48 protein-coding genes and 2 pseudogenes (2 of these 50 only partly in view) are annotated in these 57,115 nt (G+C 72.5%); 20 read left to right on the top strand and 30 right to left on the bottom strand.

The window, feature by feature from the left end; all coding sequences use genetic code 11:
• Both JF597_RS12935 and glpK read left to right on the top strand, forming a co-directional pair.
• Positions 1-164: the final stretch of an MIP/aquaporin family protein gene (locus tag JF597_RS12935; RefSeq protein WP_293993353.1), read on the top strand. 574 nt of this gene lie to the left of the window's left edge; 164 of the gene's 738 nt are visible here — the last part of the coding sequence; the start codon falls outside the window, past its left edge; the stop codon is at positions 162-164.
• A 56-nt stretch (positions 165-220) separates the two neighbouring features.
• A complete protein-coding gene (gene glpK / locus JF597_RS12930; RefSeq protein ID WP_293993352.1) occupies positions 221-1,738 on the top strand; it encodes a glycerol kinase GlpK in 1,518 nt (505 codons plus the stop codon).
• A 60-nt stretch (positions 1,739-1,798) separates the two neighbouring features.
• On the opposite strand, the gene JF597_RS12925 is transcribed toward glpK, so the two are convergent.
• Genes JF597_RS12925 through JF597_RS12905 form a run of 5 tightly spaced genes read right to left on the bottom strand, consistent with a single transcriptional unit; the run spans position 1,799 to position 9,637 of the window.
• Complete coding sequence (locus JF597_RS12925) at positions 1,799-2,404, bottom strand: ATP/GTP-binding protein (protein ID WP_293993350.1); 606 nt, start codon at positions 2,402-2,404, stop codon at positions 1,799-1,801.
• Positions 2,385-6,020 (bottom strand): hydantoinase B/oxoprolinase family protein, encoded by a 3,636-nt coding sequence (locus JF597_RS12920; protein WP_293993349.1) that lies wholly within the window; start codon positions 6,018-6,020, stop codon positions 2,385-2,387. Before JF597_RS12920 ends, JF597_RS12925 begins: the two co-directional genes overlap by 20 nt.
• A 24-nt stretch (positions 6,021-6,044) precedes the next feature.
• A complete protein-coding gene (locus JF597_RS12915) occupies positions 6,045-6,440 on the bottom strand; it encodes a DUF742 domain-containing protein (protein WP_293993348.1) in 396 nt (131 codons plus the stop codon).
• A gap of 9 nt (positions 6,441-6,449) precedes the next feature.
• Positions 6,450-6,884: a roadblock/LC7 domain-containing protein gene (locus JF597_RS12910; protein WP_293993347.1), complete on the bottom strand. Its 435-nt coding sequence runs from the start codon at positions 6,882-6,884 to the stop codon at positions 6,450-6,452.
• The gene (locus JF597_RS12905; RefSeq protein WP_293993346.1) at positions 6,881-9,637 is read right to left on the bottom strand and encodes a nitrate- and nitrite sensing domain-containing protein; all 2,757 of its coding nucleotides are present in this window, start codon (positions 9,635-9,637) and stop codon (positions 6,881-6,883) included. Before JF597_RS12905 ends, JF597_RS12910 begins: the two co-directional genes overlap by 4 nt.
• Before the next feature lie 442 nt (positions 9,638-10,079).
• Here JF597_RS12905 and JF597_RS12900 point away from each other — a divergent pair, with 442 nt between their 5' ends.
• Complete coding sequence (locus JF597_RS12900) at positions 10,080-10,550, top strand: hypothetical protein (protein WP_293993345.1); 471 nt, start codon at positions 10,080-10,082, stop codon at positions 10,548-10,550.
• A gap of 31 nt (positions 10,551-10,581) precedes the next feature.
• On the opposite strand, the gene JF597_RS12895 is transcribed toward JF597_RS12900, so the two are convergent.
• From JF597_RS12895 to JF597_RS12880, 4 genes are all read right to left on the bottom strand, one after another.
• A complete protein-coding gene (locus JF597_RS12895) occupies positions 10,582-15,192 on the bottom strand; it encodes a hypothetical protein (RefSeq protein WP_293993344.1) in 4,611 nt (1,536 codons plus the stop codon).
• Between the two features lie 63 nt (positions 15,193-15,255).
• The gene (locus JF597_RS12890; RefSeq protein ID WP_293993343.1) at positions 15,256-16,125 is read right to left on the bottom strand and encodes a hypothetical protein; all 870 of its coding nucleotides are present in this window, start codon (positions 16,123-16,125) and stop codon (positions 15,256-15,258) included.
• Between the two features lie 133 nt (positions 16,126-16,258).
• The gene (locus JF597_RS12885; RefSeq protein WP_293993342.1) at positions 16,259-17,788 is read right to left on the bottom strand and encodes a hypothetical protein; all 1,530 of its coding nucleotides are present in this window, start codon (positions 17,786-17,788) and stop codon (positions 16,259-16,261) included.
• 180 nt (positions 17,789-17,968) lie between these two features.
• Positions 17,969-18,664 carry a GntR family transcriptional regulator gene (locus JF597_RS12880; RefSeq protein ID WP_293993341.1) on the bottom strand — a complete coding sequence of 232 codons (696 nt, stop codon included), beginning with the start codon at positions 18,662-18,664 and terminating at the stop codon, positions 17,969-17,971.
• Positions 18,665-18,849: 185 nt separating this feature from the next.
• On the opposite strand from JF597_RS12880, the gene JF597_RS12875 reads away from it, so the two are divergent.
• The 5 genes from JF597_RS12875 to JF597_RS12855 all read left to right on the top strand — a co-directional run bounded on the left by JF597_RS12875 (position 18,850) and on the right by JF597_RS12855 (position 23,350).
• The gene (locus JF597_RS12875) at positions 18,850-20,169 is read left to right on the top strand and encodes an MFS transporter (RefSeq protein ID WP_293993339.1); all 1,320 of its coding nucleotides are present in this window, start codon (positions 18,850-18,852) and stop codon (positions 20,167-20,169) included.
• A complete protein-coding gene (locus JF597_RS12870) occupies positions 20,166-21,014 on the top strand; it encodes a putative hydro-lyase (RefSeq protein ID WP_293993337.1) in 849 nt (282 codons plus the stop codon). The genes JF597_RS12875 and JF597_RS12870 overlap by 4 nt, the downstream gene beginning before the upstream one ends.
• Positions 21,015-21,033: 19 nt before the next feature.
• Positions 21,034-21,792, top strand: coding sequence for a 5-oxoprolinase subunit PxpA (locus JF597_RS12865; protein WP_293993336.1), 759 nt, complete (start codon positions 21,034-21,036; stop codon positions 21,790-21,792).
• Between the two features lie 74 nt (positions 21,793-21,866).
• Positions 21,867-22,484, top strand: a complete 618-nt coding sequence (locus JF597_RS12860; RefSeq protein ID WP_293993365.1) for an allophanate hydrolase subunit 1 — start codon at positions 21,867-21,869, stop codon at positions 22,482-22,484.
• The gene (locus JF597_RS12855; RefSeq protein ID WP_293993335.1) at positions 22,481-23,350 is read left to right on the top strand and encodes a biotin-dependent carboxyltransferase family protein; all 870 of its coding nucleotides are present in this window, start codon (positions 22,481-22,483) and stop codon (positions 23,348-23,350) included. Before JF597_RS12860 ends, JF597_RS12855 begins: the two co-directional genes overlap by 4 nt.
• A gap of 65 nt (positions 23,351-23,415) precedes the next feature.
• Here the strand turns inward: JF597_RS12855 and JF597_RS12850 are convergent, their stop codons facing one another.
• The 5 genes from JF597_RS12850 to JF597_RS12830 all read right to left on the bottom strand — a co-directional run bounded on the left by JF597_RS12850 (position 23,416) and on the right by JF597_RS12830 (position 28,937).
• Entirely contained in the window at positions 23,416-24,267 is an 852-nt protein-coding gene (locus tag JF597_RS12850) for an SGNH/GDSL hydrolase family protein (RefSeq protein WP_293993334.1), read from the bottom strand.
• Positions 24,264-25,469: a glycosyltransferase gene (locus JF597_RS12845; RefSeq protein WP_293993333.1), complete on the bottom strand. Its 1,206-nt coding sequence runs from the start codon at positions 25,467-25,469 to the stop codon at positions 24,264-24,266. The genes JF597_RS12850 and JF597_RS12845 overlap by 4 nt, the downstream gene beginning before the upstream one ends.
• Positions 25,466-26,596: a glycosyltransferase family 1 protein gene (locus tag JF597_RS12840; protein ID WP_293993331.1), complete on the bottom strand. Its 1,131-nt coding sequence runs from the start codon at positions 26,594-26,596 to the stop codon at positions 25,466-25,468. The genes JF597_RS12845 and JF597_RS12840 overlap by 4 nt, the downstream gene beginning before the upstream one ends.
• A gap of 228 nt (positions 26,597-26,824) precedes the next feature.
• On the bottom strand, positions 26,825-28,243 hold the full coding sequence (locus JF597_RS12835; protein WP_293993329.1) for a HEAT repeat domain-containing protein: 1,419 nt from the start codon (positions 28,241-28,243) through the stop codon (positions 26,825-26,827).
• A 301-nt stretch (positions 28,244-28,544) separates the two neighbouring features.
• Positions 28,545-28,937: an ankyrin repeat domain-containing protein gene (locus tag JF597_RS12830; protein ID WP_293993327.1), complete on the bottom strand. Its 393-nt coding sequence runs from the start codon at positions 28,935-28,937 to the stop codon at positions 28,545-28,547.
• Between the two features lie 342 nt (positions 28,938-29,279).
• Here JF597_RS12830 and JF597_RS12825 point away from each other — a divergent pair, with 342 nt between their 5' ends.
• Positions 29,280-29,474, top strand: a complete 195-nt coding sequence (locus JF597_RS12825) for a hypothetical protein (protein WP_189268091.1) — start codon at positions 29,280-29,282, stop codon at positions 29,472-29,474.
• A gap of 37 nt (positions 29,475-29,511) precedes the next feature.
• On the top strand, positions 29,512-31,068 hold the full coding sequence (locus JF597_RS12820; RefSeq protein ID WP_293993324.1) for a hypothetical protein: 1,557 nt from the start codon (positions 29,512-29,514) through the stop codon (positions 31,066-31,068).
• Positions 31,069-31,285: 217 nt separating this feature from the next.
• On the opposite strand, the gene JF597_RS12815 is transcribed toward JF597_RS12820, so the two are convergent.
• Positions 31,286-32,785, bottom strand: coding sequence for a PLP-dependent aminotransferase family protein (locus JF597_RS12815; protein ID WP_293993322.1), 1,500 nt, complete (start codon positions 32,783-32,785; stop codon positions 31,286-31,288).
• A gap of 100 nt (positions 32,786-32,885) precedes the next feature.
• Here JF597_RS12815 and JF597_RS12810 point away from each other — a divergent pair, with 100 nt between their 5' ends.
• The 4 genes from JF597_RS12810 to JF597_RS12795 all read left to right on the top strand — a co-directional run bounded on the left by JF597_RS12810 (position 32,886) and on the right by JF597_RS12795 (position 36,319).
• The gene (locus JF597_RS12810; RefSeq protein WP_293993320.1) at positions 32,886-33,539 is read left to right on the top strand and encodes a hypothetical protein; all 654 of its coding nucleotides are present in this window, start codon (positions 32,886-32,888) and stop codon (positions 33,537-33,539) included.
• Complete coding sequence (locus JF597_RS12805; RefSeq protein WP_293993318.1) at positions 33,536-34,303, top strand: glycerophosphodiester phosphodiesterase; 768 nt, start codon at positions 33,536-33,538, stop codon at positions 34,301-34,303. Before JF597_RS12810 ends, JF597_RS12805 begins: the two co-directional genes overlap by 4 nt.
• A 39-nt stretch (positions 34,304-34,342) precedes the next feature.
• Positions 34,343-35,689, top strand: coding sequence for an MFS transporter (locus JF597_RS12800; protein WP_293993317.1), 1,347 nt, complete (start codon positions 34,343-34,345; stop codon positions 35,687-35,689).
• A gap of 255 nt (positions 35,690-35,944) precedes the next feature.
• Positions 35,945-36,319, top strand: a complete 375-nt coding sequence (locus JF597_RS12795) for an RNA polymerase-binding protein RbpA (RefSeq protein WP_010046329.1) — start codon at positions 35,945-35,947, stop codon at positions 36,317-36,319.
• 83 nt (positions 36,320-36,402) lie between these two features.
• On the opposite strand, the gene fxsA is transcribed toward JF597_RS12795, so the two are convergent.
• The 4 genes from fxsA to JF597_RS12775 all read right to left on the bottom strand — a co-directional run bounded on the left by fxsA (position 36,403) and on the right by JF597_RS12775 (position 40,906).
• Complete coding sequence (gene fxsA, locus JF597_RS12790; RefSeq protein WP_293993312.1) at positions 36,403-36,966, bottom strand: FxsA family membrane protein; 564 nt, start codon at positions 36,964-36,966, stop codon at positions 36,403-36,405.
• A gap of 78 nt (positions 36,967-37,044) precedes the next feature.
• On the bottom strand, positions 37,045-37,839 hold the full coding sequence (locus JF597_RS12785; RefSeq protein WP_293993310.1) for a polyprenol monophosphomannose synthase: 795 nt from the start codon (positions 37,837-37,839) through the stop codon (positions 37,045-37,047).
• A gap of 630 nt (positions 37,840-38,469) precedes the next feature.
• Entirely contained in the window at positions 38,470-40,074 is a 1,605-nt protein-coding gene (locus JF597_RS12780; RefSeq protein ID WP_293993308.1) for an amidohydrolase, read from the bottom strand.
• A gap of 391 nt (positions 40,075-40,465) precedes the next feature.
• On the bottom strand, positions 40,466-40,906 hold the full coding sequence (locus tag JF597_RS12775; protein WP_066997022.1) for an Lrp/AsnC family transcriptional regulator: 441 nt from the start codon (positions 40,904-40,906) through the stop codon (positions 40,466-40,468).
• A gap of 267 nt (positions 40,907-41,173) precedes the next feature.
• Here JF597_RS12775 and JF597_RS12770 point away from each other — a divergent pair, with 267 nt between their 5' ends.
• Positions 41,174-41,632, top strand: coding sequence for a hypothetical protein (locus JF597_RS12770; protein WP_293993305.1), 459 nt, complete (start codon positions 41,174-41,176; stop codon positions 41,630-41,632).
• A 1-nt stretch (position 41,633) separates the two neighbouring features.
• Here the strand turns inward: JF597_RS12770 and JF597_RS12765 are convergent.
• A pseudogene (locus JF597_RS12765) lies at positions 41,634-41,882 on the bottom strand (phosphotransferase family protein); the annotation flags it as partial.
• 6 nt (positions 41,883-41,888) lie between these two features.
• Between JF597_RS12765 and JF597_RS12760 the strand changes: the two are divergent.
• A pseudogene (locus JF597_RS12760) lies at positions 41,889-42,131 on the top strand (phosphotransferase); the annotation flags it as partial.
• Positions 42,132-42,239: 108 nt separating this feature from the next.
• On the opposite strand, the gene JF597_RS12755 reads toward JF597_RS12760, so the two are convergent.
• Positions 42,240-42,374 (bottom strand): hypothetical protein, encoded by a 135-nt coding sequence (locus tag JF597_RS12755; protein WP_293993367.1) that lies wholly within the window; start codon positions 42,372-42,374, stop codon positions 42,240-42,242.
• Positions 42,375-42,520: 146 nt separating this feature from the next.
• On the opposite strand from JF597_RS12755, the gene JF597_RS12750 reads away from it, so the two are divergent.
• Positions 42,521-42,772, top strand: a complete 252-nt coding sequence (locus tag JF597_RS12750; protein WP_293993303.1) for a hypothetical protein — start codon at positions 42,521-42,523, stop codon at positions 42,770-42,772.
• Here the strand turns inward: JF597_RS12750 and JF597_RS12745 are convergent.
• A complete protein-coding gene (locus JF597_RS12745; protein ID WP_293993302.1) occupies positions 42,735-43,907 on the bottom strand; it encodes an acyl-CoA dehydrogenase family protein in 1,173 nt (390 codons plus the stop codon). The genes JF597_RS12750 and JF597_RS12745 overlap by 38 nt on opposite strands.
• 330 nt (positions 43,908-44,237) lie before the next feature.
• On the opposite strand from JF597_RS12745, the gene JF597_RS12740 reads away from it, so the two are divergent.
• Complete coding sequence (locus JF597_RS12740) at positions 44,238-45,479, top strand: glycoside hydrolase family 18 protein (protein ID WP_293993300.1); 1,242 nt, start codon at positions 44,238-44,240, stop codon at positions 45,477-45,479.
• A gap of 92 nt (positions 45,480-45,571) precedes the next feature.
• On the opposite strand, the gene JF597_RS12735 is transcribed toward JF597_RS12740, so the two are convergent.
• The 5 genes from JF597_RS12735 to JF597_RS12715 form a co-directional block, all read right to left on the bottom strand.
• Complete coding sequence (locus JF597_RS12735; protein WP_293993298.1) at positions 45,572-46,231, bottom strand: TetR/AcrR family transcriptional regulator; 660 nt, start codon at positions 46,229-46,231, stop codon at positions 45,572-45,574.
• A gap of 53 nt (positions 46,232-46,284) precedes the next feature.
• On the bottom strand, positions 46,285-46,437 hold the full coding sequence (locus tag JF597_RS12730; RefSeq protein WP_293993364.1) for an SCO1431 family membrane protein: 153 nt from the start codon (positions 46,435-46,437) through the stop codon (positions 46,285-46,287).
• A gap of 84 nt (positions 46,438-46,521) precedes the next feature.
• Positions 46,522-47,946: a peptidase C39 family protein gene (locus tag JF597_RS12725; protein WP_293993296.1), complete on the bottom strand. Its 1,425-nt coding sequence runs from the start codon at positions 47,944-47,946 to the stop codon at positions 46,522-46,524.
• Between the two features lie 211 nt (positions 47,947-48,157).
• On the bottom strand, positions 48,158-49,612 hold the full coding sequence (locus tag JF597_RS12720) for an amino acid permease (RefSeq protein ID WP_293993363.1): 1,455 nt from the start codon (positions 49,610-49,612) through the stop codon (positions 48,158-48,160).
• Between the two features lie 78 nt (positions 49,613-49,690).
• Positions 49,691-50,641: a hypothetical protein gene (locus JF597_RS12715; protein ID WP_293993294.1), complete on the bottom strand. Its 951-nt coding sequence runs from the start codon at positions 50,639-50,641 to the stop codon at positions 49,691-49,693.
• 240 nt (positions 50,642-50,881) lie between these two features.
• Between JF597_RS12715 and JF597_RS12710 the strand changes: the two genes are divergently transcribed.
• Entirely contained in the window at positions 50,882-51,502 is a 621-nt protein-coding gene (locus JF597_RS12710) for a hypothetical protein (protein ID WP_293993362.1), read from the top strand.
• A gap of 430 nt (positions 51,503-51,932) precedes the next feature.
• A complete protein-coding gene (locus tag JF597_RS12705) occupies positions 51,933-53,795 on the top strand; it encodes an AAA family ATPase (protein ID WP_293993292.1) in 1,863 nt (620 codons plus the stop codon).
• A gap of 223 nt (positions 53,796-54,018) precedes the next feature.
• Here JF597_RS12705 and JF597_RS12700 read toward each other — a convergent pair whose 3' ends face one another.
• The 3 genes from JF597_RS12700 to JF597_RS12690 form a co-directional block, all read right to left on the bottom strand.
• Positions 54,019-55,107, bottom strand: coding sequence for a hemolysin family protein (locus JF597_RS12700; RefSeq protein WP_293993290.1), 1,089 nt, complete (start codon positions 55,105-55,107; stop codon positions 54,019-54,021).
• The gene (locus tag JF597_RS12695; RefSeq protein ID WP_293993288.1) at positions 55,104-56,432 is read right to left on the bottom strand and encodes a hemolysin family protein; all 1,329 of its coding nucleotides are present in this window, start codon (positions 56,430-56,432) and stop codon (positions 55,104-55,106) included. The genes JF597_RS12700 and JF597_RS12695 overlap by 4 nt, the downstream gene beginning before the upstream one ends.
• Positions 56,433-56,688: 256 nt before the next feature.
• Positions 56,689-57,115, bottom strand: the 3' portion of a protein-coding gene (locus JF597_RS12690) for a PH domain-containing protein (protein WP_293993286.1). 29 nt of this gene lie beyond the right edge of the window; 427 of the gene's 456 nt are visible here — the last part of the coding sequence; the start codon falls outside the window, past its right edge — the gene reads right to left on this strand; its stop codon occupies positions 56,689-56,691.

Genomic DNA, 57,115 nt, shown 5'->3' with positions numbered 1-57,115 from the left:
GCTACGCCATCAACCCGACGCGCGACCTCGGCCCGCGGATCGTGCACGCCTTCCTGCCGATTCCCAACAAGGGCACGTCGGACTGGGGTTACGCCTGGATCCCGGTCGCCGGCCCCCTGATCGGCGGGGCGCTCGCGGGCCTCATCTACAACGTGGCCTTCTGACTCGACGCGGACCTCCCACCAACGCAGCCTTCCGACCCAGCGACCAAGGGGTAGCCATGCCGGACACCGCCGAGAAGTACGTCGCCGCAATCGACCAGGGCACCACGTCGAGCCGCTGCATCATCTTCGACCACTCCGGCGCGATCGTCGCCGTCGACCAGCGCGAGCACCGCCAGATCTTCCCCAAGCCCGGCTGGGTGGAGCACGACGCCACCGAGATCTGGTCCAAGGTGCAGGCCGTGGTGGCCGGGGCGCTCGCCAACGCGGGACTGCGCCCCGACCAGTTGAGCGCGCTGGGCATCACCAACCAGCGCGAGACGACCGTGCTGTGGGACCGCGCCACCGGCAAGCCCGTGCACAACGCGATCGTCTGGCAGGACACCCGCACCGCGGCCCTGTGTCACGAACTCGGCGGCAGCGACGGGCAGGACCGCTTCCGCGAGCAGACCGGGCTGCCGCTGGCCAGCTACTTCTCCGGGCCCAAGGCGGCCTGGCTGCTGGACAACGTGCCCGGGCTGCGGGACCGGGCCGAGCGCGGCGAGATCGCCTTCGGCACCATCGACTCCTGGCTCATCTGGAACCTCACCGGCGGCACCGACGGCGGCCGGCACGTCACCGACGTCACCAACGCCGGGCGCACCATGCTGATGAACCTGGAGACCCTCCAGTGGGACCCGGCCATCCTCGCCGCGATGAACGTGCCCGAGGCTGTGCTGCCCGAGATCAGGTCGTCCGCCGAGGTGTACGGCACCGCGGTCGGCCAGCTCGCCGGGGTGCCGGTGGCGTCCGCGCTGGGCGACCAGCAGGCGGCGGTCTTCGGGCAGGCCTGCTACGACGTCGGCACGGCGAAGAACACCTACGGGACGGGCAGCTTCCTGCTGCTCAACACCGGCAACCGGCCGGTGCCGTCCAAGAGCGGGCTGCTGACGACGATGGGGTACCGGATCGGGACCGAGGCGCCGGTCTACTGCCTGGAGGGTTCGATCGCGATCACGGGCGCGCTCGTCCAGTGGTTCCGCGACCAGCTCGGCATCATCCGCACCGCAGACGAGATCGAGACGCTGGCGGCGAGCGTCGACGACAACGGCGGCGCCTACATCGTGCCGGCCTTCTCCGGCCTGTTCGCGCCCTACTGGCGCTCCGACGCGCGCGGGGTCGTCACCGGGCTGACCCGGTACGTCACCAAGGCGCACCTCGCCCGCGCGGTCCTGGAGGCGACGAGCTGGCAGACCCGGGAGGTCGTGGACGCGATGTACCAGGACTCCGGGGTGCCGATCACCACCCTGAAGGTGGACGGCGGCATGACCGGGAACAACCTCCTGATGCAGCACCAGGCCGACGTCCTCGGCGTACCGGTGATCCGGCCCCGGGTCGCCGAGACGACCTGCCTGGGCGCCGCCTACGCGGCCGGCCTGGCCACCGGCGTGTGGAACGACCTGGACGAGCTCAGGTCCCACTGGCAGAAGGACGCGGAGTGGACGCCCGCCATGGCGGCGTCGGTGCGCGACCGCGAGTACGCGAACTGGCGCAAGGCGGTGGAGAAGAGCTTCGGCTGGCTGGAGGACGGCGAGTGACCCACCCCTGACCACGGCCCGTACCCCGGTCGGCGGGGGTACGGGCCGTGCCGCCGCCGCTCACGTGGTGACGGCCTGCCGGTGGGCCGCCGCGTACGCCATCGCGTGCCGGACCACGCCGATGAGCACCTCCTTGACCGACTCGCGGTCCCGGGCGTCGCAGAACACGACCGGTACGTCCGCGTCGAGGTCGAGGGCCTTGCGCACGGACTCCACCGGGTAGCGGACCGCGTCCTCGAAACAGTTGACGCCCACGAGGAAGGGGATGGAACGCCGCTCGAAGTAGTCGACGGCGGCGAAGCAGTCCTCCAGCCGACGCGTGTCGGCGAGCACCACGGCTCCCAGCGCGCCCTCGGCCAGCTCGTCCCACATGAACCAGAACCGCTCCTGCCCGGGCGTGCCGAACAGGTACAGCACCAGGTCCTCGCGCAGGGTGATGCGGCCGAAGTCCATGGCGACGGTGGTGGTGTGCTTGCCCTCCACGCCGGAGGTGTCGTCGACCGGTCGCCCGGCCTCGGTGAGCAACTCCTCGGTGCGCAGCGGCCGGATCTCGCTGACCGCGCCGACCAGGGTCGTCTTGCCCACGCCGAAGCCGCCGGCCACGAGGATCTTGAGCGTGACGGGCTCGACCGGGGGCTTGCCGCGCTCAGATCGCCCGAAGATCATCGTTTTCTTCTCCTGCTTGCTGGTGTCGTTGGGGGGTTCGGGTGCCGGGTGCCGGGCGTCCGTATCCGCCGCCCCCCGGGGTTTCGACGACGAGTACGTCGTCGGGGCCGACGTCCGCGGCGTCGCTGCCGCCGAGTTCGGTGACCGTGCCGTCGGCCCGCTCCACCCGGTTGGCGCCGAGCGCCCCGGGTTCGCCCCCGGCCATGCCGTACGGCGGCACACGGCGGTGCTGGGAGAGGGTGGAGACGGTCATGGGTTCGAGGAAGCGGACGCGGCGGACCGCGCCGTCCCCGCCGTGCCAGCGGCCCGCGCCGCCACTGCCCGTCCGTACGGCGAACTCGTCGAGGCGGACGGGCAGCCGCCACTCCAGGACTTCCGGGTCGGTGAGCCGGGAGTTGGTCATGTGGGTCTGGACGACACTCGCACCGGAGAAGCCGTCGCCGGCTCCGGATCCGGAGGCGACGGTCTCGTAGTACTGGTGGCGTTCGTTGCCGAAGGTGACGTTGTTCATGGTCCCGGAGCCCTCGGCCTGGACGCCGAGCGCCGCGTAGAGGGCACCGGTGATGGCCTGCGAGGTCTCGACGTTGCCCGCGACCACGGCGGCCGGCGGCTCGGGGGCCAGCATCGAACCGGGCGGCACAACGATGTCGAGCGGGCGCAGGCAGCCGTCGTTGAGCGGGATGTCGTCGGCGACGAGGGTGCGGAAGACGTACAGCACGGCCGCGTTGACGACGGCGAACGGGGCGTTGAAGTTGGTGGCGAGCTGGGCGGAGGTGCCGCTGAAGTCGATGGTGGCGCGCCGGTTGCCGCGGTCCACGCGCACGCGGACCCGGATGACCGCGCCGGAGTCGGTCTCGTAGGCGTACGCACCGTCGTCGAGGGCGTCGATGACCCGGCGGACCGCTTCCTCGGCGTTGTCCTGGACGTGCCGCATGTAGGCCTGGACGACGTCCAGGCCGAACTCCTCGATCATGCTGCCGACTTCGTCGACGCCCTTGTGGTTGGCGGCGATCTGGGCGCGCAGGTCGGCGAGGTTGGTCGGGATGTTGCGGGAGGGGTAGCGGGCCTCGGCCAGCAGCCGGTGCGTCTCGGCCTCCCGGAAGCGGCCGTTCTCGGCGAGCAGCCAGTTGTCGAAGAGGACGCCCTCCTCGTCGATGGTGCGGCTGTTCGCCGGCATCGAGCCCGGCGCGATGCCACCGATCTCGGCGTGGTGGCCGCGGGAGGCGACGTAGAAGAGGATCCGGTCACCCTCCGTGGCGAAGACCGGTGTGATCACGGTGACGTCGGGCAGGTGCGTGCCACCGTGATAGGGATCGTTGACGGCGTAGGTGTCGCCGGGGCGCATCGAGGTGCCGCGGCGGCGGATGACCTCCTTGACGCTGGTGCCCATGGAGCCCAGGTGGACGGGGATGTGCGGGGCGTTGGCCACCAGGTTCCCGTCCGGATCGAACAGGGCGCAGGAGAAGTCGAGACGTTCCTTGATGTTGACGGACTGGGCCGTCGACTCCAGCCGGGCGCCCATCTGCTCGGCGATCGACATGAAGAGGTTGTTGAAGACCTCGAGCAGGACCGGGTCGGCTTCCGTGTCGAGATCGGAACTCTGCGTGACCGTCGCGCGTTCCATGACCAGATGCCCGTCGTCGGTCGTCGCGGCCCGCCAGCCGTCGTCGACGACGGTCGTGGCACTGGCCTCGGTGATGATCGCCGGGCCGGTGACGGATGCGCCGGGGGGCAGGTCCTCGCGGCGGTGCAGGGGTACGTCCCGCCAGGCGCCGCCGGTGTGGAGACGGACTGTCTGCGGGGCGGCGGGGGTGCCTTCGTAAGGGGCGAGGGCGGAGAGATCGGGGGGTCGGGTGATGCCGGTGGCTTCCACGGAGAGCGCTTCGACGACGACCGGGCGGTCGAGCGTGAAGGAGTACGTGGCGCGATGACGTTCTTCGAAGGCGTGTTTCATCGCGTCGGGCTCCGTGAGCTCGACGGTGAGGGTGGTGTCGGTGCCGTCGTAGCGGAGCTGAGCGCGGCGGGTGACTTCGATGCGGTCCTCGGGTACGTCCTCGGCGAGGAGTTCGCCGCGGGCCGCGGCCTCCAGGTCGTCGGCGGTCTTGCGGATGCCGGCCATGGCGGCGGGCTCCAGGGGCGCCTCGACGGACTGTTCGCGCATGGCGGTCGTGTCGGCGAGCCCGATGCCGAGCGCGGACAGGACCCCCGCCATGGGCGGCACCAGGACGGTGCGGATGCCGAGCGAGTCGGCGACCATGCACGCGTGCTGCCCGCCGGCCCCGCCGAAGGTGGTGAGGGTGTAGCGGGTGACGTCGTGGCCCTTCTGGACGGAGATCCGCTTCACGGCGCCCGCGATGTTGGCGACGGCGATGCTCAGGTAGCCCTCGGCGACCTGTTCGGGGGTGCGGTCGTCGCCGGTCTGCTCGTGGATCTTTCGGGCGAGCCCGGTGAAGCGGTCGAGGACGAGGCCGGCGTCCAGCGGCTGGTCCCCGTCCGGCCCGAAGACCTGGGGGAAGTGGGCCGGCTGGATCCGGCCGAGCATGACGTTGGCGTCGGTGACGGCCAGCGGGCCGCCGCCCCGGTAGCAGGCCGGGCCCGGGTCGGCGCCGGCCGAGTCCGGGCCGACGCGGTAGCGGGAGCCGTCGAAGTGGAGTACCGAGCCGCCGCCCGCGGCGACGGTGTGGATGTCCAGCATGGGGGCGCGCAGCCGGATGCCCGCGATCTGTGTGGTGAAGACCCGTTCGTAGCCGCCCGCGAAGTGGGAGACGTCGGTGGAGGTGCCGCCCATGTCGAAGCCGATCACCCGGTCGAAGCCGGCGAGCTGCGACATCCGGGCCATGCCGACGATCCCGCCGGCCGGTCCGGAGAGGACGGCGTCCTTGCCGCGGAACTGCCCGGCCTCGGCGAGCCCGCCGTTGGACTGCATGAACATCAGCCGCACGCCTTCCAGCTCGTCGGCGACCTGGCGGACGTAGCGGCGCAGCACGGGCGACAGGTAGGCGTCGACGACGGCGGTGTCGCCGCGCGGGACGAGCTTCATCAGCGGGCTGACCTCGCTGGACAGCGAGATCTGCGGGAAGCCGGTCGAGGCGGCCAGCTCACCGATCGCCCGCTCGTGGGCGGGGTGGAGGTGGCTGTGCATGCAGACGACGGCGACCGCGCGGATCCCGTCGTCGTAGGCCTCCCGGAGCGGGCCCGCCAGGGCGTCCAGGTCAGGTGCGCGCAGCACGGTGCCGTCGGCGGCGATCCGCTCGTCGGCCTCGACGACGCGTTCGTACAGCAGCTCGGGCAGGTCGATGCGGCGGGCGAAGATGCGGGGGCGGTTCTGGTACGCGATGCGCAGGGCGTCGCGGAAGCCGCGGGTGATGACGAGGAGGGTGCGCTCGCCCTTGCGTTCGAGAAGCGCGTTGGTTGCGACCGTGGTGCCCATCCGGACGGCGTCGACGGGGGCGCCGGAGCCGTCGAGGAGTTCGTGTACGGCGGCGACGGCCGCGTCGGCGTACCGGGCGGGGTTGTCGGAGAGCAGCTTGTGGGTGAGCAGCCGGCCGTCCGGGCGCCGTGCGACGACGTCGGTGAACGTACCGCCACGGTCGACCCAGAACTGCCAGCCTGTCACGTCACTACTCCGCTTCCGCGCCGGTCACAGCGCCCGGAGGCCGTTGATCACGTCGCGCAGAATACTCTCGTCCACCAGCTCGGCCGGGGGTACCGGCCGGTTGACATGGACGAGTTCCCCGTCGACGAGGTCGCCGATGAGGACCCGGACCACGCCGATGGGGAGGTCGAGTTCCGAGGCCAGCTCGGCGACCGACTGCGGGGCGTCACGGCAGAGCTCGACGATGTCCACGTGCTCCGGGGACAGCGTCCGGTCGTCGTCCGGGTCGTCCACGTGCGGCTCGGTGACGACCACCGCGATCAGGTCGAGCCGGTGCTGGCCCGCACTGGTGGTGCGGCCGCGTGTCATGGCGTAGGGACGGACGACCGGTCCGGCCTCGTCGTCGAACCAGTGGCTTCTTCCCTGACCGTCTCCGCTCATGTCATCCCACTACCCGCCCGAGGGCAGATCGGTGCGCGGAGCGGACCCCAGATGTACGCCGACCCTCTTGACCAGGAGCGTCATCTCGTACGCGACCTGGCCGACGTCGGAGTCGGCGTCGGAGAGGACGGCGAGGCAGCTGCCGTCGCCGGCGGCCGTGACGAACAGGAAGGCGTCGTCGAGCTCGACGACGGTCTGCCGGACACTGCCCGCCTCGAAGTGCCGGCCCACGCCCTTGGCGAGGCTGTGGAAGCCGGAGGCGACGGCGGCCAGGTGCTCGCTGTCCTCTCTGGTGAGGTCCTTGGAGACGCCGGTGGGCAGGCCGTCGCCGGAGAGCACGACCGCCTTGCGGATGCTGGCGACCCGGTCCACGAGGTCGTCCAGCAGCCAGTTCAGCTCGCCCTTGTTCGTCGCCGTGTGGCCGGTCGCCTTCGGATCGGTCATCGACCGTCCCCCTTAGTCGTTCCTTGTGCTGTGCTGTCCCGGGAGCCGTCGCCCTCGGCGTTCTCCGCTCGGCCGCGCTGCCAGCCGCGCTGGAGCGAGCCCATGCGGCTGCGGACCTCGTCGGCGTCACGCTCGACCAGTTCCGGCTCGCGCGCGGCGGATGATGCGGGTTCCTGTCGCAGCTGTGGGGCCAGGTTGGCCTGCCGTACCCGCCTGGGCAGCGGCCGGGTGCCGGACGCGGCCTCCGGGGGTGTGCTGCCTTGGGGCGGGACGGAGTCTTCGGTGCCGCCGCCGGAGGCGCTCGCGGAGCGGCGGGTGCGCTGGGGCAGGGCAGGGGGGCCGGAGGGGTCGGTGCGGCGGCGGGAGGGCAGCGGGGCGAGTCCGCCCGGTTCGGGGCGGCCCTGACCGGCCGGGTCCCGCTCCTCCGGGTCGACGCGGCGGGAGCGCTGCTCGGGGACCGGCCTGCCGTGCGAGCTGACCAGCTTGGGCGTACGCCGTGCGGGCAGTGTCACGGGGCTGCCGGGGTGCTCCTCGCCGAAGCGGTCGGCGGTCTCGCGGGCCGGGTGACGCAGTTCGGTCACGGCGGGCGCCGCCGGGTCGTCGGCGTCGGCGAGAGAGCGGCGGGGACGGAACAGGCCGCCGCGCTCGCTGTCGTCGTCGGTGAGGGCACCCGGGAAGTCGTCGAGCGCGTCCAGATCGACGGGTGCCTCCAGCTCGACCGGGCCGTCCAGCAGCGCGGCCGGCAGTCCGGGCCGCTGCCCCGGCACCTGGTCCAGGGAGGCGGCGCGGCTCTCCTCGGGTTCGGCCTCCCGGGCCGGGCGGCCGCGGTCGAGGCGGAAGCCGACGCCGTTGGTGTCGGGGACGTCGTCGGTCAGCAGTACGTCGGGGATGAAGACGACGGCGGTGGTGCCGCCGTAGGGGGACGGCTGGAGGGAGACACGGACGTTCTGACGCTGGGCGAGGCGGCTGACCACGAACAGGCCGAGCCGGTCGGTGTCGGAGAGCTCGAACTCGGGCGTCTCGGCGAGCCGCAGGTTGGCGTCCAGGAGCGCCTCGGCCGCCATGCCGAGGCCCCGGTCGTGGATCTCCAGGGTGAAGCCGTTGGCGACGCGTTCGCCGAGCACCTGCACGGCGGTGTGCGGCGGCGAGAACACCGTGGCGTTCTCCAGGAGTTCCGCCACCAGGTGGGTGAGGTCGGCGACGGCCGGGCCGGTGACGGCGACGCGGGGCAGCCGGCGGACCTCGATGCGCTCGTAGTCCTCGACCTCGGCCACGGCGGCGCGCACCACGTCCATCAGCTGGACGGGCCGGCGCCACTGCCGCGAGGGTGCGGCTCCGGAGAGGATGACCAGGCCCTCGGCGTGCCGGCGCATACGGGTGGTGAGGTGGTCGAGCCGGAAGAGGTCGGCGAGTTCGTCGGTGTCCTCGGTCCTGCGCTCCATGGTGTCGAGCAGGGTGAGCTGCTTGTGCAGCAGGACCTGGCTGCGGCGGGCGAGGTTGACGAAGACCTCGGAGACGCCGGCGCGCAGCTCGGCCTGCTTGACGGCGGCCTCGACGGCGGCGCGCTGCAGGGTGTTGAGGGCCTGGCCGACCTCGCCGATCTCGTTCCTGTCGTACTCCAGGCGCGGGACCTCGGTCTCCACGTCGACCTGTTCGCCCGCGGACAGCCGGCGCATCACGCTCGGCAGCCGGACCCCGGAGGCCTCGTGCGCCTCCTGGCCGAGCGCCCGCAGGTCGCGGATGAGGCTGCGGCCGACGCGGACCGACACGACCAGCGAGAACACCACGGCGACCAGGCCGAGGACGCCGACGACGGCCGCCTGGACGATCACGGTGACGGAGACGGGCCGGACGCGGTCCTGGAAGCGGTCGCCGACCTGGTCGTCGAGGGTGCGCAGTTCGTCCAGCACCGTGCCCGCGGTGGCGTCCCAGCTCTTGGCGCTGACGTCGTTCGGCATGCCGGACCCGGCGGCGAGGACGGACTTCTCGGCGGCCAGCAGCGGGGCGGTGGTGGCGCCCCTCCAGAAGCGGTCGAAGCGGTCGCGTTCGCCGGCCGGCAGCAGCGGGAGGCTGATGTCGTAGAGGAGGGTGCGCTGGGCGATGAGGTCGGAGATCTCGCGGGTCTCCTGGGAGGTGACCTTCCCGACCACGAGGGCGGAGCCGAGCAGGGCGTCCTCGCGGGAGACGAGCTCACGGGCCCGGGCGATGTTGACGAGGGCGCGGGCCTGCTTGTCCACCTCGACGTCGTCGATTCCGTCGAGGGAGCCGAGCAGCGCGTAGCAGGGCTCGACGACGGCGTTGTAGAGGCTCAGTGCCTGGGCGCGGTCCACGGTGCCCTGCTCGACGCTGCGGCGCAGGGGGGCGATGCCGTCGAGCCCGTCGAGTTCGGCGGTGAGGCGGTCGCTGTCGTCCGCGTCCAGGCCGTCGCGTACGTGCTGTTCCCCGGCGTTCTTGCGGAGCCTCGCCACGGTCTCGTCGGTGGCGGTGCGTGTGCGGTTCAGGGCGGCGAGCGCGTCGGAGGCGCGCGGGTCGGCGAGGTAGACCAGGGTCTGCCGGCGTTCCTGCTGGAGGGCGCGGACCGCGTCCTCGGTGGGGTAGCCGATGTCCTCGACGATCGCCGACACCTCGAACAGGTGGGTGACCTCGCGTCCCGTGAGCACGGCCGCGAATCCCCAGACGGCCGTCAGGGACACCAGCGGCACGAGGAGCAGCGCCACGATCTTCCGGCGGATGGACTTCCCGCGAAAGCGCATGGCCTCCCCCAGCTCGACCCCCTCGGGTGGGGGTACACATGTACGTCAACAAACGGCGCGAGCCTACTACCGTCACAGGGATAACTCGAAGAACTGTCCGGACGGTGAACTTCCGCCCCGACGAACGGACATGACGGACGGATGGGACGAGTTGTCCGGGCATTGCGGGAGATTGCCACCGCGATCGCGTCGACTTCAGTCGACTTCACGCGAGTGGGGCGGGAACGCCACGAAGGATCAGTTGGCCGGAATTTTTCCCTGGTTGGGAATCATCGGGCGAGTTCGTTCGTCCTTGTAGACAGGTGATGAGTGCGGATTCGGCCACAGGAGCCGCATCTCTCGTCCGGGCAGCGTAAAACAGCGCAAGCCGGGCAGCCACTGGGGAGCCGGGGTCGTCGGACACCGGTGCGAGGGCTTGCCGGCGGTGGGGAGTGACACGTTGATGGGGACGGCTGAGCGGCTGGCGGTGTCGGAGGACGGCGCGGCGACGCACTCGACGGTGCGGCAACAGCAGGCGCAGTACCGGACGTTGTGGATCGAGGAGCCGGCCAAGCGGTACCGGATGCCGGATCCGGTGCGGACGGCGGCGGTGCGGTCGGTGATCATCATCGCTGTCACGCTGATCCTGGCCATGGTGGCGTTCTTCTGCACGATGGCGGAGTCCTGGCTGGCGTTCCCCATGGTGATCAGCAGCGTGGTGAGCACGGTGGTGGCCACCTGGAGCGCGGTCGACGTCCTGGTGACCCGTCAGGTGTGGAGCCAGCGCCACGGCGTGGTCTCGGAGCCGAGCAGCACGGCCCGCACCCTCCGCCGGGAGCGGCGCGCGGCCAGGCGGCAGCAGCGGGCCGCCGAGCGCGAACAGGAGCGGATACGGCGGCGGGGCGGCCAGGCGGGGCAGCTGACGCACCCCTGAGGCGCGCCCCGGTCCGTACGGGGATCGTCCGTCAGGCTGACGGCTTCCTGAACATCCGCGTGGCGGTGATCTCGCTGTGCACGGCCTCTCCCGCCTGCGGCTGCTGAGGCAGCCCGGGCCGGAGATGTTCCTCCACACTGATGTACTTGAGGCCGGCCCGCAGGTCCGCGTCGTTCCGCAACCGGATGACCAGCGGGAACTCGGCCAGTGCCGTGGTGTCGAAGAGCCCGGTCGTGTACAGCAGTTGCACGCCCAGCGCGTCCGACACGGCCCGCTGGAGCTCCAGCAGGTACGTCGCGTTGGCGCGCCCGATGGGGTTGTCGAGGAACAGCGTCCCCGCGTGCCGGTGCTTGTCCCGCCCCCGGTCGTTGGAGCGCAGTGCGGCCATCGTGCAGTACAGGGCGATGGCGGCGGTCAGCAGCTGTCCGCCGGAGAACACGTCCCCCATCTGCCCCACCGGCACCCGCTCGGCGCGCAGTACCGCGTCCGGCTTGAGGATCTCCACGGCGACGCCCTTCGGCTGAAGAGCGGCCGCGACTCCGCGCAGCAGCAAGGACATTCCGTCCCGCCGGAGATCGGAGTTCTTCTTCACGGCGGCCCGGGTCGCCTCGTCGACGACCTCGCCGAGCCGCTCGGTGAGCGTGGCCTGGTCGGGCTCCTCGAAGCGGATGCGGAGGAACTCCTGCCCGGACCACTCGCCGAGCCCCTCAGGCAGCCGGGAGAGCCGCTGGGCTGAGCGCAGGGTGGCCAGCGCGGACTCGACGAGCCCTCGCAGCCGGTCCACGATCGAGTCCCGGTTCCGCTCCAGCTGGGCCAGTTCGTCGGTCAGCACGCGCAGCCGCGGCGCGAAGGCGTCCGCCCACTTCTGGGCGTGCTCGGGCAGGGCGGAGGCGGGCAGTTCCCGGATCTGCTGACGCGCGGGGGTCCGCACCGCCTCGTACCGGGTGGCGTTGGCGTGCCGTACGAGGACGTCGCTCGCCTCACGGACGGCGGACTCGGCGGCGGACAGGTCACCGGCGCAGCCGCGCAGCGACCTGCGGGCCTCGGCGGCGGACTGCCGGGCTTCCTCCAGGCTGCCGGGGTACGGCTCGGGCTCCTCCTGTTCCTCGTCGGCGGTGTGCTCGCGCAGCAGGTCGCGGAGCATGGCGGCGATCTCCTCGAAGCCGCCCGCCGCGTCCTCGGCCGCGCGGTGGGTGTCCAGCAGTTCGGCGTGCGCCTCCCGGGCCTGGGCCAGCGCCTCGGTGCGCGCAGCGAGTTCGGCCGTCGCGGTGCGCAGGAGTGCCTGGGCGTGCTCGGCGTCGCGCGGCTGGAGCTCCTCGGGCAGTTCGGTGTGCGCCTCGCCGTCCTCGGGGGCGTGCCGCTCGGCCTCGCCGCGGAGCCGCCCGAGCTGCTCGCTCGCGGTGGACATGCGGGTCTCCAGGAGCTGCATCAGTTCCTCCGCGCGGGCGGCGGCGGCCTGCCGGGAGGGCCCGTCGGAGCCGTCGGGCGACTGCAGCAGCTGCTCCGCCCGGGTGCGGACCTTGTTGCTCAGCCGCTCCAGCTCCGTGAGCGCGGCGCTCTCGTCGCTCTCCGCACGGGCCTGCTCGGCGCGCAGATCGGCGCCGACACCGACCTTCTCGTACACCTGCGAGGCGGCCCGGTAGGCCTCGCGCAGGGCGGGCAGCGGGGACGTGACCCCGAGGGCGTCCTCGTCGGTCTCGGGGATGTCGTCGGGTGCTCCGGCGATCTCGGAGCGCTCGGCGCGCAGCGCACGGGCGGTGCGGCGGGCGTCGTCGGCGGCGCGCTGGGCGGCGCGCCGGTCCTCGTCGGCGACACGGGCGCTTTCCAGGCAGGACTGGGCGCGGGCCTCCGACTCGGCGGCTTCGTCGGCGAGTTCGCGCAGCCTGACCTGCCAGCCGGCCCGCTCGCGCAGCCGGAACGCGAGGCCGGCGAGGGCGTCGGCCGCGCGCCGGGCCCGCTGGGCGGCCTCCTGCCGTTCGTCGCGCACCTGCGCGGCCTCGGCGGCGGCCTCCTCGGCCTCGGCCCGCACGGTCCGGGCCTCGGTCAGCTCGGCCTCCGACTCGTCGGCGAACGCCCGTGCGTCCCGGGCCTCCTGCGCCAGCTCCACGAGCCGCCCGGCCGGGCAGCCGGTGCGCCAGGAGGCGAGCCGCGCGGCCAGTTCGCGGTCCTTGCCGAGCCGCGCGGCGAGGGTGCGGATCTCCTCGTCCCGCTCGGTGGCCCGCGCGCGCAGCGCCTGCCGCTCCTCGTCGGCGGCGTGCTCGTCGTGCATGGCCGGGTTCGGCGGTACGAGGAACACGTCGCCCGGGGTGGCGTCCGCGGCCGGGGTGGGCGCGAGCAGGGCGGCGGCGGTGCCGACGGCCACGGCGGAGCGGGGCAGCAGGGCCGCCTCGCTGAGCGCCTCGCGGGCGCGGGCGTGCGTGTCGGGGTCGGTGATGACGACACCGTCGACGAGTTCGGGACGGGCGGCCAGCACACGCGCGTGGTCGGCGGGGTCGACGGCCTGGGCTAGGTAGCGCCAGCCGGGCAGTGCGGGGATGCCGTGCTCGCCGAGGAACTCGACGGTGGCCAGCACGTCGGGGCCGGGCGGCAGCAGTCCGCCGTCGCCGAGGGCGCCGAGGATCCGGGAGTCGTCGGCGGCGGCGGTCCGCAGCTCGAACAGGTGCCGCTCGGCGGACCCCACGGCGTCGTCGAGCAGCTCCCGCAACTCGTCCGCGAACCGGTCGAGTTCCTCGGGCACGAGGGGCGTGAGGGTGTCGTCGCCGCCCTCGTGGCGGGGCCGCGGAATGGCGGGACGGGAGCCGGTGAGGCCCAGCAGCTCGGTGAGTCGCTCCTCCGCCGCGAGACTCTCGGCCAGGCGTTTCTCGGCGTCGTAGGTCCGCTCGGCCGCTGTCGCGGCGTCCGCGGCGCGGGCGGCGGTGAGTTCGGCGCGGGACTCGGCGGCGGCCGCCTCGCGCGCGTGCTCGCTCGCTCGGCGGGAGGCCTCACGGGCGGTGTCCCAGGCGGCCACGGCCGTCTTCTCGGCGTCGCTCGCCGCGAGGGCGGCGCGGGCCGGGTCGGCGTCCGGGGCGCTGTCGTCGAGCCAGCCCGCGCGGACCGCCTCGGCGGTCTCCTGCTCGACCTCGCCGAGCCGCTGCCTGAGGTGCCCCGCCTCGCTGCGGGCGCGCTGTGCCTCGGTGGCGGCGGAGGTCGAGTCCCGGTACGCGCGGTCGCTGACCCCCTGGAGCGCGGCGGACCGCTCCTCCTCCTCGTTGGCGAGGCTCTCGGCACGCTCGGCGGCCCCGTGCAGGGCCCGCACGAGTGCGGCGGCGGCCTTGGCACGGGCGGCGAGCGCGGGCGCCGCGTCCCGCTCGGCCTCCTGGATGGCGGCGGCCACGCGCGCGACCCGGTCGGTGGCCGTGCGGTGGCGGAGCACGGCTTCGGCGGCCTGCCAGGCCGCGTGCAGGGTGCGTGCGTCGGCCAGCTCGCGCTTCTGCGCGGCGGCGGACTTCTCGCCGACGGCGAGCGCCAGGGAGGCGTGCCGGTAGGCGAGTTCGGCGGCGATCAGCGCGCTGCGCTCGCGGGCGCCGTCGGAGTGCGTGACGGCGTAGGCGGCGGCCGTGACCCGCTGGGCGAGGTCGGCGGCGCGCACCCGCTCCTGCACGCCCCGCGCGGACAGCCGGCGCGCCAGCGTACGCGTACGGCGTTCGGCGCCCGCGTGGATGTCACGCGCGCGTGACCGGGCCTCCGCGGCCTCCACGATCCGCCCCAGCAGGTCCACCGACCCGGCGGTGAAGTCCCGTTCGGCGATCAGCTCGGCGCGCCGCCCGAGTTTGTTGCCGAAGCCGCCGACCAGGTCGGCGAGTCCGTCGGTGTCCCTGGTGTCGGTCACGGCCCGCAGCAGCAGGTCGGTGAAGTCCGAGTCCTTCTTCACCGCGAACAGGCCTGCGGCCTCGCCCTCGTCGGCGTTCATCTCGCGCTGGTAGCGGAAGAGTTCGGGGTCGAGGCCCAGGTCGCCGAGGTGCTCGATCCAGCGGTCGTGGATCTCCTCCCAGTACACGTCCAGGTGCGGGTACGCCTTGCCCGCCTCGGTGATGGCGTCCCGGAAGCCCTTCATGGTGCGCCGTCGCCCCTGTGCCCCCGAGGTGCCCTCCACGGGCTGCCGGACGGCGGTGGACTCGGCGACCGGCAGATTGTCCAGCGACAGCCCCGGGCCGGGCCGGAACGAGTACCAGGCCTCGGCGAACTTCCGCGGGTCGTTGGAGACCTGCCGCCCCCGCCACTCGCTCGCCTTGCCGACGACCACGCACTCGCCGGTGAGCGTGTGCTGCCACTCCAGGGCGACATGGCCGCAGTCGTCGGCGAGCAGGAACTTGCGCAGCACGCCCGAGCTCGCCCCACCGAGGGTGTTCCGGTGCCCTGGCAGCATCACCGAGAAGATCAGCTTGAGCAGCACCGACTTGCCGCCGCCGTTCTCCAGGAAGAGGACGCCTGCGGGCGCGGGCCGGCGCGGCGGCCCGACCGGCTCCTCCTCGAAGAACTCCGCCTGGGTGGGGGCGGGATCGGGCACGGGCTCCCCGACACCGCGCAGGTCCAGCACGGTGTCGGCGTAGCGCGCACCGGCGGGCCCGATGGAGTAGAGGCGGACCCGGGACAGCTCGTACATGGCGGACTCTCGTAAGACGTGGGAAGGCGGTGGTGACGGCCCGGAAAGGGCTTCGGGAACGGCTCAGGAGTGGAACGGCAGACCGGCGTCGGCGACCAGGTCCAGGTCCTCGGTGGCGTCGGCGGGCAGCAGGCTGGCCGTGCCGTCCGTGACCGGGACGACGCCGAGCTCCAGCAGCTCGGCCATGGCGGCGCTGCCGGCCAGGTCCCGCACCTGGAGCTGGTAGCGGGCCGTCGTGCGGTACGTGCCGCCCTGGTCGTCGCCGGTGCGCTGGAGGAACCCGGAGTCGGTGAGGAAGGCGACCGCCTTGCCGATGATGCCGGTGGTGGAACCGGCCAGCCGGCGGGCGTCCTTGGTGGCGCCGGTCGCGCTGCGTCTGGCCCAGATCCGCCAGGCGGCCTCCAGGCCGGGCGCGTCGGTGGCCGGGTCGGTGTTCTCCCCCGCCTCCTCGGCCCGCTCCTCCAGCCGCCGGCAGGCCTGCCGGACGAAGGCGTCGACGCCGTTGACCGTGATCCGCCCGATGTAGCCGTCGTCGGCCAGGTCCTCGGGGCGCGGGAACGCCAGCGCGGCGACGGCGAGGTGGGCGAGGCCGTGCAGGAACCGGTCGCTGCCGTCCGCGGACGTACGGCGCGCGTAGTCGCCCATGCGCACGGCGAACACCGAGTCCTCTGCGGCGGCCACGGCCATGCCCGCGCGGGGCGACACCTCGAGGACCACCAGCCCGAGCCCGGCGGCCACGGCATCGGCGAGCCGCGCGAATGGCGGGTCCTCCCGGTAGCGCCGCAGCAGCTCGGTGTACTCCTGATCACGCGCGGGCTGCAGCTTGGGCTGCAACCCGAAGGCGACGAGCCGAGCGGCGTCGGCGGCATCGGCGGGCGTGACGGCGGCGGGCGCCGCCCCAGCAGACACCTCGACCTCGACGTACTCGCTCACGACTACAACTCCTCGATCTTGAAAACAGAGGCCTGCGCAAGCGCCCCTTCTGGGCGCTGGGGGTACCCCCGGCCGAAGGCTGGGGGAGGAACTGCGCGATCAGCCCCCACCGGTCCGCACCCGGCACACGACATCACGCGGCCTCGGTCCGATCCGCAGCCATCCCCACCGCGTCCAGCAAGGCCGTCCCGACGATGAGATCGGCACCGCCGAAGCCGGGGTCGTCCAGCTGCGTGCCGTCGTCCACCGCGAACAGCAGCTTCTCCTCGCCCTGCCGGTAGGCCGTGCCCACGGCCGGGCTCGCGGCGTGCACCGCCAGCAAGGCGACCAGGTAGGCCAGCTCCTCGCCGCCCACGCGCCGTGCCTCCGCCAGCAGCCCGGACAAGCGCCGAGGCGCGTCGGCCGGAAGGTCCAGCAGCCGCATGGCGTCCGCCAGCTGATTCTCGCTGAACCGGCTGTCGTCCGGCGTGGCGACGAGGTCCGGCTCCGGCATCTCCGCACCCAGGTGCTCCCGCTCCACCGGCGGCGTCAGCAGTATGTCGACGAGGTCGCCGACCCGCACCGACACCGGCGTCCGCAGCCCGGTCCCACGCGCGAAGAACGCCCCCGTGACCCGGCCCGCCTGCTCCAGCGGCAACGGGAGCAGCGGCGCGAGGAGGTGCCCGTACAGGTCCGTCCCCGACGTCGTCATGGGCGTCGCGAACGCCTGCCGGTCCTGCTCCGCACGGAACAGCGGCCCCGCCTCCAGCAGCCGTGACTGCAACTGGGTGTGCCGGCGGATGCAGTCCTTGACGATGTCGACGAGCTCGGCGGCGCGCCGCTTGTTCTCGGGCTCCTCGGTCTCGTCGCGGGCCTTGCGGATGTTGGTGAGGATCGCGTTCTCGTGCCGGTACCGGTCGGCGACGTGGTCCAGGGCCTCGGCGATCATGTCGGGGACGGCGTTGAGCCAGTCCACCGCGCGGACGTTGCGCCGGGTGGCCTCCAGGGCCCGGCGCAGGCTCTCCGAGTACTGCACGGTCCGGTAGCGGGCCTGCTCCGCGGCGAGTTGGGCGTCGGCGAGCCGGCCGCGGTTGATCAGCACCTCCAGCTTCACCTCGGCCGCGATCTGGGCGCTGGTGACATCCGTGTCGAGGGCGCCGACGAGGACGTTGACCGCCTCGTCGGTGGTCCGGAGGTACACCGTGCCGCCCGGGCCGGGCACCTCCTCGATGAGCTTGAAGTCGTAGTCCCGGCGGACGTACGAGCCGTCCGGCGCGAAGGTGCCGTACACCGCGCGGAAGCCGCGGTCGACGCTGCCGACGTTGATCAGGTTCTCCAGGATCCAGCGGGCCACGCGCTCGTGCTCGGCGACGGGGCGGTGCGGGGCCTGGGCGGAGATGCGCGGGATCAGCCGGGCGACGATCTGCTCGTGGTCGGCACCGGTGTCGAAGTCCATGTTCAGGGTGACCAGGTCGATGGCGGAGAGGGCCACCTCGGCCATGCCGTACACCGAGTACTCGCCGGCCAGGTTCGCCTTGCGTGCGTCGAGGTCGTGCAGCGGCGCCGTGCAGGCGAGCGCGCGCAGCCGCCGCGCCAGCCCCTCGTCGGCGGCCGGGCCCGGTGCCGGGCGCGGCCCCGCGCTGAGCTGGGGCGGAACGCTGTCCGTCGATGCAGGCGAAGTCACGGTGCACAGACTAGGTCCTGGGTCCGACATCGGCCCAAACGACGCGGAGCGGCTCCGCCGGTGGGGCCGGGTACTGCAGGGCGGTTGTCAGCGTGCGGGCTGGCGGGGGCCGCTCGCGCAGTTCCTCCCCCAGCCTTCGGCCGGGGGGTACCCCCAGCGCCCCTGAAGGGGCGCTGCAGCCTACGAGGTGCTGTCGACGCGGCGGCGGTAGACCTCGACCACCCGTTCCAGGGAGTCCGTGAGATACGTCTCCAGGAGCCGCTCGGCGGCGCGCCTGTCGCCGCGTTCCAGCGATTCCAGGATCTCCCGGTTGCGGGCCAGGTACGGCTCGTGCAGGGCGTGGGGGTCGTCGGCCACGTGGAAGGCGAGGCGGAGTTCCGCGAAGACGCTGCGCATCAGTTCGTCGGTGCGTTCGCTGGCGGCCAGGGCGACCAGTTCCCGGTGGAAGTGGATGTTGGCCGTACCCACTGCTTTCCAGTCATCCGCGGTGGCCGCCGACTGCCCCTCGGCGACTGCCGCCGACAGGCTCTCCAGGGCGTACGGCGGGTCACCGAGGCCGCGTACGACCGCGCACTCGACGAGGGCGCGGGTGCGGTAGATGTCCTCGACGTCCTCCACGGTCAGAACCCGGACGAAGACGCCCCGGTTGAGTTCGTGGACCAGCAGGCGTTCGTGGGTGAGCAGGCGGAACGCCTCGCGCAGGGTGTTGCGGGAGACGCCGAGCGCGCCGCCGATGCCGTCCTCCGACAGGCGGGTGCCTGGCGGGAAGTAACCGTCCGCGATGCGGCTCCTGAGGATGTCGGAGACCCGTTCCGCGGTGCTGGTCCGCCCGAGGAGGGCGCGGTCGTCGGCCAGTCCCGTCAGCTGCTCTGCCATGACGGAATTCAACCGCAGACACAGGAACGAAACAACGCGGGTATTGAAGGATCGTTGAACGATCCTCTACGGTGCTCATCACGCTCACCGTACGACGCCCCTCGGTGGGCCGCCCGCTACGACCCTTCGCACGGCCCCGCACTGCTCAGTCCCCGCACCCTCCGTCCCTCAACTGCGAGGTGCCCATGAGCACGACTCCTCCACCGCAGGCCCTGTCCTCCGACGCGCGATCGGGCAGGGGTGAACGCACCGCCGAGGACGGCGCGTTCGGCTGGCTGCGCGCCCTCGGTCCGCGCGGCCGACGCGCGTTCGCCGGAGCTTTCGGCGGATATGCCCTGGATTCGTACGACTACTTCACCCTGCCGCTGAGCATGGTCGCGCTCGCGGCGTACTTCGGCCTGGACAGCGGCCAGACCGGCCTGTTCACCACCGTCACCCTGGTGGTCTCCGCGGTCGGCGGCGCCGCGGCGGGCGTGTTCGCGGACCGGGTCGGCCGGGTCCGCGCGCTGATGATCACCGTGATCACCTACGCGGTCTTCACGGTGGCCTGCGGCTTCGCCCCCAACTACGAGACCCTGCTGGTGTTCCGCGCGTTCCAGGGCCTCGGCTTCGGCGGCGAGTGGGCGGTCGGCGCGATCCTGGTCGCCGAGTACGCGAGCGCCCGCCACCGTGGCCGCACGCTGGGGGCCGTCCAGAGCTCCTGGGCCGTCGGCTGGGCGCTCGCCGCGATCGTGTACACGCTGGTCTTCTCGTTCGCCGGCGACGACCTGGCCTGGCGGGTGATGTTCTGGACCGGCGCGCTGCCCGCGCTCCTCGTGGTGTGGCTGCGCCGCCGGGTGCACGACGCCCCGCAGGCGGTCGCGGTACGCGAACAGAGCCCGCAGCGCGGCTCGTTCGTCACCATCTTCCGGCCGGGCACGGCCGACGCGCCCGGGCTGCTGCGCACCACGGTCTTCGCCGGCCTGCTGTCCACGGGTGTGCAGGGCGGCTACTACACGCTGGCGACCTGGATCCCGACGTACCTGAAGACCGAGCGCGGTCTGTCGGTCGTCGGTACCGGCGGCTATCTGACCTTCCTGATCTCGGGGGCCTTCCTCGGCTATCTGACCGGCGGCTACCTCACCGACCGGCTGGGCCGGCGGCGCAACATCTGGCTGTTCGCGGTGCTGTCGGCGGTGTGCGTGCTGGCGTACGCGAACATCCCGGGTGGCGCCAACACGCTGCTCCTCGTGCTCGGTTTCCCGCTCGGCTTCTGCATGTCGGCCATCTTCAGCGGCTTCGGTTCGTACCTGAGTGAGCTGTACCCGACGGCGGTGCGCGGCACCGGCCAGGGCTTCACGTACAACGCGGGCCGCGCGGTGGGCGCGGTCTTCCCGACCCTGGTGGGCTTCCTCGCCGACAGCTGGGGCCTGGGCGGCGCGCTGGTCTTCGGCGCGGCCGGCTACGCGCTCGCCGCCGCGGCGCTGTTCGGACTGCCCGAGACGCGCGGGAAGGAACTGGCGTGAACCCTGCGGAAGACCACGTCCTCACCCTGGCCACGGAGGACCGTCCGGTCGTCCTCGTCGACGAGCACGCGCACGCGTGGAGCCCGAGAAGCGCCCGGGCCCGTTTCCGGGACGGTCTCACGGGCCCCACGGCCGGGGTCGCGGCGGGTCACACCCAGGCCAACCTGATCTCGGTGCCCGCCGACTGGGCGTACGACATGCTGCTGTTCTGCCAGCGCAATCCGAAGCCCTGCCCGGTGCTCGACGTCACCGACGCCGGTGCGACCGGCACCGAACTGGCGGAGGGCGCGGACCTGCGTACCGACCTGCCACGCTACCGGGTGTGGCGGGACGGGGAGTTGGTGGACGAGCCGACGGACGTGCGCGCGTACTGGCGCGGCGACCTGGTGTCGTTCCTGCTCGGGTGCAGCTTCACCTTCGAGTGGGCGCTGGCCGGGGCCGGGGTGCCGATACGCCACGTCGAGCAGGGCCGGAACGTGCCCATGTACGTGACCAGCCGGCCGTGCCGTCCGGCGGGACGGCTGCGCGGGCCGATGGTGGTGTCCATGCGCCCGGTACCGCCGCAGCATCTGTCGACCGCGATCCGGGAGAGCAGTCTGCTCCCGGCGGTGCACGGCGGCCCCGTGCACTGCGGCGATCCCGCCGCGCTCGGCATCGCCGACCTCGGCCGGCCCGACTTCGGCGACCCGGTGGACGCCGACCCGGACGACATCCCGGTGTTCTGGGCCTGCGGGGTGACTCCGCAGGCGGCGGTCATGGCCTCCCGGCCGCCGTTCGCCATCACCCACGCACCGGGCCAGATGTTCATCAGCGACGCCCGCGACGAGCAGTACCGCGTGGCCTGACAGGAGAGACAGCGCATCCATGACCTCGATCGACCTGAACGCCGACCTGGGCGAGGGTTTCGGCCGCTGGCGGCTCACCGACGACGAGCAACTGCTGTCCGTCGTGACCAGCGCCAATGTGGCCTGCGGCTTCCACGCGGGGGACGCGGCCACCATGCGGCGGGTGTGCGAGCTGGCGGCCGCGCAGGGGGTGACGATCGGCGCCCAGGTGTCCTACCGGGACCTGGCGGGGTTCGGGCGGCGCGCGATGGACGTGCCGCCCGCCGAGCTGGCGGCCGAGGTGGCCTACCAGATCGGCGCCCTGGAGGTCTTCGCCCGGGCCGCCGGCGCGCGCGTGGCGTACGTGAAGCCGCACGGCGCGCTCTACAACCGGGTCGTGCACGACGAGGAGCAGGCCGCCGCGGTGGTCGACGGCGTGCTTCTCGCGGACGCCTCGCTTCCGGTTCTGGGGCTGCCTGGTTCCCGGCTGCTCACGCTGGCGGGGAAGGCGGGGCTGCCGACGGTCACCGAGGCCTTCGCGGACCGCGCGTACACCGACGAAGGGACGCTTGTCCCGCGCGGGCGCGAGGGCGCGGTGGTGAGCGACCCGGAGGCGGTCGTGAAGCGCTCGGTGGAACTGGCGCGCTCCGGCGCGGTCACCTCGCACTCCGGAGCGCGCATCGCGGTGCGCGCCCGCTCGCTCTGTCTGCACGGCGACACCCCGGGCGCCGTGGAGCTGGCGCGGCGGGTGCGCGCGCGGCTCACGGCGGCGGGCGTGACCGTGGCGGCCTTCGCATGAGCGCGGGCACGAACGTGGGCGCAGGTGTGAGCGTGAGCACGAGCCCACGGTCGGAGGCGCCCGAAGCCACGCCCCTGACGGTCCACCCGGTCGGCGACGACGCCCTCCTCGTCGAGGTCGGCTCCGGCACGCAGGCCCAGGCCCTGCACGTCGAGTTGCTGCGCCGCCGCGCGGAGGGCTCGCTGACGGTCCGCGAGATCGTGCCCGCCGCCCGCACGGTCCTGCTCGACGGCCTCGACGACCCGGCCCGCCTGGCCACCGAACTGGCCACCACCGCGATCCCGCCCGCTCCCCCACGCGCGCGTGCGGCGATCGAGCTGCCCGTGCGCTACGACGGCCCGGACCTCGCCGAGGTCGCCGCCCACTGGCGGGTTCCCGAGCGCGAGGTGGCCCGCATCCACGCGGGCGCCGAGTTCACGGTCGCCTTCTGCGGCTTCGCGCCCGGCTTCGGGTACCTCACCGGGCTGCCCGCCCGCTACGACGTGCCGCGCCGGGCCACCCCGCGCACCGCCGTGCCCGCGGGCGCGGTGGCGCTGGCCGGTCCGTACACCGGTGTGTACCCGCGTTCCTCGCCGGGCGGCTGGCAGCTCATCGGGACGACGGAGGCGGTGCTGTGGGACCACGCACGCATGCCGGCCGCGCTGCTGACGCCGGGGACGCGCGTGCGGTTCGTTCCGGTGGAGGACGTATGACCGACCGCGCGCTCGTCGTCGTACGGGCCGGTGCGCTGACCACCGTGCAGGACCGCGGGCGGCCCGGGCACGCGCATCTGGGGGTGCCCCGCTCCGGGGCGCTCGATCCGCCCGCCGCGGCGCTCGTCAACCGGCTGGCCGGGAACGCACCGGACGCGGCCGTTCTGGAGACCACGCTCAACGGGTGTGCCCTGCGGCCGCGTTCGACGGTCGTGGTGGCGGTCGGCGGCGCGCCGTGCCCCGTCACGGTGGGCGGGCGTCCGGCAGCCTGGGGCGCGCCCGTCGTGGTTCCGGCCGGGGAACTGCTGGACGTGGGAGCTGCCCGCTCCGGCGTACGGAGTTACGTGGCCGTCGCCGGTGGGATCGCCGTGGAGCCGGTGCTCGGCAGCCGGTCCACGGACCTGCTCTCCGGGCTCGGTCCCGCTCCGCTGGCGGACGGCACGGTGCTGCCGTTGGGCACCCCTGTGGGGCCGCACGCGCGCGTGGACGTCGTACCGCAGCCGTCCCCGCCGGCGGAGCTCGTGCTGCGGGTGACGCTCGGTCCGCGGGCCGGCTGGTTCACGCCGGAGGCCGTCCGGGCGTTCGCCTCGCGCGCGTACCGCGTGTCGTCGGCGAGCAACCGGATCGGGCTGCGCACGCAAGGGCCCGCCCTGGAGCGGGCCCGTACCGGTGAACTCCCCAGCGAGGGCATGGTTCTCGGTGCCGTGCAGGTGCCGCCGGACGGCCGTCCGGTGGTGTTCCTGGCCGACCATCCGACCACCGGCGGCTATCCGGTGATCGCGGTGGTCCGCGCCGCAGACCTCCCGGCGGCGGCCCAGGCGGTCCCGGGCATCCCGGTCCGCTTCGTGGCCGTACGCCGTCGCTGATCCGCCGGGGCGGCATCGCCCGGCGGTCTCGCCCGGTGCCGTCGTCCGTGCGCACCTCGTCGTCCTCACGCGGCATCGGCGGGCCGCTCCGGCGGCTGGAGGGCGGCCAGCGCGGCGGAGACCGCGGCGGACGCGCTCAGGTCCAGGCGGCCGCTGGTGCCCCTGCGGCGGTGCCGCATCTCGTCGACGGCCAGCCGCAGCAGCTGGGGCAGCAGGTCGCGGCAGCGCCTGATCACCCAGGCGGTGCCGGCCGTGGCCAGCCAGAGGAGACTCGCCTTCTTCGTCGGCGGCGGGAACTCGGGCTCGGGGGACGGCGCCGTCCCCGTCGCCATGCCCAGCGGGGCGAGCAGGGCGTGGAAGCGGACGGCGAGCTGCCGGTGGCCGCGCTCGCACGGATGCAGCCGGTCCGCGCTCCACATCTCGCGGTCGGTGAGCCAGGCGCCCTCCGACGCGTGCAGGTGGACGGCCCCGTACCGCTCGGACAGCGCGTGCACCACCGCGTTGACCGCCCGCCCCCGGCGGGCCAGCGGACGGGCCAGCGCGCCCGGAAGCCCCCACATCGAACCGGGGTCGGGCAGGCACGCCGTGAGCAGGATCGCGCCCTGCGCGGTCAGGGCCGCGTAGACCTTGTCGAGCCGTTCGGCCACCGCGTGGATGTCGAAGGTGCAGCGCAAGGTGTCGTTGACCCCTATGACGACGGCGACGATGTCGGGGCGCAGTTCCAGTGCGGCCGGGGTCTGGCGCTCCAGCACGTCCCGGGTCTGGGCCCCGCTGACCGCGAGGTTGGTGAACTCCACCTCCTTCGCGGCGAGTCCGCCGGCCAGCAGCGCGGCCCAGCCGCGCCACCCGTCGCCGGCGGGGTCGCCCACGCCCTCGGTCAGGGAGTCCCCGAGCGCCACGAAACGAACCGTTCTCATGCCACGCCCTCCGGCACGACACGACGGACCGGTGCCGTCGCTCCGCTCTCGTCACGACGGGACAGCACCGGCGCGTCGTGCGCGGCGAGGAACGCCTCCACCGCCGTGCCCCAGCCGAAGCACTCGGCACGCGCGCGTGCGACCTCCCTGCGCTCGGCGCCGGGACGCCCCAGGAGCATCTCCACGGCGTCGGCGAACGCCTCCCCACGGTCGGCCGCGGTGGCCCCCGCGGCGCCGATCACCTCGGGGAGCGCGGAGGAGGCGCTGGCGACCACGGGCGTCCCGCAGGCCATGGCCTCCAGGGCGGCCAGCCCGAAGGTCTCCGCGGGTCCCGGCGCCAGGGCGACGTCGGCGGACGCCTGCAGCGCGCCCAGGCTGTCCCGGTCGGAGACGTGCCCCAGGAAGGTCACCGGCAGCCTGCGCTCCCGCACCCGCTGCTCCAGACGCTCCCGCAGCGGCCCGTCGCCGGCCACGACCAGGATCACCCGGCGGCCGCGCCGTACCAGCGTCTCCACGGCGTCGATGGCGGTGCCGGGCCGCTTCTCCACGGACAGCCGCGAGCACATGACGAGCAGCGCCTCGTCCTCGCGCGCGTACCGGGCCCGCAGCTCGAGGTCGCGCAGCGAGGGATGGCGGCCCACCAGGTCGACGCCCAGCGGGGCCCGTACGACGTTGCGCGCGCCGATGCGGACGAACTCGCGCTCGGCGAACTCGGTGGTGCACACCACGCGCGCGTACGTGTGCGCCGTACGGATGTTGAGCGCGTCGGCGGTGCGCCGGGACATGTTCTCGGACATGCCCCAGGTGCGCAGCACCCCGTCGGCGGTCTCGTGGGAGACCATCACGGCGGGGACCCGGGCGCGCCGGGCCCAGCGGCCGGTCCAGCGCAGGGTCGTGCGGTCGGACACCTCCAGGCGGTCCGGGGCCAGGTGCTCCAGGAGGGTCTGGACCCGCTTCCTGTCGACGAGGACGCGGTAGCCGCCGGTGCCGGGGAGCAGCGGGCCGGGCAGCGTGATGACCCGGCCCTGCTCCTCGTACCGGTCCGAGTAGCGCTCGCCCGGCACGATCAGGACCGACTCGTGCCCGGCCGCCACGAAGCCCTTGCCGAGTTCGCGCAGGGCGGTGCGCAGACCGCCGGAGGCGGGGGCGACGAAGTTGGCCAGCCGGACGATGCGCAGCGGGCCCGGCGAGGTGACGCTCATGCCGCCACCACCGGCCGGCGTGCCGCGAGGACGTCCTCGTAGTGGCCGATCAGCTGGTCGCCGACCGCGGCCCAGGTACGGCCCTCGACGGTGGCGCGGGCGGCGTGGCCGAACGCGGCCCGCATCCCGGCGTCGGCGACGAGGGAGGCCACGGCCTCCCGGACGGCACCGGCGTCGCGCGGCGGCACCAGGAACCCGGTGCGGCCGTGGTCGACCAGGTCGATCGGGCCGCCGACGGCGGGCGCGACCACCGGGACCCCGCTGGCCATGGCCTCCTGGACGGTCTGGCAGAACGTCTCGAAGGGGCCGGTGTGCGCGAAGACGTCGAACGAGGCGAAGATCCGGGCGAGGTCGTCACCGGTGCGGCGGCCGAGGAAGACAGCGCCGGGCAGCGCCTCGGTGAGGTGGGCCTGGGCCGGTCCGTCGCCCACGATCACGACCTTCACGCCCTCCAGGCCGCAGACCCCGGCGAGGAGTTCGACCTGCTTCTCGGGGGCGAGGCGGCCGACGTAGCCGACGATGAGCTCGCCGTTGGGGGCGATCTCGCGGCGCAGGGACTCGTCGCGGAACTCGGGGCGGAAGCGGACGGTGTCCACGCCGCGCTGCCACAGCTGGATCCGGGGCACCCCGTGCGCCTCCAGGTCGCTGATCGAGGCGGTGGACGGGGCGAGGGTGCGGTCGGCGGCGCCGTGCACCGACCGGATCCGCCGCCAGGCGGCGGCCTCGCCGGCGCCCACGTAGGTGCGGGCGTATCCGGCCAGGTCGGTCTGGTAGACGGCGACGGCGGGGATGCCGAGCCGGGCGGCGGCGGCCATGCCGCGGACGCCGAGGATGAAGGGGCTGGCCAGGTGCACCACGTCGGGGCGGTGCTCGATCAGGGCGGCGGCGAGCTTGCGGCTGGGGAGAGCCACGCGGACCTGGGGATAGCCCGGGAGCGGAAGGGAGGGGACGTGGACGACAGGGCAGGGCGCGGCGGCCGCGGCGAGCCTGTTTCCGGGGGCGGGGGCCGGAGCGACGACGAGGGGAGCGTGACCGCGATCGACGAGGTGTCGGGCGGTCTGGAGCGCGCAGTGGGCCACGCCGTTCACATCGGGGGGAAAGGATTCGGTCACGATGACGACACGCATACCGGTGTTGTCGCCGCGCTGGACGTGGCCGCGTCAAAGTGGATCTTTCCGGTTGTTAAACGTCCCATGAGCGTTGCCCTGCACACCCGAGCGGGCCAACCGGCGTCCATGCTCGGCCGCCCCGGCGGTCACCGGTTGTTCACCCGGCGGGCGGTCGGCCGCGTAGGGGACTTGTGCGGGATCCCCCGTGGTTCCCGTGGTGCAGCAGTTCCCGGTCGCAGTGAGGTGTCACATGGCGGCCGTGTCCGGTCCGATGCGGCTGCGTACGGCCGTCTGCACCTCCGCCTCCTCGGCGGGGTCGGCGGCGAGCCGGCGGAGTTGTTCGACGACCCGGGCGTCACCGGTCTCGGCGTGCCGGGCGGCGAGTTCACGGGTGGTCTCCTCGCAGTCCCACAGGCATTCGACGGCGAAGCCGGTGGCGAAGGAGGGGTCGGTGGCGGCGAGGGCGCGGGCGGCGCGGCCACGGAGGTGGGACGAGGCGGTCTCGCGGTAGACGTGGCGCAGGACGGGGGCGGCGCAGACGATGCCGAGGCGTCCGGTGCCGTCGACGAGTGTCCACAGGGTCGGCGCGTCGGGGCCTTCGCCGCGTACGGCCTCCCGCAGCGCGGCGAGGACCAGGTCGCTGTCCTTGGTCCCGCCGCGGCAGGCCAGCATCCGGCCGGCGGCGGCGCCGAGGGCGTCGGGCCGTCGGGCCCAGCCGCGCGCGCGGTCGACGGCGGCGACACTGCGCATGCGTTCGAAGGCGTCGACGGCGGCCTCCACGACGGTCACCGTGCCGTCGGTCACCGCGGCCTCGATCAAGTTCAGCGCGTCCGGGTCGTTGCTGTCGGCGAGATAGCGCAGGGCGGTGCAGCGGGCTCCGTCGGTGCCGTCCTTGGCGGCCTGGACGATCTCCGGCCGGTCCTCGGGGCCGGCGACGGCGACCAGACAGCGGGCGGCCGGCACGTGGAGGGCCGCGCCCCGCTCGAGGCCTTGCTGGGCCCATTCGAAGACGGCGCGCACGCTCCACCCCGGACGGGGCCCGGCAGGTCGCATCTGGCGCTGCCAGCGGTCGAAACAGCCGGTCTCCTGCGCGGCACGCACACGCGTGGCGATCGTTTCGCGCGGATCCTCGGCCCACAGCCGCCAGGGCCGTGGCTCGAACGCGTCCCGTACGGCGGCGGCCAGTTCGGCCTCGCCCTCGGCGTCCGTGGTGAAACGCGCCAGCACCGGGGCGGCGAGGGCGCGCAGGCCCGCGTCGTCGTCGCGCAGCGCCAGCTCGTCCAGGGCCCAGGCCCAGTTGGCGCCGGTCGCGGCGTACCTGCGCAGCAGGTCGAGCGCGTCCCGCCTGCCGTAGGAGGCGAGGTGCCCGAGCACGGCCAGCGCGAGGCCGGTGCGGGACTCCTCGGTGTCGAGGACGTCCTCGGGCTCGAAGAGGTGTGCCTCGATGGCGTCCAGCTCGCCGTTCAGGTCGAGGTAGAGCCGGGCGTAGTACAGCGAGCGGTTCTCCACCTGCCAGTCGTGGCGGGGGTCGTGGAGCACACAGTGGTTCAGCGCCGCGAGCGCCTCGGCGCGCGGGGCGGTGAGCGCGTGCAGCGTGCCGTCGCCTCGGCCCCGCTGAAGCAGGCCGAGCAGCGTACCGCTGGGCGCTATGACCGGATCGAACATGGGAAACAGCCTCACATCAAGCGTCGACGCAACCGGAGAACACGCACTACCTGGCCGCGTGACACAACGTCGGAGCGCCCGCCGTCTCTTGCTTGCTGTAGACCATTTCTCTCTGCCTCTCGTCAGTGGCCCATGCGGGCCGCATCACGGCCCGCGCGGTGCGGCAACACCTGCCCGGCCATCGCGTCCGTGAATCACGACGTCATGATGACTCGGCACTTCGACCTGCCGCGACCGAAATTTCGGCGGCCCTGTACCGCCTCCCCCGTTTTGTGTGCTTTAGCTGGTCAGAACAGATGGGTCAGGAGGTACCGAACAGTTCCAGAACCTCCACCTTGCCGAACATCCGTGCGGTGTCGACGGCTGACGGAGTGCCCGCCGCCGGGTCCGCGCCGGCCTCCACCAGCACCTTGACCACGTCCGTCTCGCCCTTGAAGACCGCTCCGGCGAGTGGCGTCTGGCCGCGGTCGTTGACCCGGTCCGCCTCGGCGCCCCGGGCGAGCAGCTCACGCACCGCTCCGGCGTGACCGTGATAGGCGGCGAGCATCACGAGGGAGTCGCCGCGGTCGTTGGTGAGGTTGGCCGGAACGCCCGCGTCGAGGTACGCCACGAGCTCTTCGGTCCGCCCCTGCCGGGCCAGATCGAAGATCTTGGTCGCCAGCTCCACGACCTCGGGGTCGAGGGCTTCGCTCATCGGCCGGACCGCCTCTCCTGTGCGCTGCGGGGACTATCGCGGACTGGGGGAGCGTACGGCAACGGGCGGGCCGCAGAGCCGTACGAGTGAATCGCCAGCGTACTGGCTCCGGGTGCACATGACCGGATCTGCCCGAGGTAAAGATCACCGCAACCCCGCCGAACGATCACATTCCCGCGCCGGGAGACGACCGATCCGGCCGACGCGGAACACGGAGCGATACGCCAAATAGGTGAAATAAGGCGAGTTTCACCCATTTACACCTTTAATAATATGGATACGTGCTGTGATCCTGGAAGAACTCATGGTGACTGTCCCCCCTTCGACACCAGGAGATCTCAAATGATCCTCTCCATCTCAGGCGTCATCGTGCTCGGCATCGTCGTCTTCCTCTTCTTCCGCAAGGACGGACTGAAGCCGTCGCACGCCACGGTCTCGGCGCTCTTCGGCTTCTATCTCGCCAGCACGGCCATCGCACCGAGCATCAAGGCAGGCGGCGAGAGCCTGGCGAGCCTGCTCGGCGGCATCAAGTTCTGATGCCGCGCCAGCCCGTACGCACCGTGAGGAGACAGCAGTGGCCCGGCGCCCTCTCCCCCGCATTCTGAGCAACGGCGGCGCGCAGCTCGCCCGGAGCCGGGAGCTGGCCCGGACGGCCGCCGACAACGCCACCGACGTCCTCCACCCGCTCATCACCGTGACCCGCGGGCTGAGCCGGCTGGCCTCGGCCGGGCGGCGCCGCTGGGCGGAGACTCCCAAGGACAAGCGCGGGCCGCTGCTGTTCCTGGTGGCCTCCGTCGTCCTGGTCATGGCGCTGGTGCCGTACGGGCCGCTGCTCGCCGTCATCACCCTGATGGCGGCGAGCGCCTGGCAGGGCCGCGACCGCGCCCCGTCCCCGCCGGAGGGCCCCGACGAGTCGCAGACCCAGCGGCTCCAGTCCCTGTACGAGGCCCTGGTGCCGTACTTCTCGGCCGCCGAGGACCCGGCGCCGCTGTACGCACACGGCGGGGAGTGGGACAAGGCCTTCCTCGCCCACGAGTTCGACGACGCGGGCCGCCTCGGCCAGCTGCTGCTCCGCTATCCCGCGTACTTCCCGGACGGCGAGCCCCAGGCCCGCGCACGGATCGAGAACCTGCTCACCGCGAAGTCCGGGCGAGGCCGCGAGTACCACTTCGCGTGGGACGAGGAGGGCAACCGGCTCACGGTGACCGTCCTCGCCCCGCTGCCCACCGACATCGCCGCCCAGCGCTTCGTCACCGCGCCGGGCGAGACGGTCCTGGGGTTCACCGACCCCAGCGAGGTCCAGCGCACGCTCCCGCTCGGGTACGGCGACGAGCAGCGTGACGTGCCGCCGGTCGTCTGGCGCACCGGCGCCCGCTCCACCGAGCCGCACCTGCTGGTCATGGGCCGCCCCGGCAGCGGTACCTCGACCCTGCTGCGCTCCATCGCCCTGCAGGCCCTCCAGTACGGCGACGTCCTCATCGTCGAGGGCGGCGGCACCGGCGAGTACATGTGCCTCGCCGGACGGGACGGGGTCCTGGCCGTGGAGTGCGGGCTCGCCGGGGCACTGGCCAGCCTGGAGTGGGCCGCGAACGAGACGGAGCGGCGGCTCATCGCCCTGAGCCGCGCGCGCCAGGCGGGCCATCCGCCGCCGGACGACTGCCGGCGCCCCCTGTGGATCCTCGTCGACCGCCCGAGCGCCTTCGTCCACCTGGCCTCGGCGGACGGCCACAAGGACCCGCAGGCCCTCCTCCAGGCCCCCCTCCGGCACGGCCGCGCGGCCAACGTCACCGTGGTGGTCGCCGAGCAGCTCGACAGCGCGGACGTGCTGAGCGAGGCGGTACGACAGCACGCGTGCGCGCGCGTCGTGCTCGGACCGGCGCTGCCGGACGAGCTGGCCGCGGCGCTGGGAGCCCCGCCGCACACGACACCGCTGGCCCAGGTGCCGCCGGGGCGGGGGTACGCGCGGCTGGGGCGCGGGCCGGTGCTGCGGCTCCAGGTGCCGGCGACTCCCGATCCGTACGACGACGCGACGAGCGAGGTCGACCGCGAGGCGGTACTGGCGCTGCTGCCGCCGCGGAGCGGGGTGGTGGAGCAGGCGGCACCGTTGGAAGCCGCGGTCGCCGAGGGCTGAGGCCGGGGGCGGGGACGCTCACCGCCGCTTGCCGGGCGCCGCCCGCGCCCACCCGCCGCCCTGGGGGCACCTCCCAGGCCCTTAAGGCACTGGGGGAGGCACGACTGCCCGCAGCTGTGCGCCCTGAAGGGGCGCTGGGGGGGCACCCCCGGCCGAAGGCTGGGGAGGAACTGCGTGACCGGCCCCACCGGCCCGCAGCCGACGAACCGCCCCGCCGCTACGCCACGAAAGTCCGCGGCGCCTCGCCGTTCCCCCCGCTCGCCCCCGACTCCACCCACCGCGCCGCCGCCGCCAACCGCGCCGCCGCTTCGTCCGCCACCGCTCCCCCGACGGTGAACGGAAGGCGCACATAGCCCTCGAAAGCCCCGTCGACCCCGAACCGCGGCCCCGAGGGCACCCGCACTCCCACCCGCTCCCCCGCCTCCGCCAGCCGCGAGCCGGACAGTCCCCCCGCACGGACCCACAAGGTCAGCCCGCCCTTCGGCACCTCGAACTCCCAGTCCGGCAGCTCCCGTCGGATCGCTGTCAGCAGGTCGTCCCGGTTCTCGCGCGCCTGCGCCCGGCGCAGTTCGACAGCCTGCTCCCAACCGCCCGTGCTGAACAGCCAGTTCACCGCCAGTTGCTCCAGCACCGGCGTCCCCAGGTCGGCATAGGCCCGCGCGGCGACCAGGCTGCGGATCACATCGGGAGCCGCCCGCACCCAGCCGATGCGCATGCCCGCCCAGAAGGCCTTGCTCGCCGAGCCGACCGTGATGACGGTCGAGCCCGCCGGGTCGAAGCCGCAGACCGGGCGGGGCATCTCCACGTCGTCCAGCCACAGCTCGGTCATCGTCTCGTCGGCGACCAGCACCGTGCCCGCCGAGCGGGCCGCGTCCACCAGCCGCCGGCGCTGGTCCTCGTCGGCGAGCGCCCCCGTGGGGTTGTGGAAGTCGGCGACGACGTACGCGATCCGGGGCGCCGCCTCGCGCAGGACCTGGCGCCAGCGGTCCATGTCCCAGCCCGAGAGCCCCTCGGCCATCGCGACGGGGACGAGCCGGGCACCCGCCTCCCGCATCAGCTGGAGGATGTTGGCGTACGACGGTGACTCGACGGCGATGCGTTCACCGCGCCCGCCGAAGAGATGGCAGATCGCGTCGATCGCACCCATCGCACCCGTCGTGACCATGATCTGCTCGGGCATGGTCGGGATCCCGCGCGCGGTGTAGCGCTCCGCGATCATCGAGCGCAGGACCGGGAGGCCGGCCGGGTAGTCGCCGTGGGTGTGGGCGTACGGCGTGAGCTCCTCCAAGGCGCCCTGGACCGCACGGGTCAGCCAGGGTTCGGGCGCCGGGAGGGCGGCGGTGCCGAGGTCGATCAGCGAGCCGAGGGCCTCGGGGGGCAGTGGTTCGAGGCCGCGGGCGGGAAGCGGGTTGCCCGCCGGAACGGCGGTCCAGCTGCCGGCGCCCCGCCGGGACTCCAGGAACCCCTCCGCGCGCAGCGCCTCGTACGCCGCCGCCACGGTCGTACGGCTCACGGACAGGGAGAGCGCCAGTTCGCGTTCGGCGGGCAGCCGGGCGGCGACCGGGACGCGCCCCTCGAGCACCAGCAGCCGGACCCCGTCGGCGAGCGCGCGGTAGGCGGGCGGACGGCGGGTGCCGGGACCGGCCGGGCGCTCCTGCTGGGAGCTGAGCAACCGGGCAAGCTGCGCGGCGCCCACTACCGAGGTCCACTGCGCCATGAGAATCAGTCCACCTTCCCCGGATTGGCCATGGATGGCTTCCTCCTCCGAGCCACAGAGTGACACGGGTCAGGCCACCTTCACCATCGGGGGGTATCTCTTGTCCACGCAAGGCCGTCTCGGGCGACGGTTGGTCCAGCTCTACGCGGGGCTCACGCTGTACGGCGTGAGTTCCGCGCTCCTCGTGGAGGCCGGCCTCGGGCTGGAACCCTGGGGCGTGCTGCACCAGGGGCTCGCCGGGCACACCGGGCTGAGCATCGGCACGGTGTCCATCGTCGTGGGGGCGGCCGTGCTGCTCCTGTGGGTCCCGCTGCGCCAGCGGCCGGGCCTCGGCACGGTCTCCAACGTCTTCGTCATCGGCCTCGCCATGAACGCCGCACTCGCCGTGGTTCCCGCGGTGCACGCGTTCGCGGTGCGGATTCCGCTGATGGCCGCCGGCATCGTGCTCAACGGGGCGGCGACCGGGCTCTACATCGCGGCGAGCTTCGGGCCCGGCCCCCGGGACGGTCTGATGACGGGGCTGCACCGGCGTACCGGCCGTTCGATCCGGCTCATCCGGACGGCGATCGAGGTCGCGGTAGTCGTCACCGGATTCGCGCTCGGCGGCACGGTCGGCGTCGGCACCCTGCTCTACGCGGTGTCCATCGGCCCCCTCGCACAGCTGTTCCTGAAGGTGTTCGCCGTCCCGGCGGCACCCGGCCGCAGCACGGTCGTTGCCACGGGGTCACCCGGGCGCGCGATACTGCGCAAGTGAGCACGCTGACACGCCACCCGTACCTGGACCACCCCGGCCCCATCGCCTTCGCCCATCGAGGCGGAGCCGCGGACGGCCTGGAGAACACCGTGGCGCAGTTCCGGCGCGCGGTCCGACTCGGCTACCGGTACATCGAGACCGATGTGCACGCCACGGCCGACGGCAGGCTGGTCGCCTTCCACGACGACACCCTGGACCGGGTCACCGACGGGGCCGGCCGGATCGCCGACCTGCTGTGGGAGGACGTACGGCACGCGCGCGTGGCGGGCCGGGAGCCGCTGCCCCTCTTCGAGGAGCTGCTCGAGGAGTTCCCGGACGTCCGCTGGAACGTGGACGCCAAGGCGGAGCCGGCCCTGCGGCCGCTCCTCGACCTGATCGAGAAGACGGACTCCTACGACCGGGTGTGCGTCGGCTCGTTCTCGGAGGCGCGGGTGCTGCGGGCGCAGCGGCTGGCCGGACCGCGGCTGGCCACCTCGTTCGGCACCCGGGGTGTGGTCGGGCTGCGGCTGCGCTCCTGGGGACTGCCCGCGTCGGTGCGCCGGTCGGCGGTGGCGGCGCAGGTCCCCGAGTCGCAGTCGGGGGTCCCCGTGGTCGACCGGCGCTTCGTGCGCGCAGCCCACGCGCTCGGGCTGCACGTCCACGTGTGGACCATCAACGAACCCGAGCGGATGCACCGGCTCCTGGACCTGGGCGTCGATGGCATCATGACCGATCACATCGACACGTTGCGTGAGGTCATGCAGAAACGCGGCGTCTGGTTCTGAGGCGCGCGCGGTACCGCTGCGGGAAAGGCGAGGGCACGGGTGGGCACCGAAACCGTGCGGACGGGGGTCTTCGACGAGGCCACCGAGCTGCGGCGCGAACAGCGCGGCTGGTACTTCTACGACTGGGCGTGCTCGGTCTACTCGACGAGCGTCCTCACCGTGTTCCTCGGCCCCTACCTCACGTCGGTCGCCGACCACGCGGCGGACGCGGACGGCTATGTGCACCCGCTCGGCATCCCGGTCCGGGCGGGCTCCTTCTTCGCCTACTCGGTCTCCCTGTCGGTGATCCTGGCGGTCGTGCTCATGCCCCTGGTGGGCAGCGCGGCCGACCGTACCGGCCGCAAGAAGCAGCTGCTCGGCGTGGCCGCGTACACCGGGGCCGCGGCGACGACGGGCATGTTCTTCCTGGACGGCGACCGCTACCTGCTCGGCGGGCTGCTGCTGGTCGTCGCCAACGCCGCCCAGTCAGTAGCCCTGATGCTCTACAACTCCTACCTCCCCCAGATCGCCCCGCCCGAGGAGCGCGACGCCATCTCCTCCCGGGGCTGGGCCTTCGGCTACGCGTCGGGCTCCCTGGTACTGATCGTCAACCTGGTCCTCTACTCCGCACACGACTCCTTCGGCCTCTCCGAGACGGAGGCGGTCCGCGTCTGCCTGGCCGCGGCGGGCCTGTGGTGGGGCGCCTTCACCCTCGTACCGCTGCGACGGCTGCGCGACCGGGGCGGCCGGGCGGCCGGGGCGACGGCGCCAGGGCTGCGTCAACTGGTGGCGACCGCCCGGGACATGCGCCGCCGTCCGCTGACGCTCTCCTTCCTGCTGGCGTACCTCATCTACAACGACGGCATCCAGACCGTGATCTCCCAGGCGTCGGTCTACGGCTCCGAGGAGCTCGGGCTCGGCCAGTCGACGCTCATCGGCGCGGTCCTGATGGTGCAGGTGCTGGCCGTGGCGGGCGCTTTGACGATGGGACGACTGGCCAGGACGTACGGGGCGAAACGCACGATCCTGGGGTCGCTGGTGGCGTGGACGGTGACGCTGGCGGCCGGGTACTTCCTGCCGGCCGGGGCACCCGTGTGGTTCTTCGCCCTGGCGGCCGGCATCGGTCTCGTGCTCGGCGGCAGCCAGGCCCTGTCCCGGTCCCTGTTCTCCCATCTCGTACCGCCCGGAAAAGAAGCCGAGTACTTCGCGGCGTACGAGATGAGCGATCGGGGGATGAGCTGGCTGGGACCACTGTTGTTCGGGATCACCTACCAGCTGACCGGGAGCTACCGCTCGGCGATCATCTCGCTGGTGGCCTTCTTCGTCATCGGCTTCGCGCTGCTCGCGCGGGTGCCGGTGCGGCAGGCGATCAGTGAGGCCGGCAACCCGGTTCCGCAGAAGATTTAGCGTTCAACGCGGAAGGGCGGTAGTGTACGCGTTTGGCCTGCCAGGCGTACCGTTACTGCGCGTCAAAGATACCGAAACGCTGGGTGACATCTGCTAGCAGATGTGACAAACCGGGCGCCGGTGGGTACAACAAGGGGCGGCTACGACGGCGACGCATGACCCGGAACGGGAATCTTTACCGCCGACCGGACGTTGACCGGATGACGACGACAGCGACACCTGTCCTGTGGGCGACAAGCCCGGGAGGCACGATTCATGAGTGAGCGAGCTCTTCGCGGTACGCGCCTCGTGGTGACCAGCTACGAGACGGACCGCGGTATCGACCTGGCCCCGCGCCAGGCCGTGGAGTACGCATGCGAGAAGGGGCACCGGTTCGAAATGCCCTTCTCGGTCGAGGCGGAGATCCCGCCGGAGTGGGAGTGCAAGGTCTGCGGGGCCCAGGCACTCCTGGTGGACGGCGACGGCCCTGAAGAGAAGAAGGCCAAGCCCGCGCGTACCCACTGGGACATGCTGATGGAGCGGCGCACCCGTGAGGAGCTCGAAGAGGTCCTTGAGGAGCGTCTGGCGGTTCTGCGTTCCGGGGCGATGAACATCGCGATTCATCCCAGGGACAGCCGCAAGTCCGCATAGTTCCGTCCAACGGAAGCCGACACAACAACCGAGGGCGCCGCACGTTCACAGAACGTGCGGCGCCCTCGGTTGTTGCGGGTCGCTCACCGCGTCAGCGGCGGCCGCTCCCCCGCCGGCTCGTCCCCCGGCCGGGGCACGTCGTTGCGGATGACCTCGCCCTGGACGACCTTTCCGTCCGGGCGGTGCATGCGGGCCTGCTGGAACGCGTCGCCCAGGGTGCCGGGGGCGGCGGCGCGGAGCCTGCGGTCGAGGGTGCGTTCCGCGACGCGCGAGACCGCCTTCTGCACGGGGGGCAGCAAGAGCAGCAGGCCGAGGGCGTCGGATACCAGGCCGGGGATCATGAGGAGCAGGCCGCCCAGCATCATCAGGCCGTTGCCACCGCCGCGCTCCGGGGAGCCGCCGCGCTGGATCGCCTCGTTGAGGCTACGGAAGGCACGCCGACCGGCCCGCTTGATGACCACGGAACCGGCGACGAAACCGGCCACCAGCAGCAGGAACACGGTCATGCCGCCCGCCGCGCCCGCGACCACCGTCAGCAGCCAGATCTCCAGGACCAGCCACACCGCGAGACCCAGCGGCAGGTATCTGCCGAGCCGGGAGCGGCGGGGCCGGGTGGTGTACGGAGGGGTCTGCGCACCAGTCGTCATGCACCCAGTGTGCCTGGACCCGGCTCAGTGCGGCATAAGAGGATGATCAACCGGAACCATGAGCTTCCCGGGCGTCCGCTAGGAAGGCCTGCCCTTGCCGGTCAGCCGGCCCACCCGGTCGGTGACGCCCCAGGAGGTGACCCGCCACAGCGCCTCGACAAGGATGTCGCGGCTCATCTTGGAGTCCCCGAACTCCCGCTCGACGAACGTGATGGGCACCTCGACGACCTGGTAGCCGGCCTTGACCGCGCGGCGGGCCAGATCGACCTGGAAGCAGTAGCCCTGCGAGGCGACCTCGTCGAGCCCGAGACCCTCCAGGGTCTCGCGGCGGAAGGCGCGGTAGCCGCCGGTGATGTCCCGCAGCGGGAGATCGAGCGCGAGCCGCGAGTACAGGGAGCCGCCGCGGGAGATGAACTCACGGGACTTGGGCCAGTTGACCACCCGGCCGCCGGCCACCCAGCGGGAGCCGAGCACCAGGTCGGCGCCCTTCAGCGCGGTCAGCAGCCGGGGCAGCTCCTCCGGCTGGTGGGAGCCGTCGGCGTCCATCTCGACGAGCACGCCGTAGCCGTTGTCCATGCCCCAGCGGAAGCCCGCGAGGTAGGCGGCGCCGAGCCCCTCCTTGCCCTTGCGGTGCAGTACCTGGACGTGGTCGTCCTCGGCGGCCAGTTCGTCGGCGAGCTTGCCCGTGCCGTCGGGGCTGTTGTCGTCCGCCACCAGCACGTGCGCCTCGGGGACGGCCCGGCGCACCCGGCCGACGATGGACTTGACGTTCTCCGCCTCGTTGTACGTGGGAATGATCACCAAGACCGTGCCGAGCGGGCCGAACCGCCGCCCCTGGGCCTTGGCCGCGAGGGTCCCGTCGCCGTCGTTCACTGCTGCCCCTTCATGTCGTACGCAGGGGACCACCATAGTGGCCGCGGCCTGCACTGACGCGACAACTCATTCGTATGGTGGTGTCGATTCCGCAAGAGCGGGGTAAGGATGCCCGTTTCGGGTGCCGTCCATCCGTACTTTCGCCAAGGTGTTCCCCCGCGACGCCACTCTGTTCCCCTGCGGGGCGACGCTGCCGGTCCTGCGGATGGGGGCCCGGTGCCCTTCGGGCCGACCTGGGACCCGCTGGCTGCGGGTCGACCGAAAGCCGTTGTCTACTGAGCGTCCGGGCCCCACCCGGGTCACACCTCCCGACCGGCCGGAACGTTCCCTCGACGGCGCGGGCGCTGAGCCTGGCTCCCAGTGACGGTGCCCCGGTGCGGCACACCGTCCCTGACCCAGCGGCGCTGCGACGAGTGCGCGAACTGCTCCCTGGTCGGGCGTCCGGTGGTGGACTCCGCCGAACCTACCGGCCCGCTGCCGCTGGCTGTCAACAGCCGTTTGACCTGCGGAAACACCCTCAAACCGCTGGTCAGAGCAGAGGATGCGCAGGTCGCGCGACGGGGCGGCGGCCGTCGATCACGGCCGCGCCACCCCGGGAGATCACTCGCCCGGCCGTACGAATGCGGCGGGTCACTCGCCCGGTCGTACGAACACGGTCCGGCCGCCCACCACGGTGCGCAGACAGACCGGCAGTTCGCGGCCCGGGGTCAGGTCGGGCAGGCCCGGGGTGCCGGAGCGCGGGTCGGTGGACCAGCGGGCGACCCGGTCGTCCGGCGCCTGCACCACCAGTTCGCCGGTACGCCAGACCGCGTAGTCGGCGGGCGCGCCCGGCACCAGGACACCCGCGTCGTCCCTGCCGATCGCGCGCCAGCCGCCGCGGGTGTGCGCGGTGAACGCGGCGCGGACGGAGACCCGGTGCTCGGGTGTGTGGTGGAAGGCGGCGGCCCGGACGGTCCCCCAGGGGTCGAGCGGGGTGACGGGGCTGTCGGAGCCGAAGGCGAGCGGGACCCCGGCCTTGAGGAGGGCGGCGAACGGGTTGAGGGTGCGGGCCCGCTCGGCGCCGAGCCGCTGGGCGTACATCCCGTCCGCGCCGCCCCACAGCGCGTCGAAGGCGGGCTGCACCGAGGCGATCAGGCCGAGTTCGGCGAAGCCGGCGATGTGCTCGGGCGTGAGCATCTCGGCGTGCTCGACGCGGTGCCGGGCGGCGCGGACGCGGGCCAGGCCGACCTTCTCGGCGGCGGCCCGGACGCCCTCCACGACGGCGGTCACGGCGGCGTCGCCGATGGCGTGGAAACCGGCCTGCAGACCAGCCTCGGTGCAGGCGGTGACATGAGCGGCGACGGCGTCCGCGTCCAGGTAGGCGGCGCCGGTGTGACCTGCGTCGGCGTAGGGCTCGTGCAGGCAGGCGGTGTGGGAGCCGAGGGCGCCGTCGACGAACAGGTCTCCGGCGGCGCCGAGCGCGCCCAGCCGGCGGGCCTTCTCGGCGTCCTCCTCGGCCCAGTAGCCGAGGACCCGCGGTCCGGGCAGTTCGGCGGCGAGCCGCAGCAGTCCGGTGAAGTCGTCCTCGGAGGAGATCTTCGGCCCGCCGCACTCGTGCACGGTGCCGATACCGAGGGAGGCCGCGTGCGCGAGCGCGGTGCGCTGGGCCGCCGCACGCTGGGCGGACGTCACGGCCGCGAACGCTGCGGCACGTACGGCGTGGTGGGCGTCGCCGGTGAGCGGGGCGTCCTGGCGCGGGACGGCGCCCGGCACCAGATCGAGCAGGGCCGTGGTGACGACCGCCGAGTGGACGTCGATACGGGAGAGATAGAGCGGGCGGCCGCCGGTGGCCGCGTCCAGCTCGGCGCGGGTCGGCGGGCGGCCGCCGGTCCAGCGGGCGGCGTCCCAGCCGTGCCCGAGCAGGACCCGGTCGTCGGGGCGGGCGGCGGCGAAGTCCCTGACCAGCGCCAGGGCGGCGGCCGGGGAACCGGCGCCGGACAGGTCGAGGCCGGTCAGGGCGAGCCCGGTGGACGTGGTGTGGACGTGGGCGTCCGTGAAGGCGGGGGTGACCAGGGCCCCGTCCAGGTCGACGACCTCGTCGACCCCGTCCGCGAACGCGTCGGCGGCGCCCTCGGAACCGACCCAGGCGACCTGCCCCCGCTCCACGACCATCGCGGTCGCGAACGGATCGGCGGGACTGTGGACCTCTCCACGACGGAGAAGGACGGTCTTGGGCTCGGGGGCGCGCTCACTCATGGGAACCAGTCTCGCCCCTCCCACCGATCACTCCGAACGAGGGGCACCCGAACGCGCCTCTCCAGGGGCGCGGAGGCCTGCCCGACCAGCCACGACGTACCCGCAGTCGCACTCGGACCACGCTCCAAGGCACCCGGCGCTGTCGGCCGTGCCCACCCGTTCCGCCCTTCGGAACGACTGCCCAGGGCGGTATCCGTCGCAGCCACGGCGAGGACGGCAGCGGCACCGGACGCGACGGCGGGGAGCACGACCGCGGCGGGCGCAGCAGCAGGCGCGACAGCGGAGAGCACGAGGGCAGCGGCGAGCGCGGCAGCGGGTGGCGGCAGCAGGCGCGACGCGGCGCCTGGCGCAGCAGCGGGCGGCGGCAGGCGCGACAGCGGTGGGCGTGGGGTCAGATTTTGGGTGGGCGGGCCTCGTACGGTGTGGAGAGCACCACCGTCGTGCGCGTCGAGACCCCCGCCAGGCTGCGCAGCCTGGCCAGCAGTTCCTCGAGTTCGTGCGGGGTCGCCACCCGCACCTTGAGGATGTAGTTCTCGTCGCCCGCCACGCTGTGGCACGCCTCGATCTCGGGGACGCCCGCCAGGCGGTCCGCGATGTCGTCGGGGGCGCTGGGGTCGAACGGTTTCACCGAGATGAACGCCGTCATCGGCAGCCCGACGGCCTCGGGGTCGACGACCGCGGCATAGCCGCGGATGACGCCACGCTGCTCCAGCCGACGCACCCGCTGGTGCACGGCCGACGTGGACAGACCCGTGGCCTTGCCCAGGTCCGTGTAGCTCATCCGCCCGTCCTTGACGAGCAGCTGCACGATTTGACGGTCCAGCTCCTCCATGGCGCAAAAACTACAGTGCGCCTGATCTCCACGGATAGCTCAGCGGACCAGGTCATGGCCGGTTCGTGATGTCACGGAGCGTCGGCCGCGAGCCGTCCCACCGAAATAACCGCCGCAGCGGGCACCTGCGTACGGCATGTGACGAACGCCACAGCCCTCGAACGGGCTCCGTGATGGTCTCGCGATTACCGCCGAGAGCGGACGGGAAGTGCTTGCTGTGGTCGAGGCCGCAGCGCCGTAACGGCCCAGCCCGAGGGGGAGTTACCCATGCAGAGTCTTAAGCGCCCTGGTCGTACCACGCCCAAGCGCCCGCAGTTGGTGGTCGAGCCCGAGCCGGAGGGCGTCGAACCCGACGTCTACGAGGCCGAGGAACTGGACGCCTACGACACCTTCGAGATGTTCCGGGTGATCTGCCCGGACTGCGCGCAGTCCATCGCGCTCCTGGCGGACGAGGAGTTCCTGCCGGAGCACGCGCTGTGCGCCTCGCCGTGGAATCCGTTCGGCCTCACGGTCTGCGCCGGCACGGGCCGCGCCGCGGACGACGCCCCGTCCGCGGACGAGTCGGCCGAGCCGCAGGAGCAGGACACCGCCCTCCTGCTCACCCTCCCGCAGGGTCTGAACTGGCGGACGCAGCCCTTCTCGCACGTCGGCGGCCCGGGCTCGCGCCCGATGCGCGTACCGGCGATCCGCCCGGGCGGCTACCCCGCCGTCCGTCAGGCTGCCTGAGTCAGCGCACCGCGTCCCAGTAACTGCCCTGCACCATGGCACGCAGACTGCCGTGGTGCAGGATCAGTGTGTCCGGATCCGCGGGGACGGCGACCTCACCGAAGTACACCTGCCGATAGGCGACGCGCAGCATGACGATCGCGTGCCGCAGGGCGGCGTACAGGGTGTAGAAGTCCATGTCCCGCGGGGTGCGGCCGGTCAGGCGGGCGTAGCGGGCCTCGACCCGGTCGCGGCGCAGGAACGCGGGCAGTCTGATCGCTCACCCCTGACCGAGGCGGCCTTCGACCGGCTGGCGGACCTGTGGCCGCGCAAGCCCGGCCCTTCCGTCCTCAACTGGGGCGACGCCCGGATCGGGAACGTCGTCCGCGACGGCTTCGACCCCGTCGCCGTCCTCGACTGGGAGATGGCGGCCCCGGCCCCGCGCGGGGTGGACCTCGGCCGGACCGTCTACCTGCACCGCTTCTTCCAGGACCTGACGGCCGCCTCCGGACAGCGGGGAGGCTGTCCACCACCCAGCCGTAGTAGAAGGGCGAGGAACTCGGTCTCCGCCAGGGGCACTTGGTCGTGCAGCCGGGCCAACAGGCCGACGGAGGCGGCCTCGAGGTGCTCACGTTCCGCGTTCGAGGATGTGGAAGACGCAGCGGTCGTAGGCGTTCCGGCCCCCGGTGGCGACGTGCTTCATGGAGAGCGGGACCTGGTGCACGGGGTACTCGTCGAGCGGTACGGGACGGTCGTCGGCCATGGCAGGCCTCCCCGGCGGCTGGAGACGGTCTGGCTGACGGTACGTCAGAAAAAGGACGGAGGCCAGATCCGGGAGCGGACGTCCACGAACTCACGCACGATTCGGGGCATCGGTGACCAGGGCGGCCGCCTCCGCGTTGGCCGGACATGACGACCACCTACACCGTCCTCGGCCGTCAGCGCCGGATCTTCGTACCCCCGCCCGCGGCGTCGCTGCCGCCGCCCCTGCCGCAGGATCCGCCCATCTACCGCGATCTGATGCGGACCTGGGCCGACCGGGGCCGCGCCCTGCCGGGCCGCCACGACCCGGAGTGGGTCAGGCTGGCGGCGCCGACGGTCACCCGCGGGCAGTTCAGCGAGCTCAGCGACTTTCCGGCCCCGCCACGTGACGGGCGATGACCATCCGCTGGATCTGGTTGGTGCCCTCGACGATCTGCAGGACCTTGGCCTCGCGCATGTAGCGCTCGACCGGGAAGTCCGCGGTGTAGCCGTACCCGCCGAGTATCTGGACGGCGTCCGTGGCGACCTTCATCGCGGTGTCGGTGCAGTGCAGCTTGGCCATGGCGGCCTGCCTGGCGAACGGCCGGCCCGCGTCGCGCAGCCGGGCCGCCGCGAGGTAGAGGGCCCGGCCGGCCTCGATCTGGGTGGCCATGTCCGCGATCATGAAGCGCAGGCCCTGGAAGTCGGCGATGGGGTGGCCGAACTGCCGTCGCCCGGTGGCGTAGCCGACCGCCTCGTCCAGGGCGGCCTGGGCCAGGCCGATCGCGCACGCGGCGATGCCGAGCCGTCCGGAGTCCAGCGCGGAGAGGGCGATGGCGAAGCCCTGGCCCTCCTCGCCGAGGCGGCGCTCGTCGGGGACCCGGACGTCGTCGAAGTGGACCTGGGCGGTGGGCGAGCCCTTCATGCCCATCTTCTTCTCGGGCACCGCGCCGCTGAGGCCCTCGGCGTCGCCGGGGACCAGGAAGGCGGTGATCCCGTGCGAGCCCTCGGCGCCGGTGCGGGCCATGACCGTGTAGAAGTCGGCGATGCCGCCGTGCGTGATCCAGGCCTTGGTGCCGTTGATCACCCAGGAGTCGCCGTCCCGCACGGCCCTGGTGCGCAGGGAGGCGGCATCCGAACCGGAGGCCGGCTCGGAGAGGCAGTAGGCGCCGAGCAGGCCGCCGCCGAGTATCGCGGGCAGGTGCTCGACCTGCTGCTGCTTGGTGCCGTAGGCGGCGAGCGCGTAGCTCGCGAGGGTGTGCACGCTGACGCCGAGACCGACGGTGAGGCGGGCCGCGGCCAGTTCCTCCAGGACCTGGAGGTAGACCTCGTAGGGCTGGTCGCCGCCGCCGTACTCGGCGTCGTAGGGCAGACCGAGCAGGCCTGACTCGGAGAGCAGGGTGAAGACCTCGCGCGGGAAGCGCCCGGCGTCCTCCTCCTCGGCCGCCTTCGGCGCGATCTCACGGCGGGCGATCTCCCGGACCAGCGCGAGCAGGTCCCTCGCCTCGTCCGTGGGCAGTTGACGCTCCACCGGCTGCGGGTCGCGGTCGGACATGGCGTCGGTCTCCTCCCTGTCGGGCAACGGCGGCCACAGCCCGTGGGATAGGGGCGGCTCCGCCTGTCGTGCGGGTGCGGCCGAGGCCGGCGTTCCGGGTCTCGGAAGCTGCTGACCTGCGGCTGCGCAGTGAGTATGCCCGATCGGGGACCTCCCGTCACCAGTTAACGACCGCTTACTTCAGGAAATCCAGGCCAACATTCGAAACCCGCGAAATTGGTCCGAACCATTGACCCGACTGGTCTAGTCCTCCTAGGGTTCATGACCAACGCTTTACCGCGTTCATGCCAATCGGCGCGCGTCCCCCTCTCCCCCAGGAGGAGACACCCGATGCACACCTCCCACCGCTCCCGGTTCCGGGCGCTGCTCTCCGCGGCCTGTTGCGCCGTCCTCGGCGCCGGGCTGCTGGCCGGCGCGGGCACCGCGTCCGCGGCCGCCCCGGCCGCCCCGGCCGCTCCCCAGGGGCAGGCCGGCTCCAAGGTCGTCGGCTACTTCACGGAGTGGGGCACCTACGACCGCAAGTACCTGGTCAAGAACGTCGAGACCTCCGGCTCGGCGGCGAAGCTCACCCACATCAACTACGCCTTCGGCAACGTCACCGGCGGCAAGTGCGCGATGGGCGACTCCTACGCGGCGACCGACCGCACCTACACAGCCGCCGAGTCCGTGGACGGCGTGGCGGACACCTGGGACCAGCCGCTGCGCGGCAACTTCAACCAGCTGCTGAAGCTGAAGAAGAAGCACCCGAACCTCAGGATCCTCTGGTCCTTCGGCGGCTGGACCTGGTCGAGCGGCTTCGGCGAGGCCGCCGGGAACCCCGCCGCCTTCGCGCAGTCCTGCTACGACCTGGTCAGGAACTCCAAGTGGGCCGGCCTCTTCGACGGCATCGACATCGACTGGGAGTACCCGAACGCCTGCGGCAACACCTGTGACACCAGCGGCCGGGACGCGTTCCGGAAGGTGATGGCCGCGCTGCGCGCGAAGTTCGGCAGCACCTCACTCGTCACGGCGGCGATCACCGCCGACGCCACCAGCGGCGGGAAGATCGACGCGGCCGACTACGCGGGGGCGGCGCAGTACGTCGACTGGTACAACCCGATGACGTACGACTACTTCGGCGCCTGGGCCCCGACCGGTCCGACGGCCCCGCACTCACCGCTGAACTCCTACTCGGGCATCCCGACGGCGAACTTCTCCACCTCGGCCACCATCGCCAAGCTCAGGGGACTCGGCATCCCGGCCGCCAAGCTGCTGCTCGGCATCGGCTTCTACGGCCGCGGCTGGACCGGGGTCACCCAGGCGGCGCCCGGCGGCTCCGCGACCGGGCCGGCGGCGGGGACGTACGAGCAGGGCATCGACGACTACAAGGTGCTCAGGACCAAGTGCCCGCCGACCGGCACGGTGGGCGGGACGGCGTACGCCAAGTGCGGCAGCGACTGGTGGAGCTACGACACCCCGGCGACCATCGCGACCAAGATGACGTACAAGAACCAGCAGGGCCTGGGCGGCACCTTCTTCTGGGAGCTGAGCGGCGACACCGCGAACGGTGAGCTGATCAAGGCCATCAAATAAACCCCGGTCACGGGGGCCTGGGGCGGGGGAACCACGAGTCCTCCGCCCCAGGGGCCTGTCCGGCGGGTGCCGTGGACGGACAGGCCCGTGCGTCAGGCGTCCCGGCGGGCCGGGGCCGGGGCGCGGTAGGACGGGTCGAGTTCCTCGATGGCGCGCAGGGTGCCGCCGAGCGTCTTGACCAGCAGCTCGCACATGGTCTCGCGGGAGAGTTCGGGCCGGTCGATCCAGTCGAGGGTCGCGCCCTCCACGCTGCACAGCCAGGCGAGCAGGCCGACCCTGGCGAGCGGGGCGATGTCGGTGCGGCCGTAGGCGCCCTCGGCGATGGTCGCGACGATCGCCTCGCGCACCCCGTCCCGGATGGCGTGCACCTCGGTGTCGAAGCCGACACCGCCGCTGACGATCGTGCGGTACGCGGCCTGGTGGTGCTCGGCGTAGCGCAGGTAGCTGTCGATGGTCCGGTGGACGCGGTCCACCTGGGGCAGCTCCAGGCCGCTCGCGGCATAGGTGACCAGATCGGCGACGGAGTCCTGGATGATCGCCAGATAGTAGCCGCGCTTCGACTGGAAGTAGTAGTAGATCAGCCCTTTGGCGACATGCGCCTGCTTGGCGATGTCGTCCATGGAGAGCGCGTCGTACGAGGTGTCGGCGAACAACTTCCGCCCGATGGCGATGAGCTCGGCACGACGAGCGACGGAACGCTCGGTGCCGCGCGCCCTTGGGCGGGCGGCGGCACGTTGTTGACTGACATTCAATTTCGACCCTGGTCTCAACGGGCTGCGGGACATCCGCAGTATGTCAGTTCAGGTCACAGCAGGCCGAGTTGAGTCACCAACATGGCGATGACCATTACAAGAGTCCAGCCCATGACATGTTCCAGAACCTTCGGTCCGTCGTCCTTGGGACCGCCGGTACGGGCGCGGGCGGCGGTGGCTGAGTGCGTGGTCATGAAGTCCACCATGCCATTGGTTGCGGCTTTTGCGGTGGAGAGCTTGGTCACAGGAGAGCGGCCCCCGGGATGCCCGGGGGCCGCTGTCGTGCCAGGTCAGCGCACGCCGACCGCCGCGAGCGCCTTGAGCTGGGCCGGGTTCGGGCAGGCCGGGAAGTACAGGTAGCAGACGCCTCCGGTGCCGGAGACGACCTTGCCACTGGCGTTGTACCGCTTGGTCCGCAGCCAGATGTTCTCGAACTCCCGGCGCAGATAGACCCGCCGCACCGCGTCGTCGTCGGCCGAGCACGGGTCGTTGGCGATCACGTCGCCGTCCGCGGTGAAGCCGATGACGGTCATCAGGTGCCCGGAGGTGCCGTAACCGGCTCCCGTCAGCTCCGACGCGAGGAACGACTGTGAGGTTATGGCCGGGATGCCGGCCGCGATCAGGGTCTCCAGGTCGGTGAGCGAGGCCAGTCGCGTTATCACGCCCTGCAGGCCCCGGTACGTCGAGGCGTAGGCGGCGTTGAACGGCCAGTTGCCGCAGCCCTCGTACTGGTAGTCGTACGTGTAGCGGGCCGCGTAGCAGACCTGCGGGTCGGCGAAGGACGGGTCCACCCAGGCCAGCTGCTCCGCGGTGGGCCGGGCGCCCCAGTACTCGACGATCATCTGCGAGGAGGTGGGGCTGCACCAGGCCTCGCCGCCGTTGTCGTACTCGGGGTACTGGCCCTTGTGGATCTCCTGGGAGTAGCGCGGGACCTTGAGTTCCTGGGCCAGGCCCGGGGTGGAGGCCGGGACGGTGAAGCGGTCGGGGATGTCGGAGCCCATGGCGCCGAGCCGCCAGACGGTCGGGGTGAGCTTGGTGCCCGGCTTGCGGTAGAGGGTCAGGCGCAGCTGGTACGAGGTGAGGCGCAGGCCGGTGGTCGCGTCGTCGACGGCGAAGGTGTCGGTCCAGATGGTGCTCTTGCCGTCGGTCTGGCCGTCCACCGAGGTCCGCTTGATGTCCTGGTCGCCGGCCGCCCAGCGGCCCATGACGTACCAGGGGGTCGTGGTGCCGTCGGAGTAGGTGCCGTGCAGTTCGACCTGGATCCAGGTGCCGGCCGGGGTGTCCGCGTTCCAGGAGGCGATGGTCTCGGTGGCGGGGACGGCGAGCCGGTGCACCGGGCCGGTCCAGGTGGCGTACTCCCAGGTGGCGGTGGTGCCGGTGTGGGGGTCGGTGTAGGAGGTGGTGCCGGCCGGGGTGCCGATCACTACGCCGGGGCGGTCCCCGGCGACGGCGCGGGCGCCCTTGGCGGTGCCGGTCTTCCAGTCGCTGTGGGTCGTCCAGGAGCGGTAGTCGATCGGGCGGGTCCCGTCCCGGCCGTGGCCGGGACGGCCGTTCCCGGCCCGGCGGGTCTCGGTCCTCGCGGTGTCGTCGGCGTCGGTCTCCGTCGCGGCGGCCGCCGGCACCGCGGGGACCACGCCCTGGGCCACGGCCGCCGCCGCGACGGAGGCGGCGGCTGCCAGAAGGGTTCTGCGGGACGGCTGTTCGGCTCTGCTCATGGGTGGAAGACCCCCAGGTGTGCGCGTCACGGCTGATCCGGAGCAAGGGCTGTGCGCCCACTATGGAGCAGGCGCCATGCCCCTGCCAGCTCTTCCGCCCATGCCACGCCCATCAATATTGGTCTGGTCCAACGAAAAGGGCCCCGGGTGCGGTCGCCAGGGCCCCTTCGTGCGGGTCTTCGTGCGGGTCTTCGCGCAGGTCCCCGCCGGATCAGATGAGGTCCATCGCGGCGACCTCGTCGGGACGGCCGTAGCTGACCGGGCCCTGGAAGCGGCGGCGGGCGGTGGCGAACCACCAGCCCGTCGCCACGGCCAGGACGACGGCCAGTGCGATCGGGGCGTAGTTGAAGGAGTCGACGGTGATCGGCGAGGCCTGCGGCAGCATGAACAGGACGCTGCTGAGCAGGATCCAGACCACCGCCAGCCAGCCGACCGGCCTGCTCCAGCGGCCCAGGTTCCACGGCCCCGGCTGGAAGTCGTCGCCCAGGCGCAGCCGCAGGAACACCGGGACGGCGTAGGCGAGGAACAGGCCGACGACGTTGACGCTGACGATCGCGGTGAACGCCGTGTGCGACCACCAGCCCGGCACCACCAGGGCGAGCGAGCAGGCCACCGCGAGCCAGACGGCCTTGACGGGGGTCCGGGTGCGGGGCGAGACGGAGTGCCACAGGCGGGAGCCGGGCATCGCGCCGTCCCGGGAGAAGGCGAAGATCTGCCGGGTGTTGCTGGTGAGGTTGGCGAGGCCGCAGAAGAGCATGGCGCCGATGACGACGAGCAGCATCGCCTTGGCCCAGCCCATGCCGAGTCCGTCGATGAGGATCTGGACCGGCGGGGCGGAGGAGCTCGCCACCTTGGCGTAGTTGCCGATGCTGTACACCAGGGCGAGCATCAGGACCAGGCCGGTGATCGCCGAATACCCGATGGACCGGATGATCCCTCTGGGTGCGTTGACGGTCGCATGGACGGTTTCCTCGGACATGTGGAAGCTGCCATCGAAGCCGGTGAAGGTCCAGCTGGTGACGAGCAGCCCGAGGAGGCCGCCGTAAAGGCCGTTGGTGAAGCCGGTGTTGTTCACGAAATGCGTCACGAAGGACGCCGACTGGTGGTGGTCCGGCATCACGATCAGTGTGGTCACGATCACCACGAGTCCGATCAGCAGCCACCAGACGGAAATCCGGTTCAGTACGGCGACGAGCTGGACGGTGTAGGTGTTGGCGAGCCCCTGGACCACGATGATCAGGGCCGTGATCAGGACCGTCTGGTGGGCGGTCGGGGTGTACGAGGGCCACTGCAGGGCGACGAACGCCTGGATGAAGGTGGCCGCCGCGTATCCGGTGGCGGCCGTGCCGCCGATCTGGCCCACGAAGTTCAGCCAGCCCGTGTACCAGGACCAGGCACCCTTGTGCCGCTTGGCGAGTTTGCCGGCGGAGAAATACAGGGCGCCGCTCGTCGGATAGGCGGAGGCGACTTCCGCCATGGCGGCGCCGATGCAGAGCACCATCACACAGACGCCGATCCAGCCGAACACCAGAATGCGGGGGCCACCCGCGTTCATACCGAATCCGAAGGACGAGAAGATCCCGGAGAGAATATTGATGATGGTGAAGGAGATGGCGAAATTGTCGAAGGCCTGGAATCGGCGGGTGAGTTTCCGCGGATAACCCATCGCGTGCAGGGTCGCGTCGTCGTCGAGCGTGACGGGGTCCGCTGTGCGTTCTGACACGTGCCGGCCTTTCTCTGGGATCTAGGAGGGGATGGGCAGGCCGCAGGCGCGGCGGGCCCGGGAGAGCTGGTCGGCCGGTTCGCCGAAGACGCTCCAGGGCATGCGTGAGGCGTACGGCCCCATGACCGTGAAGACCGCGCGCGCCTCGAACACGCACTGGGCCATGACCAGCGCGTGCGCGAGGTAGGCCAGGTCGAGCACCGGGGTGAAGCGGTGTCCGGCGACCGTGGGCAGCCAGTTGAGGTAGATCGACAGTGCGGTGCTGCGCCACTGCGGCTGTTCCCAGACCCGCTCGGCGAGCAGCTGGGTGGGGTTGTGGCTCTCCACCAGCGCGACCAGCGGCAGCAGCCGCAGTGCGGAGTCGGCGGGGGCCCGCTGGGCGAGGAAGGCTGCGACGTCCCAGGCGGCGTTGACCGAGCCGCCGTACCGGGTGAAGAAGAAGGACAGGAAGCGGTGGTGTGCCTCGCGGTGCCAGGGGTCGAGGGCGAGGGTGTGCGCGAACAGCCGCCAGGGTCCGGGCGGAGAGGTCAGCAGGCCGCCCGGGGCGGGGTCGTGCGGGCGGTGCAGCCGGGCCATGGCCAGTTTGGCGGCCCAGGGCGTGGGGTCGGCGGGGTTCATGGCGCTGGCCCGGTCGCAGGCGGCGAGCGCGATCCGCTCCAGCGCCTCGGCCCGCTCGTCACGGGCGTCGGCCGCCCGGATCGCCCGCTGGACGGCGACCCGGGCCCACATCAGCGCGGACTCGGGGCCCGGTTCCTCGGCCAGCCACCGTTCCACCAGATCGGTGCCGGCCGCCTCGGAGGCGAGGACCAGGGAGCGGTGGGCGCGCAGGGCGAAGTCGGCACGTGTCTCGGCCAGCGCCTCGCGGGTACTCAGATATCGTCCGGCGCGCACGTCCACGCATACGCTCGCGAGCAAGCGGTCGTCGGCCGCCGGATGCCATACGTAGTGCCCCTCGAATAACTCCGCGGCCATCTTCCCCTGTCCGTCCCCGTCCGACGCGTGCACCAGGCACCCTACTCAGGGCCGGGCACACCGGAAACGCACGAGGTCGACATATCGGTCAGCCGGTCGGAAATATTAATGGCCGCCATGGAGAACGGCTCGAAATTGGTTCAACCCGATACTTTCCAGGGTCGCAAACACCCGCTATGCGCCGACTACTAGAATGTTTCCGGAAAACGCCCCACACCGCAGCACACCTCGGGAACGGTCATTCACCAGCTCGCCTCCGCACTCCGGGCCCTGCCGCCCTCCTGCGGCCCGGTCCGCCTCGTCGGCGTCGACGGGCACGCCGGGTCCGGGAAGACCACGTTCACCGGCTGGCTGGCCGGCGCCCTCGGCGGGGCGCCGGTGCTGCACCTCGACGACATCGCCAGCCACGAGGAGTTGTTCGCCTGGACCGGCCGGCTGCTGGCCCAGGTGATCGAGCCGCTCGGGCACGGCGGGACGGCGCACTACTCCCCCTACGACTGGCACACCCGCCGCTTCGGCCCGCCCCGCCCGCTGCCGCCGGCACCGGTGATCCTCCTCGAGGGCGTCGGCGCCGGCCGCCGGGCCCTGCGCCCCTTCCTGGCACGGCTGCTGTGGATGGAGCTGTCGCACGAGGAGGCATGGACCCGGGGCAGGGCGCGGGACGGCGCGGAGCAGCGGGACTTCTGGGCCGAGTGGGTCAGGGCGGAGCACGAACATTTCAGCGAAGACCCGTCAAGGCCGTATGCGGACCTTCTGGTGGCACAGTCACAGAAGGGATATGAGGTGCTGCCGGGACCTGCGAAGACTGTTGGACCGGACCAGTCCATCACCCACCGTGACGGACCGTCCGCTGTGTGCTGAACTTGTGAAGACGCGCCTTCAGGAAGTTGCCCGAGTACCTCAACTCGGCTTGACCGGGGGGCCGTACAGGACTTACGTTCTGAATGAGCGGCCGTTCGAGGCCGCCCCGCAGACGCGAAGCCCCCGGTTGTTCCCCCGTGATCGGGGGCTTCGTTCTGCCCTTTACCCCTTTTGCGTGCGCGGCGCGAATCTTTTCGCTCACCCTCGGTCACCGAAGCGAGTGCGCCCCGTCTGCCCCCACCTCGCCAAACGGCCGGTGCGGCACCCTTCGGCGGGCGGTGGAACCGCAGGTACGATGCCCTCGGTGCGACCTTCGAACGGCTGCTTCGCGCACCTGCAACTCCGGTCCGCGGCACAGCGGTTCGACCAACGGCGGCCATCGGGGGGAGCCCGGGGGCCAACCACGGGGGCACGGTTTGTGGGGGACGTGATGGATTTCGGCACGCAGGGCCCCGAGGCCCCGGCCGACCTCGCCTGGCTGCGAGGGGTGGACGCCTACACGATGGGCGCCTATCCGCAGGCGGAGGAGGAGTTCCGGGCCGCGGTACGGATGGACCCCGGGATGGCCGACGCCTGGCTCGGACTGCACGCGCTGCGGGTCGACACGACGACCGCGCTGCTGCGGATGTTCCGGCACCGGGACCGCTTCGGCGAACAGCGCGGCAGGCATCGCCGTTCGCTGAACTCCTGGTACTGGCTGGGCTGGTGGGTGCAGCCGGTGCTCGAGAGCCCGCGCGATCTCCTCCTCGCCCACGCTTCCCACTGGCTGGACGGCCGGCACGTTCCCGAGCTCGACCGGGCCCTCGCCGGGCTGCCACCGGTGGACGCCGACCCCCAGGTCCGCTTCCTGCACGCCTGCCGGGCCTACCTGGTCAAGGACTGGGAGCAGCTGGTACGCCACACCGACCCGCTCCTCGACGACACCATGCTCGGCATCGAGGCGGGCCTCTTCGGCGGCATGGCCCGGGTCCGCCTCGAGATGTACGGCCAGGCCGAACCACTGCTCTCCGCCGCGCTGATGCGCTGCCGCAGCGAGCAGCCGCAGCGCAAGGAGCTGCGCTACTGGCTGGCGCGAGCGCACGAGGGCACCGGCCGCAGCGCCGCCGCGCTCCCCCTCTACCGTGCGGTGCACCGTGTCGACCCCGCCTTCATGGACACCTCCGCACGGCTGGCCGCGATAGCCGAGGGCGACGGGTACGACGACACCGCCGACTTCGCGTCGATCACCCTCACCGGCGCCGGGCAGGACGTGGTGGACGGACCGGACATGCTCGACCCGCTCTTCGGCACCGAGGGGCGCGAGCTGCGGCTCGGGGATCCGGAGCCGCCGGCCGGGGCGATGCCGTCGGTGATCGACCCGGCGGTACGTGAGAAGGCCGTGCCGTCGCCCGTGCTGCCGGCCGGGCCGACCGACCCCGCGTTACTTGAGGAAGCGCTCGCGGAGTTGGAGCGCATGGTCGGGCTCGAGCCCGTGAAACGGCAGGTCAAAGCGCTGTCCGCGCAGTTGAACATGGCCCGGTTGCGAGCCGGGCAGGGGCTGCCGGTGCAACCGCCGAAACGCCACTTCGTCTTCTCCGGGCCGTCCGGCACCGGGAAGACCACCGTCGCCCGCATCCTCGGGCGGGTCTTCTACGCGCTCGGCCTGCTCGGCGGGGACCATCTCGTGGAGGCGCAGCGGGCCGACCTGGTCGGCGAGTACCTGGGCCAGACCGCCGTGAAGGCGAACGAACTGATCGACTCCGCGATCGGCGGTGTGCTCTTCGTCGACGAGGCCTACTCCCTCTCCAACTCCGGTTACGGCAAGGGGGACGCGTACGGCGACGAGGCACTGCAGGTGCTGCTGAAGCGGGCCGAGGACAACCGGGACCACCTGGTGGTGATCCTGGCCGGCTACCCGGAGGGCATGGACCGTCTGCTGGCCGCGAACCCGGGGCTCTCCTCGCGTTTCACCACGCGTGTCGACTTCCCCTCCTACCGTCCCCTCGAACTGACGTCGATCGGCGAGGTCCTGGCCGCCGAGAACGGGGACGCGTGGGACCAGGAGGCGCTGGAGGAGCTGCGGTCGATCGCCGGGCACGTGGTGGACCAGGGGTGGATCGACGAACTCGGCAACGGGCGGTTCCTGCGGACGCTGTACGAGAAGAGCTGTGCGTACCGGGATCTGCGGTTGTCGGCGTATCCGGGGGTGCTGTCGCGGGACGACCTGGCGACGCTGCGGTTGCCGGATCTGATGCAGGCGTACGGGGAGGTGCTGTCGGGGCGGGGGCCGCAGGATCCGGCGGCCGGGATGTAGCTGGGGGCGGGGTGTCGCTTACCGGCCGGCCGGGTGCCTCCCCCAGCCTTCGGCCGGGGGACCCCCAGCGCCCACCCGTGCCGCCCTGCGGCACGCCTGCCCGCAGCCAAGTGGCTGACGGGACTGCCGCGCCCCGTCAGGGGCGCTGGGGGGTACCCCCGGCCGAAGGCTGGGGGAGGAACTGCGCGACCAGCCCCCACGCGCCCGCAGCCGAACTACGGCCTCACCCGGCCATGACCTCTTCCGGCTCCCCGCTGGACCGCGGCTCCGGCGCCTTGGCCGGCGTCGGCTGATCCCGGTGTGCCGGGTCGCGGACCTCGCCGACCAGCAGCTCGAGGACGTCCTCCAGCGCCGCCAGGCCGAGGACCCGCCCGTTCGCGTCGGCCACCTGGGCCAGGTGGGTCGCCGCCCGGCGCATCACCGTCAGCGCGTCGTCGAGGGGCAGCTCGGCCCGCAGCGTCGTCATCGGACGCCATATCTGCTGCGGAACCGCCCGGTCCGAGTCCTCCAGGTCGAGGACGTCCTTCACGTGCACGTACCCCATGAAGGCGCCGGACTCGGCCGCCACCGGGAAGCGGGAGTAGCCGGTGCGGGCGGTGAGCTCGACGATCTGGCCCGGGGTGACCGACGGCGGGACCGTGATCAGGGACTCGCGTCGCAGGAGCACGTCCGTCACCGGGCGGGAGCCCAGTTCCAGCGCGTCCTCCAGGCGTTCCTGCTCCTCGGGGTCGAGGAGGCCCGCCTGGCCGGAGTCCTCCAGGAGCCGGTTGAGCTGCTCGCTGGTGACGACGGCCTCGACCTCGTCCTTCGGCTCGACCCGGAAGAGCTTGAGGATGCCCCGGGCACAGGCGCCGAGGGCGACCGTGATCGGGCGGCACACGCGGGCGAACGCGACCAGGCCGGGGCTCAGCCACAGCGCCGCCTTCTCCGGCGCCGCCATCGCCAGGTTCTTGGGCACCATCTCGCCGACGACCAGGTGGAAGAAGACCACCCCGGCCAGCGCGATCACGTAGCCCAGGGGGTGGATCACGCCTTCCGGCAGATGCACCGCCCCGAACAGCGGCTCCAGCAGGTGGGCCACCGTCGGTTCGGCCACCGCGCCCAGCGTCAGGGAGCAGACGGTGATGCCGAACTGGGCGGCGGCCATCATCTGCGGGAGGCGCTCCAGGCCGTAGAGGACCTGGCGGGCCCGGGCGGTGCCCAGGGGCTCGATCTGGCTGCGGCGGACGGAGACGAGGGCGAACTCGGCGCCGACGAAGAAGCCGTTGGCCAGCACCAGCAGCGCGGCGAAGACCAGTTGGAGGACGCTCATCGGGCGGCCTCCGCGACGGCCGGGGCGGTGCGGACCAGGCGGACCCGTTCCGCCCGGTAGTGGCCGACCCGGCGGACCGACAGGCGCCAGCCGGGCAGTTCCGCGCGGTCACCGGGGGCCGGGATACGGCCGAGGAGGTCGGCGACCAGGCCGGCGACCGTCTCGTACGGCCCTTCGGGCACGTCCAGTCCTATCCGCTGGAGGATGTCGACGCGGACGCTGCCGTCGACGTCCCAGGCGGGCTTGCCGTCCTGGGACGGCGCGGCGGCGAGTTCGGGGGCGTCCGGGCTGTCGTGCTCGTCGCGGACCTCGCCGACGAGCTCCTCGACGATGTCCTCCAGGGTGACCACGCCCGCCGTACCGCCGTACTCGTCGACGACCACCGCGATGGGCTGCTCGGAGCGGAGCCGGGCGAGGAGGGGCTGGACCGGGAGCGTCTCGGGGACCAGCAGGGCCTTGCGGGCGATGCGGCCGACCGGGGTGCGCAGCCGGTCGTGGACCGGGATCGCCAGCGCGTCCTTGAGGTGGGCCATGCCGACGATCTCGTCGATCTTCTCCCGGTACACGGGGAAGCGGGACAGGCCGGTGGCCCGGGTGAGGTTGACGACGTCCTCGGCGGTCGCCGTGTCCTGGAGCGCGCTGACCTTCACCCGGGGGGTCATGACGTGCTGGGCGGTCAGCTCGCCCAGGGACAGGGTGCGGACGAACAGGTCCGCCGTGTCCTGTTCCAGCGCGCCGGCCTGGGCGGAGTGCCGGGCCAGGGAGACCAGTTCGCCAGGGGTGCGGGCGGAGGCCAGCTCCTCGGCGGGCTCGACGCCGAGGGCGCGGACGAGCCGGTTGGCGACCGTGTTCAGCGCGGCGATGACCGGGCGGAACAGGCGGGAGAAGCGGGCCTGCGGGCCGGCGACGAACCGCGCGACCTGGAGGGGCTTGGAGACCGCCCAGTTCTTGGGCACGAGTTCGCCGATCACCATCTGGATCGCCGAGGCGAGCAGCATGCCCACCACGACGGCGATACCGGAGACCGCGCCGTCGGGCAGCCCGATCGCGGTGAGCGGGCCGCGCAGCAGCCCGGCAAGCGCCGGTTCGGCGAGCATGCCGACGACGAGGGAGGTGATGGTGATGCCGAGCTGGGTGCCGGAGAGCTGGAAGGACAGCTCCTTCAGCGATTCGACGACCGTACGGGCGCGCTTGTCGCCGTCGGCGGCGGCCTTCTCGGCCTCGGGCCGCTCCACGGTCACCAGGCCGAACTCGGCGGCCACGAAGAAGCCGTTGGCGAGGATGAGCAGGAACGCGGCTGCCAGGAGCAGCAGGGGGGTGGTCATGATGCCGCCGCCTCCGAAGCCTCGCGGACTGCGCGAAGGCGGTCCGCGGTATGTCGGGAGGGGGCGGCGCAGGTACTACAGGACGATCCGTCCATCGCCGGAGAGGGTCACTCCTCGGGTAGCAGGAACCCCTGTGCGCGGGGCGCGCGACAGGGGTGAAGGCGGGACGTGAAAAGCCTCCGCCAACAGATTAATCAAGACAGGGGCCGGTTCGGCAGGGGCGGCGGCCCCAAGACGGCCCCGAAGTTGCGTGATTTCAGCCCTGATGCTGTTCGGGGTCGTGGATCGCGTGGGCCTCGGCGAGGGCGCGCAGGGCCGCGGCGTCGGCGATGGCGCGCCGCTTGGCGATGCCCGGCTGGATGCCGAGCACGGGCAGGCTGGTGCCGTCGCTGAGGTTGAGGAACACCCACGGGTCACCCGGTCGGAGGTTCACCTGGACGATCTCCGCCCACTCCAGGTGCCGCCTGCCGACGATGTTGACGACGGTGACCCCGGACTCGTCGGCGACCACCTTGACCCGGGCCAGCCGGGCCAGCACCCAGAAGATCAGCGCGCCGGTGACGACGAAGCTGAGCTTCTCCCCCGGGCCGAGCTGCTCCAGGAGCAGCGCGACCCCGGAGATGGTGGCGAAGATCGCGACACCCGCGGTGAGCAGGATCACGCGGGTGAGGCCCGGCCGGAAG

This window comes from Streptomyces sp., assembly GCF_019510245.1.
Lineage (GTDB): Bacteria > Actinomycetota > Actinomycetes > Streptomycetales > Streptomycetaceae > Streptomyces.
This window is presented reverse-complemented; position numbering and strand designations above follow the sequence as displayed.

Bases quoted from the DNA above. Each gene is read 5' to 3' on its own strand.
- glpK (WP_293993352.1), top strand. From the start codon at position 221: ATGCCGGACACCGCCGAGAAGTACGTCGCCGCAATCGACCAGGGCACC.
- JF597_RS12925 (WP_293993350.1), bottom strand. From the start codon at position 2,404: ATGATCTTCGGGCGATCTGAGCGCGGCAAGCCCCCGGTCGAGCCCGTC.
- JF597_RS12915 (WP_293993348.1), bottom strand. From the start codon at position 6,440: ATGAGCGGAGACGGTCAGGGAAGAAGCCACTGGTTCGACGACGAGGCC.
- JF597_RS12910 (WP_293993347.1), bottom strand. From the start codon at position 6,884: ATGACCGATCCGAAGGCGACCGGCCACACGGCGACGAACAAGGGCGAG.
- JF597_RS12905 (WP_293993346.1), bottom strand. From the start codon at position 9,637: ATGCGCTTTCGCGGGAAGTCCATCCGCCGGAAGATCGTGGCGCTGCTC.
- JF597_RS12900 (WP_293993345.1), top strand. From the start codon at position 10,080: ATGGGGACGGCTGAGCGGCTGGCGGTGTCGGAGGACGGCGCGGCGACG.
- JF597_RS12895 (WP_293993344.1), bottom strand. From the start codon at position 15,192: ATGTACGAGCTGTCCCGGGTCCGCCTCTACTCCATCGGGCCCGCCGGT.
- JF597_RS12880 (WP_293993341.1), bottom strand. From the start codon at position 18,664: ATGGCAGAGCAGCTGACGGGACTGGCCGACGACCGCGCCCTCCTCGGG.
- JF597_RS12875 (WP_293993339.1), top strand. From the start codon at position 18,850: ATGAGCACGACTCCTCCACCGCAGGCCCTGTCCTCCGACGCGCGATCG.
- JF597_RS12865 (WP_293993336.1), top strand. From the start codon at position 21,034: ATGACCTCGATCGACCTGAACGCCGACCTGGGCGAGGGTTTCGGCCGC.
- JF597_RS12855 (WP_293993335.1), top strand. From the start codon at position 22,481: ATGACCGACCGCGCGCTCGTCGTCGTACGGGCCGGTGCGCTGACCACC.
- JF597_RS12850 (WP_293993334.1), bottom strand. From the start codon at position 24,267: ATGAGAACGGTTCGTTTCGTGGCGCTCGGGGACTCCCTGACCGAGGGC.
- JF597_RS12845 (WP_293993333.1), bottom strand. From the start codon at position 25,469: ATGAGCGTCACCTCGCCGGGCCCGCTGCGCATCGTCCGGCTGGCCAAC.
- JF597_RS12840 (WP_293993331.1), bottom strand. From the start codon at position 26,596: ATGCGTGTCGTCATCGTGACCGAATCCTTTCCCCCCGATGTGAACGGC.
- JF597_RS12835 (WP_293993329.1), bottom strand. From the start codon at position 28,243: ATGTTCGATCCGGTCATAGCGCCCAGCGGTACGCTGCTCGGCCTGCTT.
- JF597_RS12830 (WP_293993327.1), bottom strand. From the start codon at position 28,937: ATGAGCGAAGCCCTCGACCCCGAGGTCGTGGAGCTGGCGACCAAGATC.
- JF597_RS12825 (WP_189268091.1), top strand. From the start codon at position 29,280: ATGATCCTCTCCATCTCAGGCGTCATCGTGCTCGGCATCGTCGTCTTC.
- JF597_RS12815 (WP_293993322.1), bottom strand. From the start codon at position 32,785: ATGGCGCAGTGGACCTCGGTAGTGGGCGCCGCGCAGCTTGCCCGGTTG.
- JF597_RS12795 (WP_010046329.1), top strand. From the start codon at position 35,945: ATGAGTGAGCGAGCTCTTCGCGGTACGCGCCTCGTGGTGACCAGCTAC.
- fxsA (WP_293993312.1), bottom strand. From the start codon at position 36,966: ATGACGACTGGTGCGCAGACCCCTCCGTACACCACCCGGCCCCGCCGC.
- JF597_RS12780 (WP_293993308.1), bottom strand. From the start codon at position 40,074: ATGAGTGAGCGCGCCCCCGAGCCCAAGACCGTCCTTCTCCGTCGTGGA.
- JF597_RS12775 (WP_066997022.1), bottom strand. From the start codon at position 40,906: ATGGAGGAGCTGGACCGTCAAATCGTGCAGCTGCTCGTCAAGGACGGG.
- JF597_RS12770 (WP_293993305.1), top strand. From the start codon at position 41,174: ATGCAGAGTCTTAAGCGCCCTGGTCGTACCACGCCCAAGCGCCCGCAG.
- JF597_RS12755 (WP_293993367.1), bottom strand. From the start codon at position 42,374: ATGGCCGACGACCGTCCCGTACCGCTCGACGAGTACCCCGTGCACCAG.
- JF597_RS12750 (WP_293993303.1), top strand. From the start codon at position 42,521: ATGACGACCACCTACACCGTCCTCGGCCGTCAGCGCCGGATCTTCGTA.
- JF597_RS12745 (WP_293993302.1), bottom strand. From the start codon at position 43,907: ATGTCCGACCGCGACCCGCAGCCGGTGGAGCGTCAACTGCCCACGGAC.
- JF597_RS12740 (WP_293993300.1), top strand. From the start codon at position 44,238: ATGCACACCTCCCACCGCTCCCGGTTCCGGGCGCTGCTCTCCGCGGCC.
- JF597_RS12730 (WP_293993364.1), bottom strand. From the start codon at position 46,437: ATGGTGGACTTCATGACCACGCACTCAGCCACCGCCGCCCGCGCCCGT.
- JF597_RS12725 (WP_293993296.1), bottom strand. From the start codon at position 47,946: ATGAGCAGAGCCGAACAGCCGTCCCGCAGAACCCTTCTGGCAGCCGCC.
- JF597_RS12720 (WP_293993363.1), bottom strand. From the start codon at position 49,612: ATGGGTTATCCGCGGAAACTCACCCGCCGATTCCAGGCCTTCGACAAT.
- JF597_RS12715 (WP_293993294.1), bottom strand. From the start codon at position 50,641: ATGGCCGCGGAGTTATTCGAGGGGCACTACGTATGGCATCCGGCGGCC.
- JF597_RS12705 (WP_293993292.1), top strand. From the start codon at position 51,933: ATGGATTTCGGCACGCAGGGCCCCGAGGCCCCGGCCGACCTCGCCTGG.
- JF597_RS12700 (WP_293993290.1), bottom strand. From the start codon at position 55,107: ATGAGCGTCCTCCAACTGGTCTTCGCCGCGCTGCTGGTGCTGGCCAAC.
- JF597_RS12695 (WP_293993288.1), bottom strand. From the start codon at position 56,432: ATGACCACCCCCCTGCTGCTCCTGGCAGCCGCGTTCCTGCTCATCCTC.